The organism is Cutibacterium namnetense (genome assembly GCF_001642025.1).
In the GTDB taxonomy this organism is placed as follows: Bacteria; Actinomycetota; Actinomycetes; order Propionibacteriales; family Propionibacteriaceae; genus Cutibacterium; species Cutibacterium namnetense.
In genome coordinates this window covers 115,343-173,013 of sequence record NZ_LWHO01000002.1, presented here as the reverse complement: position 1 = coordinate 173,013, position 57,671 = coordinate 115,343, and the positions used below count along the sequence as shown (strand labels likewise).

Below are 57,671 nucleotides of genomic sequence, written 5' to 3'. Positions count from 1 at the left end.
GATACCCCGCGCGGGCTGCTAGTTCCGGTCATTAAGAACGCCGGTGATCTCAATATCGCTGGGCTGGCCCACCAGATTGGCGACCTCGCCGCTCGCACCCGCGACAACAAGGTAACCCCCGACGAGCTGTCCGGTGGCACATTCACTATCACCAATTACGGCTCGGCTGGTGCCCTCTTCGACACCCCGATCGTCAACCAGCCCGAAGTTGCCATCCTCGGCACCGGTGCCCTGGTGAAGCGCCCGGTCGTTGTCACCAACGAGTTCGGGGAGGACACCATCGCCATCCGCGACATGATGTACCTCTCGCTGTCCTACGATCACCGTCTCATCGACGGCGCCGTGGCGGCTCGCTTCCTATCGGGCATCAAGGCCCGTCTGGAGGAGGGTGACTTCGCCGGGGAGTTCTGACCCTCAACGGCCACGAAGAACGCGGGCCCGAAAATCTGGGCAAACCCGAGGCGGTGGGACCGATCCCACCGCCTCGCCCTCTACACCCGTCCATTGCGGACATCGCTCAGACACGACGAGTACACCACGCCTATTGCAAGGTCGACACTATGATCGCAAGATGTGATGCAGCAGGATCCTCCCACACCCCAGCCCCACACCCCGCAGATAGTTGACGGGGTGAAACCCCACGGCTGGGTTGATCATCCCGTCGGACTACAGTTCGAATACCTGGGGATCGCAAATACCCCTCCCACCCGCACTGAATACAACGAGTGCTGGGCCCATCAGCGCGAGGTACACGCTGAGGTGTCCACCCACCAGCGCCCTAACACGGTTATCTACGTCGAACATGATCCCGTCTACACGGCCGGACGACGCACCCGTAAAGAGGCTTATCCTTTCGACGGTACCCCGGTCGTTCCGGTGGATCGTGGCGGTGAAATCACCTGGCATGGTCCTGGTCAGCTAGTCGGCTACCCGATTGTCTTCTTGCAGCGCGGTATCGGCGTCGTCGATTATGTGCGCCGAGTGGAAGAAGCCATTATCCAGCTCGTTGCCCAATATGGCTTGCGTGCCGGGCGTGTCCCCGGACGAACCGGAGTCTGGTTCCCCTCCGACGGGGTGGGACCAGAGCGAAAAGTATGCGCCATCGGCATTCGCGTCTCACGCCAGACGGCGATGCACGGTTTCGCCCTCAACATCGACCCCGACACTGCCGGCTTCGACAACATCATTCCGTGTGGCATCTCCGACGCCGACGTCACCAGCATGGCGCGGGAACTGCGGCGTCTGCACGGACCCGACGCCGAGATTCCCTCAATGCTCGAAGTAGCCAACAACCTCGAGCCCATCCTCACTGAGATGATGTCGTTTCAGCCGTATGAGATGAGCCCAGATATTCCACGTCGGGAGCACCCGGCGTTCCTGCACCCCATGTCGTGATCTTGTCCGTCCCCTGAACTACAGTTCCCTTCACCCCGCCCCAAAGGAGATGCCCGTGACGTATCTCAGCCACACCCGCACCACTGGACCGCTGTTAGCGGCCACGGGTGTCATCATGGCCATCGTCGCCGCGATAATTGGACGACTCCGTCCTCTGGAACCTCGCTTACTAGGCAGGGAGAATCCGGATGCTCTCACCAGCGTTCTGCATGCCGTTGTTGGAACCCTGTTCTGGGCAGCTCTGGTGTGGACGTTGGCAGAGCTCATTCGCGCTACTCTGTGTTCGCCGCGCCGCGATGTTGTCGATTCCACACACACTCGCGGACGCCGAGCATGGCTAGCCGCACAGATGTGGGCCGTACTGGCCCTACTCATAGTCCCTCTGGAATCCGCTGATTCCGCTGGCTTGACCTTCGAGCAGGCCGTTGTTGATCTCCCGACCTACATCTCCTCGACCCCCTCTGTCGCGGCTTGGCTCGTCGTCGCAGTGTTGGGGCTACTGGTCGGCCTGCTCGCTCTGCTGAGCACTCATCTTGGCGGCCTCGTCATGGCGAGCTTTGTGACGGTTCTCGCCGCACTCCCCGTTCCCGTTACCGGGGGGATTTCGGTGGGCCTCAACCACGATTTCGCCACCGACTCCGGGGCTATGGCCGCCGTAGGCATGACCATTGCCGCCGCTTGTGTTCTGATCGAGGCCCTCGACGGCGCCCGCCCTGCCTTCACCGCCCGCCTTATCTGGATGCAGCGTACTGGTGCCGTCATAGCCCTCGCAGGAGGCATCGTCGTCACCTGGCAAGGTCAGGCTGGGCATTCCTGGGTCTCTGATCGATGGGGCGTGGCCCGCATTGTCGTGCTCGTCGCCATAGCAATCTGGGTCATCACTGCCTGGCTGCCACGTACCAGGGTACTGAGCTGGCTTGGGGTAACGGTGGTAGCCGTCGTGCTGAGCGTGACGGGCGCAGCAAATCAGCTCGTGCCGCCGCGCTATGTCATTGGTCAAACCCCGGCAGTCAATTACCTCGGCTATGAGCTACCGCCGGCCCTCACTGCCGCCATTCTGCTAGCTCCTGGCCGTCCCAACCTCGGTTTCTGGACCCTCTCGATCCTTGGAATCTTCGGCTATTACGTTGCCGTTAGGGCCCTCAAACGCCGTGGGGAAACCTGGTCTGGAGCACGTAGCGGCTCTTGGATCGGGGCTTGGGTCGTGGTGATATTCCTAGCCAGCACCGGGCTGTGGGAATACTCCTCGATGCAGTTCAGCTGGCACATGCTGGTTCACATGACCTTCAACATGCTGGTTCCGGCCTTACTGGTGCTCGGAGCTCCAGTAACCCTCTTGAGACAGGTATTGCGCACCGCAGACCAGATCAACGATGGATTCAACGGACCCCACGACTGCCTCATGGCGGCGCTGGAATGGCGTCCCACGAAGATCCTATTCGGCCCCTTTGCTGCTTGGATCGTCTTTATTGCCAGCTTCTACGTCGTCTATTTCACCCCAATATTTGACTACCTCATGCGTTACCATTGGGGACACCAGTGGATGCTGCTGCACTTCCTCATGGCTGGCTTCATGCTCTTTGAATATGTCATTGGCTTGGATGATCTGCCAGCATCGCTGCCCCACATTGGCCGACTGGGATTCGTCATTACCGCGATGCCTTTCCATTCATTCTTCGCCGTTATCACGATGAATGCCCATCAGATCATCGGCAAGAATTTTTACGAGGCATTGTCTATTCCGTGGATTGTCAATCTGCATGATGATCAGAATCTCGGTGGCCAGATCACCTGGGCCACCGGCGAGATCCCGATGGCGCTGGTCCTCATCGCGCTGTGCGTGCAGTGGTTCATCTCGGACCGCCGTGACCAACGGCGGGTTGACGCTTCTGAAGATGCCAGCCTTAATGAGTCCCTAACCGCCTATAATGACATGCTCGCCCGAATGGCTGGCCAGGAGATCAAGCCGCACGATCCGGGGAACAAGTTATGAGCACGACCACGGTAGATCCCCCAGATGAGGAGCAACCCGTCCTGCATCCTCCGGTGCAATTGCAGATCGGCGGGATGACCTGCGCAGCATGCGCCACAATGATCGAGAAGACACTGTCCCGTATTGACGGGGTACACGCTAGCGTCAATTTCGCTTCCGAACGGGCAACAGTAACCGGTATGGACGTCGCAGATGCGATCGCCGCCGTCAAGGATGTCGGCTATACCGCAGCCCTGCTCTCCGACATCGATCTAGCAGCTGAGGCGCAGCGCCGCATCACTATGCTGCGACGCCGCCTCATCGTGGCCGTACTCCTGACCTTGCCCCTGATGGACATCGGCCTGGTCTTAGCTCTGGAACCGCAACTACGTTTCCCAGCATGGGACTGGCTACTCGTCGCCCTCTCCCTGCCAGTAGTTTTCTGGTCGGCGTGGCCATTCCACAAAGCGACGTGGACGAATTTGCGCCACGGCATAACGTCCATGGATACCTTGGTTTCACTAGGTGTCTTGTCTTCCTTCGGGTGGTCGTTCATCTCCATCCTCATCGGTGCCCAGGACCGAGAGGGGTATTGGCTGGGCTATGGCATCACCCCGGCCGGGGCTGACACCCTTTACCTTGACGTCGCTGCCGGGGTGACCTGCTTTCTGCTCGCTGGCCGCTATTTTGAAGCCCGCGCCAAGAGGTCGGCGCGGTCTGCGCTGACCGCCTTAGGGCAGCTGGCGGTCAGGAATGCCCGGGTGCTGCGCGATGGAGTCGAGACCGTCGTTCCCGTTGAGCAGCTACACAACGGTGACCTCTTCGTCACCTTGGCCGGGGAGGCTCTGGCAGCCGATGGCGAAGTCGTCGAGGGATCTTCCAGTATCGATGCGTCGATGATGACCGGCGAGCCAATGCCCACCGACGTAACCGTAGGATCGACGGTGCTCGGCGGAACCATGAACTTGACCGGGCGGGTCGTGACCAGAGCTACCGGAGTCGGTGACCATAGCCAGCTCGCCCAGATGGCGGTGCTGGCTGAGGAAGCCCAAGCTCGCAAAGCCAACGTCCAGCGTCTGGTGGACAAGGTCGTCGAGATCTTTGTGCCAGCAGTTCTTGGCATCGTCGTCTTGACCTTCTTCGGCTGGTGGATCGCCGGCGCTGGGACCCGACATGCCCTCTCGGCGTCCCTCTCAGTGCTCGTAATAGCTTGCCCGTGCGCCCTCGGTTTAGCGACACCAACTGCCCTCATGGTTGGAGTCGGACGCGGCGGTCAGCTGGGTATCCTGATTAAAGGACCAGAAGCTCTGGAGGCGTCCGGTCGCATCGACACTGTGATCCTCGATAAAACCGGTACTGTCACCAGTGGGGAAATGACTCTCATCGCGAGGCTTCCTGCCAACAAGCAAGACGTCGATCGCGCCCACCGCTACGCGGCCGCCCTAGACCAACACTCCACTCATCCAGTAGCCAAGGCTGTGGTAGCTGCTGCCACAGGCAGCATCCCAACGTGTCCCAGTCCGCGCACCGTTGCCGGACGAGGCATTAGTGGCGAAGTCGAGGGACACCATGTCATGGTTGGCAACCCCGCTTTCCTCGCGGGGGCAGGTATCGAGATTCCCGCCGAGCTGAGGCACGCCGTTACGCAAGCAGCCCGGACAGGGCGTTCCGCCTTCGGGGTGGCGATCGACGGCCAGGCCGCAGCTGCCTTTGTCGTCGCCGACACCGTCAAACCTGAGGCGTCGGAAGTCATCGCCCAGCTCAAGGATATGGGGCTACGAACTGTCCTACTCACTGGTGATTCACAAGCCGCCGCAGCATCCGTGGGAGCGCAGCTTGGCACCGACGAGGTGCTGGCCGAGGTTCTTCCCACCGACAAGGCCGGGGTCGTCGAGAAACTTCGCTCTGAAGGCCACGTGGTAGCCATGGTAGGCGATGGCATCAACGACGCCGCAGCCCTCGCAAGCTCCGACCTTGGCATGGCGCTGGTCACCGGCACTGATATCGCGATGCGCAGCGCCGACATCATCTGTGTGCGCCACCACCTCGGGGTCGTCCCTGACGCCATTGGGTTGTCGAGACGGACTCTGAGGACCATCCGCGGCAACCTCGCATGGGCTTTCATCTACAACATTGCAGCGATCCCGATCGCGACCGCCGGTCTACTGAACCCGCTGATATCCGGGCTTGCCATGAGCCTTTCGAGCCTCGTCGTCGTCACCCATTCGCTGAGACTTCGCAACTTCGGTACACGCAGTTAAACTGGCCCGCGTGAGTGTCGAAGCAGACGGCAGGAAGCTCCTCCGAGTCGAGGTCAAGAATTCCCAGACGCCCATCGAGGACAAACCCCGCTGGATCAAGACTCGGGCCACGATGGGTCCGGAGTACCGCGACATGCGACGCCGGATGGTCGATGGAGATCTCCACACCGTGTGCCAAGAGGCCGGTTGCCCCAACATCTTCGAGTGCTGGGAGGACCGCGAGGCCACTTTCCTCATCGGCGGCGACCATTGCACCCGCCGTTGTGACTTCTGCCAGATCGAGTCGGCCAAACCGGAGGGTTACGACAAGGACGAGCCGCGTCGTGTCGCAGAGTCCGTCAAGCACATGGGATTGCGTTACGCCACCGTCACTTCGGTGTGCCGAGATGATCTCGAGGACGAGGGCGCCTGGCTGTGTGCCGAGACAATCCGTCAAATCCACCAAGTAAATCCCGGCGTCGGCGTCGAGATGCTAGCCCAAGACTTTTCCGGCAAACAGGACCTGCTTGACGTCGTCTTCGAGGCACGTCCGGAGGTCTTCGGCCACAACCTTGAGACAGTCCCCCGGATTTTCAAGCGTATTCGGCCCGGATTCCGCTACGACCGTTCCCTGGCCGTCCTGAGCTCAGCCCATGATGCCGGTCTGATCACCAAGTCGAATCTCATTCTTGGTATGGGCGAGACCCGTGAAGAAATCTCACAGGCCATGCAGGCGCTCCATGACGCCAACACCGACCTGCTGACGATCACCCAATACTTGCGTCCGAATACCTATCTGCACCCCATCGACCGCTGGGTAACCCCGCAGGAGTTCGAGGAATTGGCCGAGGAGGCCCGTGAGATCGGGTTCGTCGGTGTGATGAGCGGACCTCTGGTGCGATCCTCGTATCGGGCCGGTCGGCTTTATCGGCAGGCCATGGAAGCTCGCGGCGAGCGTCCGGTGACGATCGTGACCGGGTACCACGATGGTGCGAAACCTGCACCGTTCGCAGCCAAAGAGTAACAGGGATACCCCTTGGGCTGGGGGCACGTATCTATCAACCGTGGAGAAGTCCATCTTCTGCTTCGAGTCGAGCCACTGGCCCGCCGGGCACCGATGCATCACTGTCAACAGCCCCGATCGTCCTCTTTTCGACCAGGACCGCCACATCCATGAAAATATCCACGGCACCAACGGAACTGAGACACATTCTCAATTCGTTGATATCGTCGACACACCCGATGCCATCACAGTGAAGATGAACGGTGATGGCAATGAATATGAATTCTCTGGTAATTTTCTCACTGATTCCGCCACAGGCCTTCATCGCCACGGATAACACGACGCCGGCTCATCCGGTGAATTGACCCGATCGAGAGTGTCAATCATCCTTGCAATACCAACACCAACTTAGAGATGAAAATGATTTTCGTGACACTTTACTGACGCGGCTGCCCCTCCGCCACACCCACTTTGGAAGACATGCGCATCCGGGCCTAACCCCGACCTCATCATCCCCTCACCTTGCCCACAACCAGAGAGGAACCCTGGCCCTACAACCCTCGATGGAGTTCAAGTCTCACCATCCGTGGAGATCCACAGCACCAGAGTGACTATGTCAATGATGCGGCTTATCCACCTCCAAAACGAAGACGGCCGCATATCTCGTTGTCTCTCCATGCACCCCGCCATGAGTTGAAGGCACGCCCCCTGACGTGGGGCACCCCCGAGCAGCCCCTTCACAGCGACGCGTGTGCATACCCCTGACACCCGGCATGAACGACCCTTTAAGCATGATTACAACTCCCCCACGCACTCAAAAGTGATGCACGTTCCTCTACCTAGAACGTGCGCATTGTCAGATAACCGATATCTTTCGGTATACTGCAGCCGTCTCGATCGAGGCATAGATAACTAGTAGAACTGAGAACCCCTCATGAAGAAGACCTGTCTTGTGACTCCTCTCCTTGTCGGCGCGCTGCTCACGCCAGCGGCGCTGTCGGCCCCCAGCGCACATGCTGTCGAGCCGACCGCGGCCGTCTCGACGACCCGCGCCCATGCCCTCTCGGCCAGCGAGGCCCGCAGCACACTGAAGACTCTGGATGCGCACATTGCGTCCCTCCAGTCGATGCAGAAGGCCGTCCCTGGCTCCGACTACTCTGACCAGATTCGTGACCTTCTCAAGACCGCTTTCGACCTGCGTGGCCTCATCGACACCATTGCCCATGGCGGGATTCCGCACTATGACCCGGCAACCTTCCAGGCACGGATCAAGCTGGTCAGCACCACGGTTGACACCATCCGTACCGCTGTGACCACCCTCCAGAACAAGGTGCGCCCCGCCCACGTCGAGCTCGGTCTCGAGGTCACCAAGGCCGTCCTGCTCACCATTAACCCTGGGGTCACCGCTAAGGAGCTCGACGCCGAGTGCGACGCCCTCAAGGCTCGTCTGACCAAGGTCTCGCAGTACCCGGATCTCACCGCGAATGACGTTGCCACTGTGTACGTGCGCGCCAACTTCGGTAAGACGATCTGGCAGGTGCGCGTCAACCGCGACCAGCACATCCTTGGCCACAAGAGCGCCGAGGTGTACAAGACCCTCAACCGCGCCATCACCAAGGCCGTCGGTGTCAAGCTGGATCCGAACGCAACCGTCGGGAAGATCCAGGCTGCACGCACCGAACTCCTTGCGGCCTACCAGACGGCACTTCACTCCCCTGATGTCAAGAAGAAGACCGCTTGATCTAGAACGTACTCGTTAGTCGACACTCAGTGCCTTGTCCGCCTATGTACGGGCAAGGCACTGTTTTCTACCCTGCGGAAAGTGATTGTTTTCACGCGGACACGCTGGCAAATTCGCAGCGATGACCACGTCTAATGCCGGCATCGCTTGGACGAAATCGAATTGATCAACGCGAGACATCAACTCGCCAGCAAAGCCGCTGCATCAGCGTACATATGCCACTCATCGGATGGTCGTAAGCCAACTCACCTTGCCCGGAAACTCCATCGAAGCTACCTCGCAACCTCCGGAGCGACGTCGGACCGCTGACCCCCGCGAGCAGTGGGGTACGACCCGCTCACCGTCGACCGACTAACCGACCCTGCATACCGGCAGCCTCGCCCCGAAGCAATATCAACCGCATGCCATGCGCCATGGCGTACTACTCGAGCCTTTACGTGGTCCATCCACACACACCACAGTGCGCGCCACCATGACTATGGCGGCGCGCACTGTTCGTTCAGATCAGAAACGGTCTACCGGAATCAGGCAGCGGGAGCACAGACAGCCGGGGATGCCGGCGCATCAGGCTTGTTAGGAGCCTTAAGTGCCTCCCGGTATGCCGCCTTGACATCCTTGATGGCCTTATCAACGTCGGAAACACGCACGAGCGGGTCGAGCCGAACACCGACAGCCTTGAGGATTGCGCGATTGAGCAACCGGATGGTTTCGCCGTCCTTGTAGCGCACTACGCAGGTACCGCGATCGAAACGAATCTCGTGAAGTACGCGGACAAGCTTGGCCTTGGTGTAGAAGGTAGCCACATCGTTCGGCTTAAGATTTGGCATCCGCTCGGCATCAGCAAGAGCCTTCTTCACAGCCCCCACTTCGTCCTTCAGCTGGTCACTCGTGGCATCAAAAGAGACCAACAGCGCACCAGCGTGGACGAGCTCAAGGAACACCCGAGAGTGCGCCGGCTGAACCTTATCCTGCAACATATGGGCGGCACCGTTAATTGTGTCAACCATAGTCAGCAGCAACTCAACACGAGTCGGGATCGACTTAAGGAAAGCAATCCCACCCTTCACAATTCTCTCAAGCGCTCCCTTGATTTGTTGAGCTGCCTTGATAAGCCGACCAATGGTGCCAATGACATCACTGGGAGCGAAAGACGCCCTAGCTTCTCCTTGAGCAACCTTGAGGGCCGCGATACGCGCATTAACCGCGTTCAGTTCCTTCTGCGCGTCAGCAGCGGAAAGCGCCTTTCCAGGCTGAACAGCGCCCAAGGCAGCAGCAGGGACGACTGGGGTCTCAGCACGGGCCGCGGGAGCTGACAACGCCATCGGAACCATCATGGCACCGACAACCAACGGCGCCGCAATGAACTTGATCTTCATGGGGGCTTCTCCTATTCGGAACTATTGCTCGCGACTGCGAGCAGTCATCAGTATGCCAGGTAGAGGGTCAGCTATTTCAATCCTGAAACAAAAATTTTTTGCCCCCAGGTCATGCCCCTGGAAATTACCATGAGAACGACGGACGACTTCACAAAATAACGAAGATACCCCAACTAAACGCTAACACGATTAGAATTGCGTGAAAATGATACATAATAGATACTTTACCATCATATGGCATACTAATTAACCGGCATTGGTAAAACATATTAATTGAACATCAGGAACAGCCTAGTAGACCTGACTCTTGTACTAGCTCCCGAGGCCGCGCCCGCCTCTTGGCAGCCCGCCATCGTCAGGCATCTGGAATCAGGCTCGACGCAGCCAAGCGCCCGCTTCGACACGACACGAGATGACACCAGCCCCCGCCCAGGCGCGCACATCCCGGGCGATGTACCTCCCGCCACGAGCGGGCGCTACGATATCTTCTGAAACATAGGACGTCTAATGTTTTGCTCGGATCAACGGAGAACGGGGAACTTGTGTCCAATTCCAGCAACGTCGTCACCATCAAGGAGATGGGTGACAAGAGACCATGGTGGCAGTACTTGGACGCCACCAAATGGAAGCTCTTCATTGCAGCCCTTATTGGTGTCACGCTTGACGGCTACGACTTCGTGCTCATCACCTTGGCACTGCCACAGATCAAGGCGGCCTTTGGTCTCACCCTGACGCAAAGCGCGGCCCTGGTGTCAGCAGCCTTCATCACACGGTGGCTGGGCGGACTAATCCTGGGCGGAGTTGGCGACCGGTTCGGACGCAAGCCAGCCATGATTATCGCAACCGTGCTGTTCGCGATCGGCTCGCTCCTCATGGGATTCTCGCCGAACTTCATGTTCCTGTTCGTGATGCGCATGGTCGTCGGCTTCGCGATGGCCGGAGAGTATGGGTCATCAGCAACATACGTCATCGAATCGTGGCATCCGCGAATCCGCGGCAAGGCATCATCGTTCCTGCTGTCAGGCTATGCGATAGGCGCCATCCTGGCCGTTCAGGTCGACAAATACTTGGTTCCATGGGTCGACGGTTGGCATGCCGGATGGGGCTGGCGAGCCCTGTTCATCACCGGGGTCGTGCCCATCGCAGTGGCACTGTACATGCGACGTCGCCTCCCCGAAGCCAGCGACTGGAAGACGGCAAAGTCACGCGAACGCGAAACGTCATCCGAGTCGCGCGATGCGTTCCAAGTGCTGTTCAGCGGAAGACGCATGTCCCTGAACATCCCACTCGTCATCGCGGCAATGGCGGGGCTGCTGGCCATCTTCGCCCTCAACATTCTCACTTTCTGGGGTGTCGTCGTCGTGGCCGCAGCCTGTGGCGCCATCTTTGTGTGTCTCATCGTACAATTCGATCCTCGCCGCTGGGTGATTGGTATCGGAATCATGATCGTCATCCTTTCTGCCTTCATGTACGGATGGCCCATCCTCGGACTCCTACCTACGTATCTCACAGGCGCTGGATATGCGGCATCCACCGTCGCAAATATGCTGACCGTCGCACAATTCGGCAACATGATCGGTTACTTTGTCGCTGGTTTCATGGGAGACTGGATAGGAATGCGAAAGTGGTACTTTACAAGTATTCTCATAGCACAGATCATCGTCTTTCCTTTGTTCTTTGCTGGAATCAAGTCGGCATGGCTCATCGGACTTTTACTGTTCTTCAATCAGCTATTCGGTCAAGGAATTTCAGGGTTAGCTCCTCGGTGGGTATCGAGCTATTTCCCCGTTGAGCAGCGAGCCGCAGGAGTGGGGTTCATCTACAATGTCGGAGCTCTCGGCGGCGCCATCGGACCAGTCGTGGGCGCCTCACTGGCCAAGAGTTTCGGCCTGGGATCAGCGCTGGGGGTGCTATCCGTAGGCTTCGGCCTGATCGTCGTCCTTGGCGTCGGGCTGAACCTTCCACGCAAGCTCCAGGCCCTCGTCAACCCAAAGGTCGTCCGCCTCGAAGACGGAGATGACCGCTACATCAACAGCGGCGACCTTTCACACGAGTTTGTGTCCAGCGAGCGTTGAATTGACAGCCAAAACACATATTCACAATCTCCAGCCAAGATGGGGCATGGAAGCCACGAGGAGACTTCAGCCATGACTGTTACTGATAGTTATACCGAGGAATTAGCGATTGACCTCGCTGGAAGCGCCCTGCTAGCGGCGCGCAACGGCGTGAACGTACATCGAATCGACGGCGAGGACGGCTCACTTCTCATCGAGTTCACGGCGACGTCCTCCGGGTGTCTGTTCGAGCTTGTTGGAAAGAACGGGCGGCTATCGGTCGATGTGAATGCAGACCGTTTGCTCGGCCGCATTGATCTAGACGGAGAATCTCGAAGTCTCGACGCCGAAGATGCACTGGGCATGGCAGATGGCACGATTCACTCCGTCGGACTAACCGCTGATGAAACTGGCACGCACCTGTTTGCAGACGGCTACGAAACATTCTCCGCAACATTGCGGGCATGGTGCCAGAACCTGGGAGCAACCCATATCATCATCAACCCGTCGGGTATTCTCGAGGTACGGCGATTCCGGATGTGGAACTCAGCCTTGTCTTTACCAGCCATGATGGCCAAGGCACCGGCGGCAATGCCGCTCATCGAATTCGCTAGTTCTGAGCTATCGGCCCGCGATGCACGCCGTACTGGAGAACTCGCTCATGGTGCGCTCCGGGCAAGTGGGACGACGGGAACTGGCATGACCTGGTTGCAGTCAGTGGCCGTGGTGCCATTGATCTCTACGTTGACGGTTTCCTCGTGGCCCACGAACCCGGTGAGGCGTTCTTTGCCGATCTTGGCACGGTAGAAAAGGTCACCGTCGGGAAGGATCTCGAAGGAGCCCGGCTGTTTGGGGAAACACAGACGGCATCCATCTTCAGCACTGCGCTGACCGACGCCCAGGTCAAACGCCTCGCCAGTGTGCCTCCGCTACGGACCCAAGCTCTCTTCGACACCGGATATCTAGGCTCGAAGAGTTACCAAATCCCATCACTCATCAGACTTGACTCTGGAACCTTCATCGCAGGGGCAGATCAACGTGTGAGCATTGCCAACGATAGCCCCAACGACATTAACTTCGTCATCCGTCGCAGCCAAGACGGTCGCCTGTGGGACGAGGCCCAGATAGTCCTCGAGTATCCCGGCGAGGGCGCCCTAGGAGCATCGGTCATCGACTCGGCTCTGTTTCAGGATCACAACTCAGGACGCGTGTTCTGCTTGATCGACCAGTTCCCGGGTGGTGTGGGGCAGCCCAACGCCAAACCGGGATCGGGCTTCGATGAGCAAGGTCGGCAACTTCTGTTCGACCGCGACATGGCGGCCTACATCCTCAATGCAGAAGGCATCGTGACAACCGAGTCGGGCGAGCTCACGGACTACACCGTTGACGAAGCCGGAAACGTCTTCGACGCCGGTACCCCCGCCGGCAACATCCACCTGGCCACCGGAGTGGACACTCACGAGTCTCTGCTGGCCCCACGAACCTGCAACCTCATCCTCATCCACAGCGATGACGATGGCCGGACGTGGTCACGGCCCATCAATCTAAACCCGACTCTCAAGCAGCCTTGGATGCGGTTCTTTGGTACTTCACCGGGCAACGGGATCCAGTTGGAACACGGGACACATCGAGGTCGGCTCCTGGCACCGGTCTACTACAACCACGAGAGGGGGAAGACTTTTTCATGTGCCGCGGTATACAGCGATGACGGTGGCAAGACATGGCATCTCGGTAAGTCACCAAACGACGACCGTGAACTGTTCGGAAAGATCGTCAGTTCTCGAAACCTCGAGGACGATCGCGGTTCAACCCATGAGTCGGCGTTAGTGGAGACCCCTGACGGTGTCGTGCACTCCTTCATGCGCAACCAGCATCCCTCCGGACGGGTAGCGCATGCAGCCAGCGTCGATGGCGGCGAGACATGGGGCGACGTGACGTTCGTCGAGCAGCTGACCGAAATCTTCTCTCAACCTAATGCCATCTCCGTCCGGGACGAATTTGGAACCGAATCAGTGGTATTTGCGAATGCGTCAATGATGCTGCCGTTCCGGGGTTGTGGAGTGTTGCGTCAGAGTTTTGACGGAGGTAAAACCTGGCCGCACAACCGCGTGCTCAACTCCCGCCATCATGTGTACCAATGTATGGCCCAGCGAGACGAACGGACTCTGCTCGTCCTGTGGGAACGGGAGTGGCAAGGCCTATTCCTGACAGAGGTGCCGCTGTCATGGCTCACCAATTCCCGCAGCACACTGGAGTAATTCGCACAGCGACGCCAGATATCGCCCATTCAATGTATCCATAAGATGGAAGTCTTGACGTTTAGGGGTTCACCATGCACCAACAGATTTCACGACGATCCGCATTGATCTCTGGCGGGGCAGCCTTGTTCTGGGGTATAGCAGGCCAGATCTCTGAGCGCGCTCCTGCACTCGCGACACCGAAAACCGACGATTTCGAGGTGTTCAACGCAGAGAACTCGCCATCACGTTTCTTCCGCATCCCATTCATGGTGCCCACAGTCAATGACACATTGGTCGCGGGCTGCGATGCAAATCGCGCGACAACCGGCGACTCTGCAGACAACATCGACGCTTTGATTCGCAGAAAACCCAATGCTTCCCGCTACTCGATTACTGACGGATGGAAAACCCCGTCATTGATCAAGCCATTGGAAATGCGAGATTATTCGAAGGCGTATGGGTACGCCCCCGCATCATCTTCGGTCATCGACGGTGCCGTCGTCGAAGACGCCGTTCGAAATCGACTGATGCTCGTCATTGACCTCTGGGCCTGGAACGGCGGCGTATTCGAGCATCTCAATGTCGCGCCGGACGGCTCCGTCAAAGGTGGACGCCCTCGAAAGTTCCCCCTGGGAGATGGCTTCGCCACCGTTTCCGGACGTGACATGCTTCTGCTCTCGACGCACAACGCCACAGGGGACGCCGACGGGCTGAGAGGAAACATCAATCTGAACATCGACCGTTCACAATTTGACCTCGTAGCTGACCTCGACGGTCCCCGCGACGCGTGCGGCCACATTCAGATTTACGAATTGATCGGCACACCTCGTCCATACACCGCCACTGGAGTCGATGACTCAAATCTCATACTCGGACGACGATCAAGATACTCCTTGGACGAAGATTTTAACCTCTTCGAGCTAGGAATTCCGCTGTATGTGTTCCAGCACGGTTCAGCTCGCATCGCTCCAATGCGCGTATTTTACCAAGATTCAATCCTCCAGATCTTCAACACTAATCACATTATAGAGATCTACTCATACGAGTAGATGGCCGGACATGGAGCATGGGAAAATTGGTGACGCGACAGTTCAGGCCTATCGATTCACGATGCACTCTCATTGCACCAGGTCGGGCCATTCAGATCCGCGCCGGAGAACACGCTGGACGCATCGTCATTCCGACCTACATGATGCTTCCGGGAGGAATTTCCTGCACTACTGTGTATACTGACGATGGTGGAGAAACTTGGCAACGAGGAATCCCGATGCCAGCCGCCATCGACCTCCACGAAAGTGCGATCACAGAGGTTTTACCCGGCGTATTGCGCAGCTTCAACCGACACTCTGCCTCTTCGGGCGGGAAGGTGCTGACCGCCGAGAGCCTGGATGGCGGCCATTCCTGGAGCACGCTGGCATCCGCGTTCGGCGACGACGACCAAGGCGTCGCATGTCAGGTCTCCGCGCTCATGCTGCAGCAAACCATCGCATCGCCTGCCACCGGGGAGCAACTCCCTGCTCTCATGGTCGTTTCAGCAGATGACCGCAGGCGTCGACATGGCGTTGCCCATCTGGCGGTTATCCACCGGTCCGCAACAGCATCTGGGCCACGCTCCGAACTTGAATGGGTGAGTCACACCGACATCACAAGTCCACAAACCCTCTTCGGTTATTCCTCGATCGCCCAGTTATCCGACGGACGTGTTTTCCTGCTCTTCGAATCATCACCTACGGATTCATGGGCAGACGGGCTTCAACGTATGTATCTGCGCGAACTGACACCTTGAGCACATAGCGGCGAGCACCACAGTCGTCCTGTCGCAGCACGACGGCCACGCCCCATCTCGAGACTGCAGTTCTTCCTCGCCCTGCCCCTGAGAGGACGACGGAAAAGGCCCGGCAGGGTAGAGTTTACGGGTCACGGGAAGACCTGCGCCTCAGGAGTCTGCCCCGCACCTGTCCATCAACCCCGAGGAGCCGCGCACCATGCCCAAGAGCCAGGCAGCCAAGGAACTCGCCGCGAAGCAGAAAGCCCAGGCCAAGGCCGAGAAGGAGCGTCGCAAGCACTCTGACAACCCCAAGGACTGGGGCACCGGAAGACAGCTCGTCGAAACGTTCAAGCTGACCCGCCAGGTTGACCCTCAGCTCCTCTGGTGGGTCATCGGCTCCTTCGTGGCAGGCGTTGTGGTGTTCACGGTCCTTGGACTGATCCTCACCGACCTATGGTGGGCGTGGCTCATCGTTGGCCTCTTTGCTGGCGCTGCTGCCGCTATGTGGGCTTTCCAGTGGCGCGCTAAGCGTTCCATGTATGCCCGGTTCAAAGGCCAGACAGGGTCAGCCGAAGTTGCCCTGTCCCTGCTCGACAAGAAGAAGTGGACTTCCACCCCCGCGATCGCGTTTACCCGTCAGCAGGATGTCGTTCACCGCGCTGTCGGTCCGGGCGGAATTGTTCTCATCGGCGAGGGGCACGGCGCCGGCCTGCGTAACCTGCTGGCCACCGAGACTAAGCGCCACGAGCAGGTCGCCTACGGCACTCCGGTGACGTCGATCATCATGGGCGACGGCAAGGGACAGGTGCCGCTAGAGAACCTCGACAAACACATCAAGAAACTCCCCAAGGCTCTCAACACCAGCCAGGTGGACGAGGTCGTCAATCGACTCAAAGCCCTTGACGCCATGCGCCCCAAGGTGCCGCTTCCAAAGGGTCCGATGCCAAGTTCAATGAAGGGCGCCCGCGCCGCCATGCGGGGACGCTGAGCCTCCGTTGGCCGGCACAAATATCGTCAACGCTGATCGCATCTCGAAGTCCTGGGGCACCCGGACGATCCTGTCAGAGGTATCCCTGGGGCTATCGACCGGGGATGTCATCGGCGTCGTGGGACGAAACGGAGACGGTAAATCCACCCTCTTAGCCCTTCTTACTGGTTCCCTGGAGCCTGACTCCGGAACTGTGACGCGCACCAACGGCATCTCCATAGGAGTGCTTGCCCAGGCTGAGGCTCCCAAGGATCAGACCGTCCGCGACCTCGTCGTCGGAGGTCAGCCCGACCACGTTTGGGCAGCCGACCGCAAGGCCCGTCCCATCGTCGAAGACATGCTTTCCGACATTGACCTTGACCGCCCTATGACGGATCTTTCCGGTGGGGAACGACGACGGGCCGCACTGGTCTCGATCATGCTTGCAGACCACGACTTGCTCGTCCTTGACGAGCCCACCAACCACCTCGACGTCGAGGCTGTGGCCTGGCTGGCTAGCCATCTGCGCCGCCTGCAGGAACACGGCGTGGCAATGCTCGTCGTCTCACACGACCGTTGGTTCCTCGACGAAATCTGCACTGACATCTGGGAAGTCCACGACGCCACCGTCGAGGCTTACCAAGGTGGATATTCGGCCTACACCCTGGCACGGGTAGAACGAGCGCGCATCGCCGCCAGTAACGAGGCCAAGCGTCAAAATCTGGCGCGTAAAGAATTGGCGTGGTTGCGACGGGGAGCCCCTGCCCGTAGCTCCAAACCGCGTTACCGAGTCGAGGCGGCCAACGCCCTCATCGCCGATGTCCCCGAGCCCCGCGACAAGCTACAGCTAGCACGCTTTTCCGCGACGCGGCTGGGTAAAGATGTGCTGGACCTCAACGATGTCACCGTCACCGTGCCCTCCGACGAGCTTGGCGAGCGCACCCTGCTTGACAAAGTGACCTGGTCGATCGGCCCGGGCGACCGGATCGGCCTGGTCGGCGTCAATGGAGCTGGTAAGACCACCTTGCTTAACCTCTTTGACGGCTCTCGTAAGCCCGACTCAGGCCGGGTCAAACAGGGGAAGACCCTGCGACTGGCCCACCTGCGTCAGGAAGTTGATGACCTCGACTCAACAATGACCGTCCTAAAATCCGTCAACGACGTCAAAGCGAGAACGAAGCTAGCCACCGGCCGTGATGCCTCCGCCACTGATCTCCTCGAAGGATTCGGGTTTACCGGGCAGAAACTCGTTACCCGTATCGGCGATCTTTCAGGTGGCGAACGGCGTCGTCTTCAACTGCTGCGCCTCCTCATGGACGAGCCCAATGTGCTCCTCCTCGACGAGCCGACCAACGACCTCGACATTGACACCCTGCGCCTACTCGAGGACTACCTCGATTCCTGGCCCGGCACACTGATCGTCGTTTCCCATGACAGATGGTTCCTGGAACGGGTCTGCGACGTAGTTTGGGCTCTCATGGGAGATGGCACGGTAGCGCTCCTGCCCGGGGGGATTTCCCAATATCTAGAGCACCGCCGCGACCGTAAAACCGGCCCGTCGAAATCAAGCCGGGTAGGCAGTACGTCCCGGGCCGACGAGCCAAAGATAAGCGCCGCCGAGCTACGCCAGGCCCGCAAGGACATGGACAGGCTCGATCGTCAGATGGGAAAGGTCCGCGATGAGCTGGCTGCCCTGCATGAGGAAATGGCCACCAAAGCCGACGACTACCAAGCCTTGGTACATCTCCAGACGAAGGCCAACGAACTCGACGCGCGGATGACTTCCCTTGAGGAACAGTGGCTCGAGACCGCCGACATTGTGGAGGATCAGTGACCCTTCAAGACGATAGCCCCATCTCCGGGAAGCGACCGGCCTCATCCCTCATCTGGCCAGCAATCGCGGTCATCATGACGACGGTGACGTGGACGTTGGCCATGCCGCGCCCAACCGACCTAAAGATATACCGCGACTGCGTACGCGCTATGTTGAATGATCCGAAAGCGCTATACACTGCGTCATCGGTCAGTGGTCTGGGGTTTACCTACCCACCATTCGCGGCGATCGCCCTCACCCCATTAGCTCTGATTCCGTCTCTGCCGGTAACGATCCTCCACTATGGCGTCAGTGCAATCGCTCTTGCCATCATGATTGATCTCATCTGGCGCCGTTGCGGGCACAAGCCTCAGCCATTGCTGACGGCCATCTTCGTCGCAGTCTTGAACTTTAGCGAACCCATTGGGAAAACTTTTGTTTATGGACAGGTCAACCTGCAATTAGCCGCCCTCGTCGTTATTGACGTATTCCTGCTGCCTCGGAGGTGGCGCGGGGTGGGGGTCGGAGTGGCCACCGGATTCAAGCTCACTCCGGGCATCTTCGCCCTCTGGTATCTCGTCACGGGTCAATTCAAGGCAGCGCTTCGAGCCGCCGCGGCTGGTCTAGTCACGATCGCCATCGGGCTCGCGGTGATGCCCACAGCATCTTGGGAGTACTGGACCCATTACATGCTCACGCCGAACCGTCTGGGTGGGCTCACCTGGGCGGGCAATCAATCACTTTCGGGCATGTTGCTGCGCCTAGGCCATGGCAACCTCACACTCGTGTGGCTAGTTCTAGTCGCGCTGTGCTGCGCACTTGCCGGTGTTGCATCTCGGCGGTTGTGGCAAGAAGGTGGGGCTGACCAGGTGTGGTCCCTGTTATGCGCCGGGCTGTGCGGATGCTTGGTGAGTCCCGTGTCATGGTCGCACCACTGGGTATGGGGGTCCTTAGTCATCGTCGCCGGACTAGCCGACCGTCGTCGTTGCCAGCAGGTTCTAGCCATCATTTGGGCTTTAGCCACACTGACATGGATGGTCTGGTGGTTTCCTGCCGGTCGTAACCGAGAACTCACCGCAGCATGGTGGCAGAAGATCCTGACCGACGCCTACGAATTCGTCGGCGTCGCTACCCTCATCGTCCTGCTGTCATCGATGGCTCAACCCACGGATCGGGCTCGCCAGTGATGCGGCTACGCAGGTCACGGCGCACGACCTCGATGCTCCACATCCAGACGATGTGACCCAACAACTCACTGAGGTGTTCCTGCCACGGCTGGTGCCACGGCGCCGGAACGGTACCCAATCCCGGCATCGCGATGACGTGAAAGACGACGTAGACGACGACACCAAACGCAACGCCCTGCCATAGTGTGATTTTCGGGAACCGTTCAGCGCCAACGCAATACGCGACGCCGAAGAAGATGGCAAATCCGAAGTGAATGATGAAGCTCATAACCGGCAAGCCATTGCCGTTGAAATACACCAGTGTGTGGGCAAAGTGATCGCTGAATCCCAGCTGCTCCAACAATTGCTGGGGCGGATTCGTTGCGTTTCGCTCAGGGGTGCGCGGTGGGAAAGGCACTTCCCACCCAAACTTGACGATCGCCGAGAAAATTCCGGCGACAACCCCTACCAGAGCCGCTGCCTCAGGGCGACGACGGGCCCGATCAGTCGTGCTGGGCACAGACATTGGCATCCTGCTCAGGAACGTCCAACCACTGGAATAACCGATCGCCGCAGGCAATCCGCTCCCCGGTAACAGCGGCGTCACCGATCCTTCCGCTGGAAGCGTCGAGGACGACGATCGGGCAGACCGCACTGCGGCCACCCGCAACGACCCCGGCCGGATTCCAGGTGATGAGTGGGTCTCCCACGACGACCTCGTGACCCTCCTCAGCATGAAGGGTGAACCCCTCCCCATCGAGCTGGACGGTGTCAATGCCAAGGTGTACGAGTACCCCGAATCCCTCTGCCTGGATGACGAAAGCGTGCGGGTGCAGCTTGACAATGCGTCCTGCCACCGGAGCCACTACAGTGACGTCGCCCTCACCCGTGGGTTCGAGGGCAACACCGGGCCCCGCGAGACCCTGCGCAAAGACCGGATCAGGAACCTCGGACAACGGCATCAGGGTGCCGTCGAGAGGAGATGCGATAGCGGTCATCAGCGCAGATCCTCAATGTCCTCGGCCAGAGTGTCGGCCTCGGGGCCAACAACGACCTGAATGGACGTACCCTGCTGGACAACGCCGAAGGCACCAGCAGCCTTGAGCGCAGGCTCATCAACGAGGCTCGGATCGTCGACCTCGACGCGCAGTCGGGTGATGCAAGCCTCGAGGTCGTCGATGTTGTCGTCGCCGCCAAGGGCTGCCAGGATCTGTTCTGCCTTGCTCATGATGTCTCCTTGTTCTGGTTCGAGATGAACTCCGCCATGGAGGATCTTCGAACGAATACTGGCCCATCTCCTAAGTGGTCCAGACAACTAACACTGAACTCCATCAGGCGTCCGAATGTCAAAATTCGGTCAAGACTCGCGCTCTTCTCCCCACAAGTCCTCTAGGTCTGAAGCCAGCAGATCAGCGTCCGGGCCGACGATGACCTGAACGCTATGTCCTTGCATCGTGACTCCATGCGCTCCAGCCCGACGCAGAGCTTGCTCATCAACCTGCTCACCATGACGAACCTGGCACCGTAGCCGGGTTACGCATGGCTCGATCGACACAACATTGTCGACTCCGCCCAAGGCAGCCAAGATGTGCTCGACACGCTTCATCGAGAACCTCCTCGAGGTGGGTACAGGGTTCTGCGTGGACCAGAGATCGGAACCCACAGTTTGTAGCGATCTCCCCGGTACCAGGACCGGGAATAAGAGATCGCAGTGTCGTCGACGTAAGTACGACGGTTGATAGCCAATACAGCCGATCCGACGGGGATCTGCAGTTGCTCGCAAATTAGCGCGTCACCGCTGACAGCCTCGATGGTGTCCTCTCCCCAAGTGGGAGCTAGCCCAGCGACCGTCATCGCCCCATAAAGACTTGCCGGGACGCCATCGGTCAACAGATCTGGCATCACTCGGGCAGCGATCCAGGTCCTTTCAACGGCCATCGGAACACCGTCAGCAAGCCGCACGCGGTAGATGTAATGGACTGGCTCCCCCGGCTCAATCCCTAGCCACACAGCCACATCAGGAGCGGCGGAGATCTCCTCACCGCGCAGCACTCGGGTGTCTGGGATCATGCCGCGCTGGCGCATCTCCTCGCTAAAAGACGAGATGCGCGACTGCACATGCACTTTGGGAGCTCTGACATAGGTACCGCTGCCGCGACGACGCTCCAGCATTCCGCTACTCACCAGCGAATCAACCGCCTGGCGGACCGTCATGCGCGAGATGCCGAACCGCTCAGCAAGCTCCCGCTCGCTAGGCACGACATCCCCGACCGATAAGCGGGTGTCGATGAGCTCGACAAGGTAATCCCGCACGGTCACGTACTTCATGGGTGAATTATGCCTCGGGCACAGTGCCACCAGCACCGATCACCGCGAAAGCCCCACCACGATGACGTTCACAAACTCTGCACACTGCCTTGACACGACCGCCCCCATAGTCTGTACTTCGGAAAGTGGTCCATACCACCCCTTGGACATGAGCACTCACTGTGGAGGAACTCCTATGGCGAAAGACACTGTTGCTACCAGCACCAAGAAGAAACGGCAGATACCCGGGTTCTCCCAGATGCAGCGCATTGGACGCTCTCTCATGCTCCCGATCGCGTCCTTACCGGTCGCCGCCCTGCTCATGCGATTCGGATCTGCTGACGTCCTCGGGGCCGACGGACTCGCCAAGCACGCATCATGGATGCAGCCGGTCGCCGATGTACTAGCCGGTGCAGGTGGCGCAATCTTCGACAACCTACCCCTCATTTTTGCCCTGGGTGTGGCCGTCGGCTACGCGAAGAAGGCTGACGGCTCTACTGCCCTAGCCGCCCTCATCGGCTACCTCACTTTTACTGGTGCAGGTACCTCCGATAAAACTCAGGGAGGCGTCCTCCACGCCCTCGCTCCGTACTTCTCGCAGAAGACCGGAGTCATCAATTACGGTGTCCTCGGCGGTATCGTCATCGGCCTCATCGCGGCCAAGATGTATGAGAAATACCGGCGTACCAAGCTGCCAACCTACCTAGCCTTCTTTGGCGGTCGCCGCTTCGTGCCGATCGTCACTGCCGCCGCCTCCGTCGTCGCAGGCGTCATCATGGCGATGATCTACCCGGCCTTCGACTGGCTGTTCAATAAGCAAGTCGGCGGTTTCATCATGACCCACGGATCCAATCCCGGAACGGGATTCGTATTCGGCACCATCAATCGGCTGCTCATCCCCTTTGGTCTGCATCATCTGTTGAACTCGCTGCCGTGGTTCCAGCTCGGCAACTGCACCAATACTGCTGGTGAGACCCTCCATGGCGACATCACCTGTTTCTTCAGCGGTGCCGCTGGCAGCAACACCTGGACTGGTTCCTTCATGACTGGCTTCTTCCCGATCATGATGTTCGCCCTGCCCGGCGCCGCCCTAGCGATTTACCACACCGCCAAACCGGAGCGTAAGAAGGTCACCGGCGGCGTCATGATGTCAGTAGCCTTGACGGCCTTTCTCACCGGTATCACCGAGCCCCTCGAGTACGCCTTCGCTTACGTCGCCTTCCCGCTGTACCTGGTGCATGCTCTGCTCACCGGCTCCTCCCTGGCCCTGTGCAATGCCCTGGGCATCAAGGACGGATTCGGTTTCTCGGCAGGTCTGACCGACTACATCATCAACTTCGGACGAGCCACGGAGCTTTCCGGCGGGCCCGGAAAAGTACTCCTACTCATCCTCATCGGCGTGGTGTACGCCGTCATCTATTACGTCGTCTTCCGCTTCGCCATCACCAAGTGGAACCTGCGCACCCCTGGCCGTGAAGATGAGGGCGACGACGCCGCCGGCGGTGCCAGCGTCTTCGATGAGGCTCAGCTAGCCGCCAGTCAGTCCACCGGGAAGGCAGACGCCCAAAAGGAGGGACGAGTCTGATCCCGCCGAGTCCTCTACTCTCGTGATGGCGCCCCTGATGAATTGGGGGCGCCATCATGACGCGTCACGAACCGCTCAATCACTCGACGGCGCTGGCATCAATCGCCGCAGTATTTGATCGAGGACGACACCAATGACAATTGCCCCAATAATCCCCACGGCAGCAGCAAGAATGTGATTGTTACCCAAGAAACTAGCTGCCCCAGCACCAATAGCGGTGGCATAACCTGCCCACAACACTCCAGCCAGGGCATCAATAGGCAGAAAAACCCGGTACGAGAATCGAGTTGCCCCAGCCATCGCATTGACGACGACACGGCCCCCAGGGATGTAGCGGGCCACCAAGATGCACAGCGGGCCTCGAACCCTCAGTTGATGGGTCGCCCATGTAACCGTCTTCTGTCGCTTCGGCCCACCGGTAAAGAATTTAGTGTGACCAAGCTGGCGTCCTACCCAATATGCAATATTGTCTCCGCAGATTGCACCCACGGCAGCTACCGGGATAACGAGCCACCACGGCGGATGACCAACTGCTGCTAAGGCAACGACGAGGGACTCGCTTGGAACCGGCGGGAAAAACCCGTCAAGGACGCACAACCCCCACAATGCCCCGATCACCCAGGGATGAGAGGCATTAGCCGCGATGACGCTATTGATACTCGCCATCCATGCGGTCAGATTCATGCCTGTTAGTCTTCCACCTCGGCTCGATCAGCCCCCATCGTGGTTGGCGATCGCCTTTCGGTAAACCGCCTCCAACTGATCAACGACCGGGCCGGCCGCGAACTGGGAGCGGGCGCGCCCAGCGATCTGGTCACGATCCCACGACCTAGCCAGCACCCGGTCCAGCCCTTCGGTCAAGGCGTCAACATCACCGACTGGAACCACCACGCCGTTGGAATCGTCAATGAATTCTTGAGGTCCGCCGCAAGCCGTCGTCAAGACCGGCAAGCCCGATGCGAGGGCCTCGGCACAAGCGACGCCGAAAGTCTCAGCATGGGAAGCCAGAGCAAAGGCGTCAGCCCCGGCGAGCTCCTCAGCGATGCGGTCACGCGGTTGGGAGCCCAGCATGACGATGCGGGGATTATTAGCGGCAATGACCTCCAGCTGGCGCCGCTGAGGTCCATCTCCGATGATTCTCAACTGAACCTCGGGCAGACGCTCGACAGCCTGAACCAACTCGATCATGCCCTTTGCGGGGTTGAGGGTGGCGACGCTGACGACGACCGTCCCCTCATGACATCGATCAGGGCGATCGAATAGCTCGACGTCGACGATGTTGGGGACCACCGTTGAGGTCACCCCATGCCCAGCCAGCCTGTCACAGAGTCCTTGAGACACGCTGATCACCGCGTCTGCCCGGTTGCCTGCAGCGGTGACGTCCTCGTTGAGGCGCCGATCCGGATGAGCTAAGTGAGAATCGTGCTCGGTCCACACCAGTGGTTCGGGAAAGCCGGCCCTGGCGGCAGCAGCAGCGAATCTGGCGAAGTGGGCGTGGCTGACGTCAGGGATGCCCCATTGCGAAGTCACGATGCGATGCAGGTGCCGGGCCGCAACGGCGTGAACTCGGTGATCTATACGCGCACAGGCCGCCCCCAACGGCACGTCCAATCTCACTACCGTAATACCGTCATTGCGATCTACGGCATGCTCTATTCGCGTCCCAAACTTTCGCCAGTGGCGAGCCGAACGGGCATCAAGGACGGCCAGAACGACTTCGTGGCCTTGCTGACGCAGTGCTACAGCCTGGTCGTACTCGAAGATGCCCCGCAGCGGAGCCTCGGGGCTCGGAATACCCCGAGACAAAACCATGACGCGCATATATCTCACTTGCGATTGACGACGACAGTACCGAGCACGAGATCATCCAGTCCGCGACGTTCGGCACCAATAACTAGAGCGGGAATGACAAGGCATTTCATGGCGGTCCGGGCAACTGTGCACCACCACCCCACCGGGCCGAGATCGCCGAGGCGGACGACTGCCACCCGGGCCACGACCTGACCGAAGGAACCACCTGTCATGGCGGTGAACAGAACAGATTCGACGAAGAACACCGCCATCGGCATCCACATCGCCCAGCCACCGCCCCGAATGACTGCTGGGCCAAATATGGCGCGGGCTAGCACCATGCAGGCCCCCCAGTCAATGATGAGAGCACCAATGCGTTTGCCCCAACTGGCTAGCGAACCGCGCCCCTCAGCGGGCAGCCCGATTGAGACTCCTGGGGCTGCCTCGGTTCCACTCACCTGGTGAATCCTACGACACGACCTGTTACACGCTCGAAACATAACGGTGACGGGCGAGCAACCCGCGCGAACTACCGTGAATACATCACCAGCCATGTTGATGGAGGAAAGATGTTCGAAGGTCCCGACGACCTGCTTGCCTATGTCAAGAAGGAGGGTATCGAGATGATCGATGTCCGCTTCTGTGACCTCATCGGTATCATGCAGCACTTCACCGTGCCCGCCCGAGAGTTCGACAAGGACCAGTACGAGAATGGTCTGGCCTTCGATGGATCCTCAATTCGGGGCTTCCAGAAGATTAACGAGTCGGACATGGCCCTACTGCCCGATCCGACGACCGCCTGGGTCGATCCTTTCCGCGAACGCAAGACCCTCATCGTGAACTTCAACGTCCACGACCCCATCACGAAGGAGGCCTACAGCCGCGATCCGCGCAACATCGCACGTAAGGCCGAGGCCTACCTCGCATCTACCGGGATCGGCGATACTGCCTTCTTCGCACCCGAAGCTGAGTTTTACGTTTTCGACGACATTCGCTTCGACACCCGTCAGAACACCTCGTACTACTCCATCGACTCCGAGGCTGGAGCGTGGAACACCGGACGTACCGAGGATGGCGGCAACCGCGGATACAAAGTGAAGTACAAAGGTGGGTATTTCCCAGTCGCCCCGACCGACCACTTTGGTGATCTGCGTGACGAAATCGTCACCATCATGGAGGGCCTTGGCATGAAGGTCGAGCGCGCCCACCATGAGGTCGGTACAGCAGGTCAGGCCGAGATCAACTGGCGTTTTGACACCCTGTCGCGCAGCGCCGATGACGTCATGAAATTTAAGTACATCGTCAAAAACGTCGCCTGGCAACACGGCAAGACGGCCACTTTCATGCCGAAGCCAATCTTCGGAGACAACGGCTCAGGTATGCACGTTCACTCTTCGATCTGGAAGGGCGGCGAGCCGCTGTTCTTCGACGAGTCCGGGTACGCCCAGCTCTCTGACATGGCCCGCTACTACATCGGCGGTATCCTCAAGCACGCACCGTCGCTGCTGGCCTTCACCAACCCTTCCACCAACTCATACCACCGCCTGGTGCCGGGCTTTGAGGCCCCAGTCAATCTGGTGTACTCCCAGCGCAACCGTTCCGCCTGCATGCGTATTCCCATCACTGGCCCGAACCCGAAAGCTAAGCGCGTCGAGTTCCGTTGCCCGGATCCGTCAGCCAACCCCTACATGGCCTTTGCAGCCCTACTGCTGGCCGGTCTGGACGGCATCCAAAACAAGATCGAGCCGCCGGCCCCGGTCGACAAGGACATTTACGAGCTCCCGCCCGAGGAGCATGCCGCTATGGATCATGTGCCAGGCAGCCTCGGCGCCGTTCTCGACAGCCTCGAGGCCGACCACGAGTTCCTCCTCGCCGGTGATGTGTTCACCCCGGACCTCATCGAGACGTGGATTGAGCTCAAGCGTGGCGATCTGGCTGCCCTGCAGCAGCGTCCGCATCCTTACGAGTTCGATCTGTACTACGACATCTGAGTCGATCCACTTACAAGGGGCGCAGCTACGGTTGCGCCCCTTGTGGGCCTACTCTTCATCGAAGCGTCAGCACGCTACCGTGAAGCCATGGCAGACCATTCCTCTCACCTATCTACTCCGCAATCCGGCATGATCACCGTCGGTCAGGTGCGCAGCATTCTGGATCGGTGGTATCCCCCGTCCCTGGCCGAGTCGTGGGACGCGCCCGGTCTGGTGTGCGGGGATCCCGACGAGGCCGTCGGGCGGATCGCTTGCGCTCTGGAGGCCACTGACGCCGTCGTTGATGCTGCCATCGAGGCCCACGCCGATATGCTCGTGGTCCACCATCCTCTTCTGATGCGTGGCACCACGTCGGTAGCGGCGGATACGCCCAAGGGACGCATCGTTCATCGGCTTATTCGTCACCGCATCGCCCTCATGAGCGCCCACACCAACGCCGACGCCGCAGTCGGCGGTGTCAACGATGTACTCGCTCAGGTGCTGGGGGTGGTCGTCGAGTGTCCCCTGGAACCCGTCGCGCAACCGGTCGATCTATGGGGAATTCAAGTACCGGTCGACTCCGTCGAGGCAGTGCGCAATGCTCTGTTCAAGGCGGGGGCAGGCCAGTTCGACGGCTATGACCAGTGCAGTTTCGAAACATTGGGGCGTGGCCAGTTTCGACCCCTTACCGGATCTCATCCCGTTGTCGGTACCACCAACCAGATTGAAACCGTCGAGGAAGTGCGCATTCACGTCGTCGCGCCGACTTTAGCGCGCTCCACGGTACGCAAGGCCCTCGTTGATGCTCACCCCTATGAAGTGCCTGCCTACGACGTGAAGACCATCGACTCTGGTTCCCGGCCTGGTCCCGTCACGCCGGGAATCGGACGCGTAGGCCACCTCGACGAGCCCATGACCCTCCGCAGCTTTACCCAACGCGTGTCCGAGCGGCTCCCCCAGACTGTGTGGGGAGTGCGAGCTGCAGGTAACCCGGACCAGCCCATCACCACAGTCGCTCTCTGCTCTGGTGCCGGAGACTCTCTCCTTGACGCCGCAGCAGCCAGCGGTGCTGACGTCTACCTCACCAGTGACCTGCGACACCACCCTGCTGACGAGCATCTTCGTGCTGGCGGACCTGCCCTCATCGACACCGCCCATTGGGCATCTGAGTCTGTTTGGTGCGCTGACGTTGCGCGTCGCCTCCATGACGAGCTAGGGCTGCCCTGCCAGGATCTAGGTATCCGAACTGATCCATGGACCATTGGAGCGGCAGTGGCACAATAGAGGGACGTGACATGCACTGATCACCAAGATTACCGAGATGACATCCGTCATGACCGCGAATTCGTTAATGACACCGAAGCGGTCATTCGGCTGGGATCAATGCTGCTGTCGTCTGGCACCGGCTCCTATCGAGTGAAAAGGGCCATGTCTGATGCCGGACTTGCCCTGGGCATTGACCGACTCGATGCCACTGTCAGCCTCACCGAGATCACTGCAACTGCCCACCGTGGGGACAACTTCCGCACTGTTGCACGTGAGGTCTACCGGGCCCGCGTCGATTCCTCGCGTATCGCCGCCCTTGAAGACCTTGCCCATAACCTGCCGGCTGGCACGACCGGGCGCGAGCTGGAATCACAATTGGATTACATTTCACGAACAGTGCGCCCCCAGTGGGCGGAATGGCAGACAGTTCTCGCCGGCGGCGTCGCGTGCGCTGGATTCGCCATCCTCAATAAGTTCTCGCTGGCTGACTCCCTCGTAGTACTCACGGCGGCGTCCATCGGCCAGTTTGTACGCGGCCGTCTCAACCGTCGCTGGCTCAATCAATTTGGAGTCGCAGCGCTGGCCTCGGCCGCAGCCTGTTTGGTCTACCTCATGCTGGCAGATTTGCTGACCAACACGGGTCTGCACACCATCCACGGCCCCGGCTACGTCGCCTCTCTGCTGTTCCTTGTACCAGGCTTCCCCATGATCACTTCGATCCTTGACATGGTTCGCATGGACTTCACCGCGGGTTTAAGTCGAGCGACCTATTCCCTCGGTCTCATCCTTGCCGCCACTATGTCTGCCTGGGTGTTTTCAGCAGCTACCGGCCTGCAACCGCTGCCTGCTCAGACGGTCTTCCCGTACCCCTGGGCGTGGTTTGCCTATGCGATAGCAACAGCATGCGGAGTTGCCGGGTTCGCCACCATCTTCAATTCCTCACCGCGCACGGTCGCATGGGCTGCAGCTCTGGGAGCTTGTGGGAATCTGTGCCGCCTTGCCCTGATTAACGTCAACCTTCCGGCCCAGTTGGCAGCTGGGGTCGGTGGCATCGTCATTGGGTTTCTCGCCGGTCCGCTATCTGCCCGAACCAAGTTGCCACGCATCACATTGACAGTTCCGGCCTGCGTCATCATGGTCCCTGGCGCCTCGATGTACCGCACTGTTTACTGGCTCAATGCACAGGACATGACGAAGGCACTGACCTTCGGCGTCGATGCAGTCCTCACCGTCATCCTCATCGCATGCGGATTGGCGATAGCACGAATGTGTACGGATCCGGCATGGGCCCGAAACCTACCAGTCCCCAGCCCCCACGCGTTCAAATTCTCCGAGGAGGATCACTGATTCCAACACACCTCGTCGACAACCCTTGATGTGCGTCGACCATGCCGCAAATGATCCTCGACGAGGCGCTCAGATGCTCCTCGACCCATTCCCAGGGTCCTAGCGATGACGTCGAGATCCGTTGAGTCCGAAGGAATAACGTCGCTCGGACGGCCCCGCACCACCATGATCGCGTTACGCAATCGACTCGCCGCCAACCAGGAATCACACAGTTCGGCATGCTGGCCCTCGTCAATGTGACCAGCCGCCAACGCGGCGTCGAGGGCCTCAACCGTCGAGGTGGTGCGTAGCGCCGGCTCGTGGCCGGCATGCTGCAATTGAATAACTTGGGCTGTCCACTCGATATCGGATAGTCCTCCGGGCCCCAGCTTGAGGTGCCGCTTGGGGTCCACTCCGCGAGGAATCCGCTCCGATTCCATCCGCGCCTTGAGCTTGCGAATTTCAGCCAGCTGGCTTCCCGTCAGACCGTCAGCTGGGTAACGCACGTGATCGACGCATTCCAGCAGTTCGGTCGTCAGCCCCCGGTCCCCGGCACCATGGCTAGCCCGCAGCAAAGCCTGGGATTCCCAGGTACTTGACCACTGTCCGTAGTATTTCCGATAGCTTTCCAGGCTCCGTACCATCGGACCGGACCGTCCTTCCGGGCGCAGATTAGCGTCCAAAACCACAGCGGGATCCGCCCCGTGCTTGGCGAGTAAGTTGCGTAATTTGGTGACGATTTTCAGCGCCTTCTCATTGGCTCCCGGCCCATCCCCGACGACGAACAGACAATCAGCATCGGAACCATAGGACAGTTCTCCACCACCCCAGCGGCCCATCGCGACGATTCCGATCGGTGGGGCGTCCTCGATTCCCCGCGACACTGCGGTCAAGGCCGCATCGATGGTCGCTCCGGTGAGGTCGGTCAAGGCTTGGCCTATACGCAGAATGTCTGTGGCGTCGAGGATATCGGCGACAAGGATCCGGAAAAGCTCACGACGCCGCATTGCCCGGATCGCCCCGACTGCCTCCTCGACGTCATGGTGACGGCGCGCCACAGCATTCATTTGTCGGGTGAGGTCCTCCCGGCTCAGCGGAGTGAGATCCTCATCGACGAGCACCTGGACGGTCTCCGGCGCGCGGGTCAACACATCGACGGCATACCTCGACGTCGACAACACCACCGCTAGCCGCTGAGCCATCGCTCCTTCGTCACGCAGGGCTCTGAGGTACCACGGGGACTCCCCCAGCGCCTCAGATACTTGGCGAAAAGCCAGCAACCCATGGTCTGGGCTGGGGCCGTCAGCCAGCCACGCGAGCATGGCCGGCATGAGCGCGGTCTGAATACGTACCGCCCGGCTGGTGCCAGTGGTGAGCGCCTCGATATGACGCAGGCCAGCGTCCTCGTCGTGGAATCCCAGCGCGTTTAGACGCACCCTCGCAGCCTCCGCGCTCATCCGCAGATCCTGGGTGGGAATGCGCGCTACTGCCTCGACCACCGGCGAGTAGAACACCTGGCCGTGGGCTCGCAGTACTTCCTTCGACGTCGCCGTCCAAACCCCGCAGACCTCGTCTGCGGTGTGCAGACCGACCGCACGTGCTAGACGACGTAAACCGTCCTCGTCGTCTGGGAGCAGATGGGTGCGTCGCAGCCGGAACATCTGCACGCGATGTTCCATGACGCGCTCTAACCGGTATGCCTCCTTAAGACGTTCAGCTGCGCCTCGCGAGATGTACCCGCCCGCAGCAAGAGCTCGCAAGGCCGGCAAGGTAGCACGCACCCTCAGCGACTCGTCTTGGCGCCCGTGCACCAACTGCAATAGTTGCGCGGTGAATTCGACGTCCCTCAATCCCCCGGCACCAAGCTTGATTTCGCGGCCTTTGTCCTTGGCCGCGATCAGACTGACGACTCTGGTGCGCATCGCGCGGGTCTCTGGTACGAATCCCTCGGCCTCTCCCACCTGCCACACCATCGGGGAGACCATCTCAACAAATCGCTGACCCAAGTCGATATCGCCAGCCATCGGACGGGCCTTAAGCAGGGCTTGAAACTCCCAGTTCTTCGCCCATTTCTCGTAGTAGGTACGCATTGAATCCATGGTCCGCACCAACGGCCCGGCATGGCCCTCCGGACGCAGCGCAGCGTCTACCTGCCAGATTGATCCAGCCCCCGAATGGGCCGAGCATATTCTCGCCACCAAGGCAGCCAGCTTCGTCGCAATACTCACCGCGCTGGCGCTTGAGACACCGTCCTTGGCCGGTTCAGCAACATAGATGACGTCGACGTCAGAAATGTAGTTGAGTTCCTGAGCCCCGCACTTTCCCATCGCGATAATGGCCAATCGCGCATCGGCGTGATCCGGGCAGTCGGCCCGGGCCAAAGCCAGGGCCGCAGTGATAATGGCGTCAGCCAAATCGGCTAGTTCAGCAGCAATATCTTCAATGATCTCGGTTGGGTCGTCAGCGCTAACATCTCGCGAGGCAATCCGCACCAAGTGACGCCGATTCGCCAGCCTCAGCCGGTCTGATGCTGGGCCGATCGGCGCTTCGGCGACCATAAACTCACCTTCTCGATGGGCACCTACGACCTCAAGCAGATCGTCACAGATCTCGTCACGGCTGAGGCGGACCGGATCACGGGTGATCTCCTCAAGCACATCGGCGTGGGTAATGAGGTGGCGACCCAGTTCGCTCGATGCGCCTAAGAGTCGAACCAACCGACAGGCGGAAGCGTCATGACTAAGCAATTCACCGACGCGCTGCGCGGCTTCCTGTGCAAGATCGGCAAGGGCGGTGAGGGCTAGGTCAGGATCACAACAAGTCTCGAGGTGATGCTCCCATTCCGCCAGTCGGCTTGGGTCAGCCCCTATAGCCTCCGCGATTCGGTGATGGTCAGCCAAGGCCGCATCAGTATCCATCACTCCCAAACGCAGTAGGTCCATCATGACGCTCGGCTTGCGATTCACCGCGACCACCCCCTCAGGGCACATTAGCTGACGGGGCACTGACGTGTTGCCCAGTCGTCACGTCAGCGTCGAATGGGTGTACCGTCCGTGCAACCCGGTACTCCTAGTCTTGCTGAGGTGACGATCATGACAGCACGCGCGGAACGCGGCGTAAGGCGATTGGCGACCACGTGGGTAGCGACTGCCCGGTGTCTGCTGCCTCAACCTGAGACGGGCGGCCTCGGCGAAACTCAGTTGTGGGGCCGTCACCATATCGCCCACCTCATGGTGATTTTCACCGACACCCTGCAGACGGTGACGACGCCGACGACCATCAGACCGATGACCCTGGCACGGGTGATCGACGAGCGTCGCAAAGCCACCGATACCTTGGCAACCATCGGCGATGAGGTGATTGCCGACGACACGGCTAGCCGACTTGTCGGACAGGCTCGGCGTCTTCTAGACGAAGTGGAGTCGGTGTTGCTCGCCACCCCCGGACCGTCCACAACAGTGGATTCTTTGGTGGGACCAGTGCGCGTGACCGACCATCTGCGGGCCACTCTCCTCGCCATGGCCGCTATGGGCTTGTACGATGGCATCGATATTCCGTCCGTGGCGATTATTGAAAATTGCCGCACCGTGTCGACGGTTCTCGATGAGACCCACGGTGGTCGCACGATTGAGCTTCGGGTACCGCCTGCGTGCGCAGTTCAATTGGCGGCGAGCGAGTCGGGTCCCTGCCACCACCGGGGCACCCCACCCAACGTGGCCGAGACCGACCCTATGACCTTCCTGCGATTGGCCACCGGCTTCTCACACTGGGCAGAAGTGCGCTCAGCAAGACGGGTTCAGGCGTCTGGGTCCCACGTCGACGACGTTGCTAGGGTGTTCCCAGTCGTTGATATGGCCGGGATTTTCCGTGACATTCTTGCTGGCGACTAGACGTCAGCTCCTAGCCGTTCACAGGTGTGGCAGGTAACGATCAAGCTCGAACTGGCTGACTTGTCGGTTGTATTCCTCAAATTCCGCCCTCTTATTGCGTAGGAAGTAGTCGTAGACATGTTCGCCGAGGGTCTCAGCCACGAGTTCGGACTCCTCCATGCAGCGGATCGCAGCACCCAGACTTTGTGGCAGCTGCTTGATACCCAGTGCGTGACGCTCTCGGGCTGACAACTGCCAAACGTCGTCGGATGCCTCCTGTGGAAGTGGCAATTCCTTCTCGATGCCGTCCAAACCGGCAGCAAGTACCAAGGAATAGGCCAGATAGGGGTTGGCAGCAGAATCGATGGAACGCAACTCCACCCGAGCCGAGGAAGCCTTGTCGGGCTTATACATCGGAATACGAACTAAAGCCGACCGGTTATTGCGACCCCAACAAATATAGTTGGGCGCTTCTCCTCCGCCGGAGAGCCGCCGATAGGAATTAACCCACTGATTCGTCACGGCGGTGATCTCCGGGGCATGGTGCAAAAGACCGGCGACGAAATACTTAGCGACTGGCGACATGCGGGCCTCATCAGCTGCGTCATAGAAGGCATTGGTGTCCCCCTCGAAGAGGGAGACGTGGGAGTGCATTCCCGACCCGGCATAATTAGTAAAGGGCTTAGGCATGAAGGTGGCTTTGATCCCTTTGAGGGAGGCGATCTCCCGGATGACCACCCGAAAGGTCATGATGTTGTCTGCCATCGTCAACGCATCAGCGTAGCGAAGGTCAATTTCGTGCTGTCCGGGAGCGGCCTCGTGGTGGCTGAACTCTACCGAGATACCCATCTGCTCCAGGACGTTGATGGCGTCGCGACGGAAATCGGTGCCCGCCCCCAGGGTGGTGTGGTCGAAGTAGCCACCGTTGTCCAGTGCCACCGGGGATTCCCCTGGATGGTGCTCATCATTGAGCAGATAGAACTCGATCTCTGGATGGACATAGAAGGTAAAGCCCATTCCCCCGGCACGACCCATCGTCCGCTTGAGGACGTGCCGGGGGTCGGCCGCTGAGGCAGTTCCGTCAGGATTGGTGATATCGCAGAACATCCTGGCGGTACTGGTGCCCGAACGCCATGGCAGAACTTGGAAGGTGGCCGGATCGGGGTGGGCCACCATGTCCGCCTCGTAGACGCGGGCGTACCCCTCGATAGCTGAGCCATCGAAACCCACACCCTCAACGAAAGCTCCCTCAACTTCAGCCGGGGCGATGGCAACGGATTTCAGGGATCCCAGCACGTCGGTGAACCACAGCCTCACGAAGCGGGTGTTGCGTTCCTCCATGGAACGCAGGACGAATTCAGTCTGCCTGCTCACCGTTCCAGTGTGCCCGTCGCATGTTTCGAGCGGGTAACAAGGTTGGAATGGCTTCGGTAGACTGCGGACATGGCTTCGGGTCCGCAGGCAGGGTGGTATCGAGATCCTGATGGCACCCCGGATCGCTATCGTTGGTTTGATGGTGAGCGGTGGACCGACCGCACTACAACATCCCCCGATCCTGCCCTGCAGCACGGCGGACAGGGACGCCGGGGACATGACAGCGGTCGCAGCTCTGGTTGGCTCTGGGTAATCATCATCGTCATTCTCATCATCGCTGTCGTCGCTGCATTCGCCTTGCATCGCGGCACATCTTCAGATCACACCGCCCAGCCTGATCTCAACTCGTCATCTCCGACGGTCTCAGCCTGGAATGAGAAGTCGACCACCCCGTCTGCCAGTTCCTCTGCCGTCACCTGCCCGCAAGGCCAACATCTGGGAAATCAGGATTCCAATGACGACCGTTTGCATGGCGGTGGCGTATCAGTGGAGTCCATACCGAATTGGCGGCAGGAAAACCTCACCCTGCCATGGGTCATCGGACAGTCAGCACAGATCGACGACGTCTATCCCGGGTGGATGAGTGTGTCAGGGGTCGGTGGCCTGCCGGTTGCCGAAGGATTCTCTGATCCTCAGACGGCTGCATCGATGATGATGGATTGCTTCGCCAGCTCCGACTACTACATGGGGTACACGGGAGAGAAGGAAATTCACTCGGCGGCCCTCACTATCAATGGTCATCCCGCGTGGTGGAAGCGCAGCGAGATCTACGTTTCGCTGCCCAACCTGCCCCAAGTGCGCGGCGATGTCGTTGACGTTGTGGTGGTGAACACAGGCCAAACTGACTTCCTCGGGGTGTACTTCAACTCCGCCACGATCAATGACTCAGCCCGTCAGGCCCTGGTAGATCACGCCCGGGAATCCCTCAAAGTAGATTGACGGTTCAATCCTCGTCGTTGAAGCGTGGATCATGGTGGTGACGTTGGACATTGCCCTCCTGGTCGCCCTGCCTACCTGGGGGAATGACGCCCCGCAAACACTATCGAGCCCGACCCCAGGTGCCGTTCACTGGCGAACCCACCGGGCGCAGCGATAAGGCGCTGGACCACCCGACGTCAGCAGAAATTTTTGATGCCCTGCACCGCCCCTGATATCTACGTGGCATTTGTAGACGAACAAGACAGGCACGGACCGTGGCAGATTCACACGACCTAGACTGGGCCGACGTGAGTGCCATCAAGTCGTATCCCCAGAGTCCTCGTCGTCACGTCCCCGGCAACATTGCCCGTCCCCCCTACGTCGGACTGGGCGACGTCCCGGAAACCTATGACGGCTCCCACGTGCAGTCAGCCGAGACGATCGCAGCCATGGAAGAGGCCGGCCGAATCGCTTGTGGTGCCATGCACGAGGCCGGAAAAGCCGTAGCCCCCGGAGTCACCACCGACGAACTCGACCGCATCGCTCACGAATACATGTGCGACCACGGCGCCTACCCATCGACCCTCGACTACCGCAATTACCCAAAGTCGTGTTGCACCAGTGTCAACGAAGTGATCTGCCACGGCATTCCTGACTCCCGCCCGCTGGAGGACGGCGATATCGTCAAGATCGACGTCACCGCTTACAAGAACGGTGTGCACGGCGACAACTGCTACACCTTCGGCTGCGGCGACGTCGACCAAGCATCCCTGGACCTCATCGAACATACCCAGCAGGCCATGAACCGGGCCATCAAGGCCGTTAAACCCGGCCGCTCGATCTCCATCATCGGACGGATCATCGAGAACTATGCCAAGCGTTTCGGCCACGGCGTCGTACGTGACTACACCGGCCACGGCGTCCACAGCGCCTTCCACTCCGGTCTCATCGTCTTCCACTATGACGAGCCGCGCTATGACGTCACCCTTGAGGAGGGCATGACACTGACCATCGAGCCAATGCTCACCCTGGGAGACCAGTCCAACCATCAATGGGACGACGGCTGGACAGTCCTTACCAATGACGGTTCGCGGTGCGCCCAGTTCGAGCAAACCCTCGTCGTCGAGAAAGATCGAGCGCGGATCCTCACCACCTTGGACTGACAATCCTCAAGGTCTGACAGCTGCCCGGCGTCAACAAACTCGCTGTATCGCCGGGGCAGGGAATGGGGAGCGGCGACACTGATCCTGGCGACCAACAGAAGATGACGACCTAGCGATACCCGAGAGATCTCGATGGCGTAGCCTTTTCATCGGATTTGTCGAACTCAAGGATGGGCGACACCATCCTCATTCCCACCGCACGGTCGCGTCACATGGTCCCGCCACACGATGGGGACTGAATGACAACTGGAGGTCGCCATGGGCACCGTCCCACCTCATAGGTATAAGCACTCAGACATTCCCGAAGGTATGCCCCCTGTCAGCCTGTCGGACGAGGAGCGAGCCCGTCAGCAACGATGGACACCACTGCGCGTGACCATCTGGATCCTCATCTCCGCGGTCGCCGGGCTGGGCTGGTGGATGCTCGCCATACGACGCGGCGAAACGGTTAACGGCATCTGGTTCGTCTTCGCGGCCGTCGGTTCGTACTTCATCGGCTACCGGTTCTACGCCAAGTACATCCAGGACAAGCTCGTCCATCCCGACGATAGCCGAGCCACCCCAGCGGAGTACGACTACAATGGCCGGGATTTCGTCCCCACGGATCGCCGCATCCTCTATGGCCGCCATTTCGCCGCCATCGCTGGCGCCGGTCCCCTCGTCGGCCCGGTGCTCTCAGCCCAGATGGGCTATCTCCCAAGCACGATCTGGATCATCGTCGGCGTCATCCTTGCAGGCGCCGTCCAGGACTACCTCGTTCTCGTCATCTCGATGAGACGCGGCGGACGGTCCCTCGGCCAGCCGGCCAAGGACGAGTTAGGTCGCTTCGGGGGGATCGCAGCACTCATCGCCACCCTGACAATCATGCTCATCATCGTGGCCATCCTGGCCATGGTCGTTGTCAACTCCCTGGCCGCTTCCTCGTGGGGCGTATGGAGCGTCGGCCTGACCATCCCGATCGCCTTACTCATGGGCTTCTACCTGCGTTATCTGCGCCCCGGCAAAGTACTTGAAGTCTCGATCATCGGCATCGTCCTACTAGTGCTAGCCATCGCCTCGGGGGCCTGGATCGAAAACACTGCCGTTGCCAGTGCTCTGCACTTGAGCAAGCCGTTTTTGGCCTGGGCCATCATCATCTACGGGTTCATCGCCGCAGTGCTCCCCGTCTGGATGCTGCTGGCACCTCGCGACTACCTGTCCACCTTCATGAAGGTCGGCGTCATCGCGATGTTGGCGGTCTCGATCGTCATCGTCCGCCCGATCATCCATGTGCCAGCCATGACGGTGTATGCCACCACCGGAGCGGGCCCGGTGTTCTCTGGCAAGCTCTTCCCGTTCCTTTTCGTAACGATCGCGTGTGGAGCGTTATCAGGATTCCACGCCACGATCTCCTCTGGAACCACCCCGAAACTCATCGAGAAAGAGTCCCAGGCGCGTCTCATCGGCTACGGCGGCATGCTCATGGAGTCTTTCGTAGCGATTATGGCTCTAGTGGCTGCCCTGTCGGTGGATCGTGGCATCTATTTCGCCATGAACTCCCCAGCCGGCGCTACCGGGAATACCGTCCAGTCTGCCGTGGCTTACGTCAACTCCCTCGGCCTATCGGGCGTGCACGCTGACGCCAACGCGCTGACGACGACGGCTAAACTCGTCGGCGAAACGTCGATCGTCAGCCGGACTGGCGGGGCCCCCACCCTGGCCGTTGGTCTAGCGACGATCATGCACAAGATCTTTGGTGGCGAAGCCATGATGAGCTTCTGGTACCACTTCGCGATCATGTTCGAAGCCTTGTTCATCCTCACCTCGGTCGACGCAGGTACCCGTGTCGCCAGGTTCATGCTCTCCGATGCGCTGGGAAACTTCTGGCCACGTCTCCAGGATCACTCGTGGAAGATTGGCTCCTGGCTGACCACCGCGATCATGGTTGCTGGCTGGGGCTCGATCCTCCTCATGGGCGTCACTGACCCGCTGGGTGGCATCAACACTCTCTTCCCGCTCTTCGGCATCGCTAACCAGCTGTTGGCAGCTGTCGCCTTGTCGATCTGCTTGGTGGTCTTCGCCCGGGCTGGTCACAAGTGGCGGCTGCTCATCATCTTCGTACCGATGCTCTTCACCGCCATTATTACGGTTTACGGATCCTGGTTGAAGATCTTCTCCCCAGACCCGAAAATCGGTTACTGGGCCAATCACATGACTTACAAGCGAGCCATCGCCGCCGGCCAAGCCTCGCTGGGGCAGGCCAAAAACATTGACCAGATGCACACCGTCGTCGGCAATACCGCCATTCAGGGAACGATGTCGATCATCTTCGTCGTCTGTACCCTCATCGTCATGATCGTGGCTTGTAGTCGAACCGTCCAGGCGCTACGAGGCCGCAACATCATCGACACCGAGGATCCGGCCAAGGCTTCGACGATCTTTGCTCCCAGTGGTCTCATCCACCAAGGCTGAGAGGGATCTTCAGGCTGAGTGGGACGCCTTCTACGAGAAGCACCCTGACCTTGATCTGGAAAGTGTCCACAAGGACAAGGAGCACGCGTGACCGCCGCGCCCCGACATCAACCCGCCGATTCATTGTGGCGACGATGCTGGTTGTCCCTGAGACGGTGGGTGCGCGGCGTCACCGGCGCCGACGCCTACGACAACTACCTGCAGTGGTGCCGACGCACCGGACACACCCCGATGCCAGAGAAGACGTTCTGGCGCGACCAGTGCGATCGCCAGGACCGTAATCCACCGGCGCAGTGTTGCTGACCCGGCGTAGTGACACCTTGCCTATCGGGCACATCCGTCACTGACGGGAGGACCCGATGAGTTCAGCGACGATACGGTCGAGGTTGTCATCGGTCAGCTGGATGCACCTGCCGTCTGGCCACACGACGACCAGCGGGGCATGGTTACAAGGGAACATGCACCCAGTCACCGTAATGAGGACCTCCGTGTCGAGGGCATGAGCACGAGCTAGCTTGTCCTCCAGCCGGGCGTGCAGATCGGCTGCTCCGGCCGCATTGCAGCGGGGCCCACGGCATGCCAGCAGGTGGTGCCGGAAGGGCGGGAACTCCTGCCAGGCCGGATTGCGCAATGGAGCCTCGGAGCCGGTGACGGTTCGCCACTCATCCGATACCGCCTGCCCAGGCCGCACCGTCCCAGCATGGACGACGACGCTCGGCCCGCCCGCATGGTCACGAACCCACTGCCCTGCCACCCGGCGCAACCAGGACAGCGGCACAGGCCCGTCCTCGCTACTCCACCCGACGACCTCGATTCGGGTGTCATCGATCGAGTCGAGGACATCAATGAGCGCCGGACCGGGGCCCTGCAGGTGAGCGGTGTAATCAGCTAGCACCTGCTGGGCCATGACTTCGTCCATGCCGATGGCGTCGTCCCACCGTAGGGATACTGCGATACGTGTTGTCATGAGTGCAGTCCGCTCCAGGTGAAACCGCGTCTCGAGGAGGACCAGACCTCGCCCTCAACACCGAAGTGGTCACGGACGAGGCCAGGGGTCAGCACCTCGCTCGCCGGCCCGTTAGCAACCATGCGACCCGAGTCGAGCACGATGAGATCGTCAGCATACGCGGCAGCCAGGTCGAGGTCGTGGATAACGGTGATCGTCGTCAAGCCGAGCCCTCGGACCCGCTGCAGGAGATCGATTTGGTGGGGTAGATCAAGATGGTTCGTCGGCTCGTCGAGGAACAAGATCTCGGGCTCCTGGGCCAGGGCACGAGCCAGCTGTACCCGTTGTCTCTCCCCTCCCGACAAGGACGACCATGCCCTATCAGTGAGTTCACTAACCCCGGTCGTTACCATCGCTTTGTCGACAACGTCATCGTCATGTCCCTGTCTGCGGGTGAGATTGCCCATCCGCCATCGACCTAGATGCGGGATGCGGCCAAGCTGGACGACGTCGCGCACCGTCAGCTCGACATGGGCCGACGGATTCTGTTCCAACAGCGCCATCATTGCGGAGCGCTCCTTGCCACCGATCCGGGCGAGGTCACGCTCCCCCAACCACACTCGTCCCTTGCCGGGCTTGCGCAGCCCCGCAAGCAGGTGAAGCAGGGTGGTCTTGCCCGATCCGTTGAGGCCGATAATCATCGTCATCATCTGGGGCCGAACTTCCATGCTGACCCCTGACAGGATCGTCTTTCCGTCCACGCCCCAGCCAAGATTATCGGCCCTCAACACCGCTGACGTCGTCACCGCTGTCATGATTTCGAGGCCTGTCGACGCAAAAGCACAACAAGCACCGGCGCCCCGACGATTGCGGTGATGACGCCCACTGGGATCTCGGTGTCAGGACGCAGACACCGTGCGGCGGTGTCTGACCACGCCATAAGCAGCGCTCCGGCCAGGGCAGATGCCGGCAGAAGACGGGCGTGACGCGGCCCGGTCCAGAACCTCACAATATGGGGAACCGTGAGCCCGACGAAGCCGATGGGCCCGGCGAAGGCCACGCTGAGGGCGGTCAACAGGGCGGTGCTGACCATGATTGCCCAGCGGACAGTGTTCACCGGGACCCCCAACGACATCGCACTGACGTCTCCAAATGCGAAAGCGTCAAGGACGTGGCACAAAGCTATCCCGAAGATCAGCGCCGGCACGGTTGCGACAACCAGTGTGATCGTCGATCCCCACCTCAGCCCTGCGAATGATCCGAGGGTCCAGGACAGAGCCGAACGAGCCGCATTCGACTCCCCGAAGACCATGATCATGACCGAGACTGCTGCTCCGCACAACTGGCCGACGGCCACACCGGCCAAGATCGTCCGGCCGGCAGGCAACTCCCCTGATCTGCCCGTGGCCATCGTCAGCACCATGACCAAGGCCCCAACGGCACCGACGAAAGAGGCTAGAGCCATGAGGACCGACTGCCCGAGGGTGCTGGAAATCCCGACAACCAGGACGAATACCGCTCCCACCGACGCACCACTGGAGATACCGAGTAGATACGGATCAGCCAGGTCGTTGCCAGTGAGGGTCTGCAGTACCGCGCCACACATCGCCAACAAGGCACCGACAGCCATCGATCCGATGACGCGCGGGGCCCTCATCTGCCAGACGATCTGGTCGTTGAGGACCGTAACGTCAGCCCCTTCAATAAGCCGGAAGCGTCGCGCCACTACCCGCGCGACGTCGGAGACCGGAACCCGAACCGCCCCGATCCCCAAGACCACCAGGACACTGCCAATCAGGGCAGCAACGACGATGCCGAGCACGAACCAACTGCGCCAGCGGCTCACTTCCCGGTGACCTTGGCCAGTCCCTCGTTGAGGGTTTTCGCTCCATCAATCAGCTCAGCCCCAGGGGTGCTCTGCGAAAACGGCACGGTGACGAACTTGTTTTCCTTGACCGCCTTCATCTGGCTGAGAACGGGATCCTTCTTCAGATAAGCGATCTTGTCCTTGGCCGTCGACCAGTCGGCGTCTGCAACGACGATGACATCGGGGTTAGAACCAACGATCTTCTCCCATGAACCGTCAGCCCAGCCTCCATCGAGGCTGGCAAAAAGATTCCTGGCCCCAACGGCATCCATGAGCAGCTGCGGGCCGCCATGGCCAGCACCGATGAACGGAACCTTGTCACCCGAGTCGAACCACACGATCGAGGTTCCACTGCCATGCTTGTTACTGGTGATCTCCTTGAGGGACTTGCGCTGTTCAGCGATGACCTTATCGGCGGCATCCTTACTCCCGATGAGGGTCCCGACCTCTGCCATTTCTTTCCACACGTTCTCCCAAGTGGCCTCGGCTGAGGGAGTCCCCTTGGGACATCCAAAGGGGCTGATATACGTGGCGATTCCCTGCTTCTTTAACTCTTCGCGTGTTCCCACCGCTTTGTCGGTGAAAGCGCTCGAATACGAGGACACGGCCAGATCGGGCTTAGCAGACAGAAAGATCTCCTTAGGCGGGTACTTTTTGGACAGCACCTTGACCGAGTTGTAAGCCTTCTTCCATTTCTCCGGGATCTCGCTGTCAAGATACGCAGTCCCGGCGAGTTTGGATTCACCACCGATAGCCAGCACATCTTCGGTAGCCCCCTGGTTGAGAGTCACAGCCCGGGTGGCTGGCTTGTTGAGGGCGACCTTCTGGCCACAGTTGGTGATGGTGATGGGTCCAGCGTCGGACTGGGATGTCGACGTCGACGACGACGGAGCCGATGAATCCTTGGGGGCACCGGCACATCCGGCCAGCATGACGGCGGGGAGCATCGATACCACGACGGCTCGACGAAGGGGCATCGGGGTGGCATGCATGGCGAAACCAGCTTTCTGTGATCGGCGTGCGCGGCCGGGCAACAACAGGACGTCGTCAGGTGGTCTTCGGGCTCGACTTCGTCTCCATTCCCGGCACCTTCCCAGTGCGCGTGGCACCAGTGGTTCGAGTCGGGGCGGATCAGTCACACCGCTGCGCGTCAGCTCCGGCCTTTCACCGGATTCCAGCGCTGGTGTGGTCACCAGCAACCTGACGCGAGGATCCTAGCACCACCTTCGTATACCGGCGGTGGAACGCCACCATGAATGTTGTGGGCAGGAACGGACACCGTCAACAGCACAGTTGCGGCGACCTACCCGAACTCGACCTAGAAAACAACACCTACGACGGCGTTGGCACAAACCCACTTAGCCCGGCCAAACTCACTGTTACAGCTAGAAGTATGGGGACGAGCCATCCTATAAGCCGGGTTCTGTAGCCCTGTCGGGCCGGTGACCATCCATCTGTGAACACCATTGCTGGTGTCCTTCAGCCTCTTGGCTGCGCGACCTACCCGAACGCTCGAGCGAGCAGCCCTCAAACACGTCCGCGACCTCACGGTCTTCTTGGCCTTGCTCCAGGTGGGGTTTGCCATGCCGTCACCGTCACCGATGACGCGGTGGGCTCTTACCCCGCCGTTTCACCCTCACCGGCTCGAAACCGGCAGTCTGTTCTCTGTGGCACTTTCCCGCGGGTCACCCCGGGTGGGCGTTACCCACCACCCTGCTCTATGGAGCCCGGACTTTCCTCGACAACTTAGCGCTGCCGCGATCACCCGGATGGCTCGTCCGGGCGCCAATTCTACGGATATCTCGGTACTACCGCCACACGGTGCCACAGAAACCTCAGATGGACTCCCCGGTACGCACTAAGATGCGATCGCATTCCTCGCATCGCACCACTTCATCGTCGCCAGCCGCCGCATAACTGCGCAGGTCAGCGGCAGTGGCGGCGATGCCGCATCCTTCACAAACTCCGTGCACGAGCTTTGCGCATCCCATGCCGGTACGCTCGCGCAGCAGTTCGTACAGCTTCAAGAGGTCAGCCGGAACACCACCAGCCTGAGTCTGACGAACCCGTCGCAGTTCGCTCAATCCCTCGTCAATCTCTTTGAGACCAGCGTCGCGGGAAACCAGCACGGTGCGGATGTGCCCGTCGAGCTCGATGCGGCGTCGATCAGCGTCGGCGTGGGCCCTCTCGGCATCCTCGACGGCCTGCATAGCCTCAAGCTCGGCGTCCTCCAGTCGAGAGATGCGCCGCCCTAGGTGCTCGATTTCCTCGGTCAGGCCGCGCAACGCTTTATGGTCGGTGATGGTGCCCGCATCCACGGTTTTCTGGTTACGCTCCATTCGGGCGCGAGCTGGTTCGAGGTCGCCCTCGATACGTTCCTGCTCCATTTTGGCGTCCGATAGAGCGGTGGACTTAGCGACGACCTCCTCCGCAAGCGTTCGCCGCTGCACTGCAAGGTCCTTGAGTTCGGCCAACTCGGGCAGAGTCCGACGACGATGCTCTGCTTGAGCGATCCGCCGATCAGTCTGAGCAAGGTCCAGAAGCTTCCACTGATCCTGTGCCGCAGCTTTCACGCTTGCCTCCTGCGTTCCGTGGCCCTGTTGACATGTGAGGCTCAGCCTACCTCCAGTCGGTATAGCGCTGAGCATATGTGCGATGACCTGCCCTAGCGCGAGTTCAGGCCCCCTCACACCCAGCGTGAGCTTCTGGCGGTAGCTATCCCCCCCTGATGCCGTCTATACGGCAACTAACTTTCGGACAATCCTGCCGCAACTCCTTATGGACATGGACATCAGCAGGTCTACGCTCTTTTTATTGCATGCCTCCGCACCTCTAAGAAAGGCTGATCAGTAATGGCACCCCTTCGCCCTAGCATTGCCATAGCAGCAGTCGCGCTTTCTTTACTAGCAGTGACGACCCCTGCAGCATCTGCCTAAGAAAACAAGGGATCTGCCGGAATGGATTACGACGGCGGAACTAGCGGCTCCTGAAGGCATTTGATCCTTCGCAGACCACAATCTCTTGCGGACTCAGATGAAAGTCTTGAAACTCGCTGCATTGACGCTGGCTGCCATATTTTCTTCGACCGCTAGCGCCTGTACAAAGACGCCCCATAAGTCATCTCCTGAAAATACTTCCTTAGCGATATCTGATCTTCCCGGGAGGCCGATAAGTGACGTCGGAGCAAGGATCAAGAAGGATACTTCTCTCTACATACAAGACGCTTCTCCGATCGTCGGAATGAAACCTTCATATAACGTATCTCAGCAGCCTTCGGATCAATGGACCATCCTAGCTGCCTGTGCAGATGATACATCCGTTGAAACATCTCACAAAATTCAGGTTTCAGTGATACCAACAACGAAAATATCCCCCTCCATAAGAAAGTCAATTTCTAGTCATAAATTTAACAATACAGTCGATTGCTCTGAGTAGAAAAATTCCTTCTGAATTCTAACCGTCACCCAACGCGACGCCCTCACTGATCGGCCTGTTTGTCCGCAACCACCACGGCGAAGCCGTAATTCGATACCTGCCCTGTGGAGGTCACGTTGGTCCGATGGGCAACGGGTACCTAACTAACCTGGGTGTAGAGGACCGGACTGGCCTGGGCAGAGGACCGGCATTGCGGCTGTGCGGCCCCATAAAAGCCCTCTGGGCCCCAAGACTTCCGTGTCACCGAGACCTACACTAGAGGGGATACTCAACAATCAGCGGAGGTCCGAATATGACCGAGACGAGGTCCACAGAGCTCAACGAACAACTGAGGCAAGCCGAAGAGCAGCAGGTCCCCAAGCGTCAGACCCCGTTCTCAAAAGCCTTCGTCGAGTTCATCCCTACCGACTGGGCCCCTTATCCCGACGAGCTGCCCGAACCGCTCAGCTCGGTACCTTCGGCTACCGCACACCGTGATGCCTTAGCCGCCCGCTTCGATAGCGATCGCCTGGTCATCCCCGCTGGCCATCTCATGCGTCGCAACAACGACTGCGATTACCCTTTTCGCCCCAACACCGCCTTCGCCTACTACTCGGGCTTAGGCACCGACAGGGAGCCCAACGCGGTCCTCGTCGTCGATACCACCGCGGAAACTCGCGACGTGCTGTACTTCAAGCCGCGTGCGCCCCGCACCGACCGCGAGTTCTATGCTGATCCGACCTACGGCGAGATGTGGGTTGGCCAGCGAGAGTCCCTTGAGGAAATGGCGGCCATGACGGGACTTGTCTGCCGGGACATCTCACAACTCGACGACGCTCTGTCTACCGGTGACGCCACAGTGCGCGTTATTCGCGACGCCGACGAGACTGTCACCGCCACCGTCGACTCATTGCGTCCTCGGGGATCTGAGGACGCCGACGACGAGTTCTACGAGTTTTCCTCAGCCGCCCGCTTATGCAAAGACAGCTGGGAGGTCGAGCAGCTGCGAGATGCCTGCCGCAAGTCCAAGGTGGGTTTTGAATCCATGATCGCCGAGATCCCGGAGGCCGTCCGCAAGGGCCGAGGCGAGCGTTGGGTGGAGGGCACTTTCGGACGTGTCGCCCGTCATCTCGGCAATGAGGTGGGCTACGGCTCGATCTGCGCGGCCGGCGACCACGCCAACACGCTGCACTGGGTACGCAACGACGGCGACCTGCGCCCCGGCGAACTCATCCTGATCGACGCTGGGATCGAGGTCGACTCCCTCTACACCGCCGATATCACTCGCACCCTACCAATCTCGGGAACCTTCTCCCCCGCCCAGCGTCGCGTCTACCAGGCCGTCCTTGAGGCCCAGGACGCGGCAGCTGCCGTCGCGAAAGTTGGCCACGACCATGCCGAGATCCATCAGGCCGCCATTCGCGTCATCTGCGAGTACCTGCACGAGTGGGGCATCCTCCCGGTCAGCGTCGAGGAATCGCTGTCCCCCGAGGGCGGCCAGCACCGCCGGTGGATGGTTCACGGCACGTCGCACCACCTCGGCCTGGACGTTCACGACTGCAACCAGGCGCGTCGCCAGGATTACTCCGGACCGCTCAAGAAAGGTATGTGCGTCTCCGACGAGCCAGGTATCTACTTCAAACAGACCGACCTGCTGGTTCCCGAGGAGTTCCGCGGCATCGGTGTACGCATTGAGGACGACCTGTGCATCACTGACGGTGAGCCCGAGTGGTTGTCCAAGGATTGTCCGCGTCAGATCGACGAGGTCGAGGCCTGGATGCAAGAGATCTGGGAACGTTGAGAAACACTTTCAGCTCGACATTAGACAGCCATGAAGTCCACGACCTAGGCCAGGGCTGTCCTCCGCACATTGCACGCTTGGCATCCACCACGTATTGCGTAGAGGAAGGACAGTCAGCAGCCTGCTGTCGGGGTGCCGACACGACGCATCGCCGCGAGTGATCCCAATGCCGGGCCTACTACAGTTTCGGTCATGGATTCATCTCTGCCAGCGACCGTGATCACCTGCTCGGATCGAGCGTTCCGCGATGTGTACGAAGACCGCTCTGGTCCTGTGCTACGCGACGGGTTGGCCGCTGTTGGATTCAAGGTCGATGCGCCGGTCATCGTTCCCGATGACATCGAGGCCATTCGTGCGGCAGTTCTAAAGGCCGTGGCTGCCGGCGCACGGGTAGTTCTGACTACCGGAGGCACGGGTGTCGGCCCACGGGACGTCACCGTCGAGGCCTGCGCTCCACTCCTGCATTTTCAGATTCCCGGAATCACCGAGGCCATTCGTGCGGCAGGCATGGCCAAGACGCCCAAGGCTGTGTTGTCACGTGGGTTGTCCGGAGTTATCGATTATGAGGGGACGCGGGCCGTTCTGGTGAATGTTCCCGGTTCCCGCGGCGGTGCCCGGGACGCCATGGCTGTCCTGAAAGAGCTTTTGCTGCACATCATCGATCAGCTCGATGGCGCCGACCATCCCATGGACTAACCCAACCCACGTTCGGCCGTTGGGCACCAGAAACTCGGCGCATTGGATGCCGTTACTCCGGGCGACGCCACAGTCCTGATCGTCCACCGCTCTTGGTCAGTACCCGCGCCGAGGTGATCTCGACCATCTTGTCGACGCCCTTGACCATGTCGATCAGAGCCAGACCAGCCACGGTTGCAGCCGTCAACGCCTCCATCTCGACACCGGTACGATCAGCCGCTCGAACCGTTGCCGTGATACGTACGCCGTCGTCAGTCACGTCCACATCAACGATCGCTCCATGAATACCGATCACATGTGCCAGGGGCAGCAGCTCAGGCACCTTCTTGGCGGCGTTAATGCCGCTGATACGCGCCACAGCAAACACATCCCCCTTCGGGGTGGTTCCGTCCCGTAACGCTCTCAGCACGGGTGCCGAACAATGCACGACGGTTTCAGCGGTAGCCTCTCGGATCGTGACTTCCTTGCCGGTCACATCGACCATGCGTGCAGCGCCTGTCTGGCTGACGTGGGTGAAGGGAGTGTTGCTCATGTGATCAGTCAATCAGAATGACGTCGAGGCTATCTCCGGCGCGAACATCGTCTTGTCCTGCAGGTACGACGGCCAACGCCGTGGTCGCCGCGAGCGAGGCAACCAGATGCGACCCGCCCGCCTGCACGTGGGTAGGTATCACGGCTCCATCAATGATCATCGCCGGCACGAACTGCGTCCGCCCCAGAGGGCTGCGCCAATTGGAACCCGCTGGTATTTGCACGACGGTGTGATTCGTATCAGCACCGGCCATCCGTCGCAGCAGCGGACGCAGGAACAGCTGGGCGGAAACATAACAGCTCACCGGATTGCCTGGGAAACCGAGGAACACCGTATCCTTGAAACGTCCGAAGCCTTGAGGTTTGCCCGGTTGCATCGCGACCTTCGTGAAAGTCATGTCGTCGAGCGATTCCTTGACCACGTCGAACGCACCCGCTGAGACTCCCCCAGATGTGACCAGAACGTCAGACTGCTGTGCCAAGTCGGTGCATGTCGCGCGAAAAATGTCCGGACTGTCTGGAACATGCATGCACCCGACGACGTCGGCACCCCACGCGGTCGCCAAAGCTGCGGTCATGTGCAAGTTGGAGTCTGGGATCTGACCAACCCCCAGTGACGCACCAACTTCGACGAGCTCGGTGCCGGTCGTCATGATGCCCACGCGCGGACGGATTCGAACCGCCACGTCAGCCACCCCAAGGGACGCCAAGGAGGCGATGACGGCTGGAGTAATGCGCAACCCTGCTCCCAATGCCCTAGCCCCGGCGGAAATGTCCTCCCCCGCGCTACGAATATTTTGGCCCGACGCAACTCGATGAACGATTTTCACCGTGGCGGGCAACGCGCCCGGCCCCGGATCCTGGTCGGTGTCCTCCACCTTCACCACAGCGTCAGCACCAGGGGGCACCGGAGCACCCGTCATGATGCGAACGGCAGTACCGGGCTTCACAGCAGGAACGCAGGTGGCCCCAGCGGGGGCATCACCAATGACCCGAAGTCTGGCCCCCGCTACGGCATCGCCCGCGCGAACGGCGTATCCGTCCATTGCCGAGTTGTCGAAGTTAGGCACCGGCCATGGCGCGATCACGTCCTCGGCTAGAAATCGCCCGAGCGCCCGGCACAACGGTACCGTTTCGGACTCCACCGGCCGTGCCAGCTCAAGTATCCGTGCCAAGTACTGTTCAGGGGTGTCCGTCACGATGCCTTCACCATCCCGTGCCGCGTAACTCGTCCAACCCCTGGGCGCAGGGGCAACTCGAAGCTGCGCGCGCGCATGGCATCCAGGAACCACACGCGCCCGACAAGAAGGTCTCCTAAGCCGGCAAGAAGCTTGATCGTCTCGGTGGCCTGCACAGAAGCCACCTGTGCCACCACAGCGCCAAGAACCCCGACATCCTTGGCTAACGGAAGATCGGAGTCTGGGGGCAGTTCACGGTGCAAGTCGCGTAGCCACAGCAGATTCCCCTCCGCATCCGGTACGCCGAATACTGAGCACTGCCCTTGCATCGACACCACAGTGGCCCATACCAGTGGGCGCCTCCGCTGTCGGCACGCATCTGAAATAGCGAGCTTCATTCCGAAGGTGTCGACGCAATCAACAACCACATCGTGGGTTGCCACTAGCTTGTCGAGATCATCGCGGTCAAGCATGTGGGGAATTGCAGCCACGGTAACATCGCCGTTTAGCCCCTGCACTTGCGCCGCCGCCGATTCGGCCTTGTTGCGTCCCACTGTGCGATGCAGTATTTGCCGTTGAAGGTTTCCCACTTCGACCGTGTCACCGTCGGTGACGGTCACATGACCAACCCCGGCACCGACAAGCAGTGGTATTACCGTCGAACCAAGGCCCCCCGCCCCGACGACCAGCACCTTGCTGTCCAGCAAGGCACGCTGTCCGCGTTCACCGAATCCAGGAATATCGATATTTCGTCGGTAACGCTCAAGTTGTGAGGCGCTCAAGGTCCGTACATTCTGGTTCTGAGTCATGGCAACCCGCCCCACTCATAACCGCCCTCGAGCAGAAACTGCTGCTTCCATATTGGGACCTCCGCCTTCACTGCGTCAATAATCTCCATCGCACACGTGAAGGCCTCCCTTCGATGCTCACCTGCCACCGCCAACGCCAAGGCAACGTCGCCCACTATCAGTTGCCCCACGCGATGCTCAACCGCGATGGCGCGTATACCTTCACACTCGGCGAAGTGAGCCACCACCCGTGCCAACGTGTCGGTCGCCGAGGGGTGGGCACTGTACGTGATGCCGGTGACACCGACTCCGTGGTCATGATCACGCACCACCCCTTCGAACGTCACCACCGCACCCGCAGCCGGATCGCCAACCCACTGTCGAATCGCAGTCAGGTTAAGCGGGCTGGAGGTGATCTCCGTGTGGATCTGCACTGAGCTCATTCAGCTCGGCCTCGGGGCGCCCGGGCGCGCGTAGCGAACCCACGTGATGACCGCACAACCAATGGCCCAGACCACACCGATGATGTAGAAGGTGGTAGGGGCCATCAAGGTCAGAGCAATACCGAACAAGAACGGACCGAAGGCCGCGATGGCCGCAGTCCAGCCAATCACTCCACCGGCCTGACGCTTCTCGAAAATCATCGGCATCTGCTTGAAGGTCGACGCGTTTCCGATGCCAGTCGTGAAGAAGATCACCAGCATTCCCGTGACGAACATCTTGAAATCATGCGATAACGTGGCGGCGCTGGAAACGTCGGGGGTCAGATACGGAATCGTAAACGCCACTGCAATGGCGGTTGTGATAGCGGAGATGAACGTCCAGACCGCACCACCCATTCGATCCGTCAGGGGCGAGAAGATCACACGAGTGGCAGCACCAATGAGCGGTCCCCAGAAAACTATGCTCACCGGGTCCGGTAGCTTATACCGGGAAATCAATACTTTACCTGACGCATTGATAATCGCCGAGTTTCCCGTGCCGTACAAATTAGCCATGAGCAGCCCAAACTGGGCGGATAACCCCGAAAAGGTACCGAAAGTCATGATGTAGAGCACGGTCATCCACCATGTATCTTGGTTGCCAAATATATCGAACTGCTGACGAATATTAGCCTTGATAGGGACGGAGCGCAGCATGAACCATGCCAGGATCAGGCCAATGATGATGACAGGAACATAGATGAATGCAGCGGTCTGGTAGTGCACCAGCCGCGTGTTTCCGGACGGAGTCTTGAAATTTTGGGCCGCACCAAACATTCCAAACATGCCGAAACCGATGAGCCAGGGAGTCAGCAGCTGCACCAGCGAAACTCCGAAGTTTCCGATGCCGGCCTGGATACCCAACGCGGTTCCTTGCAGGCGCTTGGGAAAGAAATACGAGGTCGAAGGCATGAAGCCGGAGAAACATCCGCCGCCGATGCCAGCGAGAAATCCCAGAATCATCAATACCGCGAAGGGCGTGGAGTTGTCTTGAATGGCGATGCCCCAACCAACCATAGGCACAAGAATCAGTGCCATGGTAGAGGTGACCATCTTGCGCGTACCAAGGATGGGGGGGAAGAACCATCCACACTAAGCGCATGATTCCACCAGACAAGCCCGGGATCGATGCCAGCCAGTACAGCTGAGTCTTGCTGAACCCAAAACCGAGCCCGTTGAGCTTGGGGACCATGGCGCTGGGAAGGAACCACGCCACAAAACAGAACGTCATGTTAAACGTAGTGATGACCAGAGTTTTCCAAGCGAGGCTCTTGTCCCAGAGTTTGGGGTCCTCAGCGTCCCAGGCGACCAACCAGTCACCTTCACTGTGCACTGCCATCAAAGTCCTTTCCATATGGCGGTGGTAAGAAAATAGAGTTCACCGACTACGAACGTTGTCCTGGGTTCCGACAGCATCCCAGCCGCGGCCAGCTGCAGTGCGCGTGTGAGCATCGATCATGTCCCGCGAGCGGTAAACGACGTACGGGCGGAACAGATAGTGCAGCGGCGCTGCGAAAGCGTGCACCAGACGTGTGAAGGGGATTGCCGCGATAAGGATCATTGCCATGACCACGTGTACTTGGAACTGCCATGCCGCATCAGCCATGGCGCGAACATTCGGCTGCAAGGTGAACAAGGATCGGAACCAGACCGACACGGTCTCCCGATAGTTGTGCTCACTACCGTTGAGGTAGTGTCCCCCGGTACAGGTCGCAGCTAAGCCCATCAGTACCACTGCACCGAGCACAACGAACATGACCTTGTCATTGGCGGTAGTAGCCCGAAATACCGAACGGTTACGTCGTCTACGGATGATCAAACCCCCGAGGGCGATGATCATAATGCCCCCGATCGGCCCTCCGATGAGGACGGCGAACTCGTGATAGGTATGGTTGCTGATCCCGATTGAATCCGTGAACGATATGGGCACCGCCAGCCCCACCACATGCCCCAGGAGCACAGCAAGCAAGGCGTAGTGAAACACCGGCGAGGCAATCTTGAGAACCTTGGACTCGTACAGCGATGACGACCGAGAAGTCCACCCAAACTGATCGTAACGACGACGCCAGATCAGGCCACCAACGAGCACGACAAAACATACATAAGGCGATGCCGCCCAGAGAACATACTTCATCATCAAACCTCGGTACGGTGCGTGTCCCCAGCCTGGCGACGGAAACTCGGATACGGCAGCATGACCGTTCTCATGCCAACGGTCTCGGAGGGTGGCCCAGCCACCAATGACTTCACCTGCTCGACCGTCTGCGGCGATGGACCGCCAAGCTCGACGCAGACCGCCTCGACCGCGCATTCATGGGGTAGCTGGTCACGTTTCAGCGCTAGCCTCAACAGCTCGAGGGAAGCACGGTGAGCATGAAGCAACTGGCAACCACGCTTCAGGTCAGCGACAGCCGCATACTCCAGCATCAACGGCAGATAGTCAGGAAGCTCTCCGTTCAAGCTCACCTGAAAACCCGATTCCCGGTACACCTGCTTGATGTGCGCGAGTTCCTCTCCTCGCCGGCGCGTGTCACCGGATGTCCAGTACGTCAGGTGCAGTACGTGACGACGCGACAGATCGAATTCTTGAGAATGAAAAGCCTGCAGATCCATCAGGGATTTGCCGCGCAGATGCTGCAACAGAGGGCCGAACCGACTGGTCGCGCCGACCTCGGTAAGGGCAGCCTCGATGAGGTTCAACCGGTCGAGGAGGCGCTCGTCGGGGTATTCCAGCAACAGCGAAGCCGACTGGAGAACAATGTTGATCCGGCTCATGTGGCGTGTTCTCCCCCGTCACGTCTGGCCTGGCTCGCCGCGAAACTCTCTATCGACACCGGCACCGGATATCTGCGGTTCGAGCCGCAGAACCCTGCATTCTGCATCCCCGGACCGCCATCGACGTCCAGGGAACAGCCCATGCCATGAGGCTCGTCGCACCCCTCCCGGTGGGCCTTGGGAATCACGTAACGCTCGTCGTACTTAGCGATAGCGAGCAACCGGTACATCTGCTCAACCGCAGCAGGCTCCATGCCCACTGCACGCGCTATGTCGGGCTGCCGCTCGTTGCCCAACGTGACGTCACGCATGTATGACCGCATCGCAGCCAGACGCTGCAGCGTCGCTGTCACCGCGTCGACATTCCCCGCTGTGAACAGTTCAGCCAAGTAGTCCACCGGGATGCGCAATGCGTCGATGGCGCCAAACAGGTTGCCCGCTGCTTCACCATCGTGACCCTGCTCACTGAGCAGCTCCACAACCGGGGATAGGGGCGGGATATACCAAACCATCGGCATCGTGCGATATTCAGGATGGAGAGGCAGCGCCACCCTGAAATGCTTGATCAGCGCATACACCGGCGATTTCACAGCTGCTTCGAGCCAGTCTTGTGGAATCCCACTGGCGCGCGCATCCTGGATGACGTCAGGGTCCGTGGGATCAAGTAGCAAATCCAGTTGAGCCGGATAGAGATCCTGCTCGCTCTCAACAGCCGCAGCGGCACCGACCTGATCGGGATCATAAAGCACCACACCCAGGTATCGCAGACGCCCGACACAGGTCTCAGCACATACGGTCGGAATTCCTTCTTCCAGGCGCGGATAACAGAGGGTGCATTTCTCCGCTTTACCGGTGCGGTGGTTGAAGTAGATTTTCTTGTATGGGCAGCCCGTGATGCATTGACGCCACCCGCGGCAGCGATCCTGATCGACGAGAACAATTCCGTCCTCTGAACGCTTGTAAATAGCGCCGGACGGGCAGGAAGCCATGCACGACGGGTTGAGGCAATGCTCACATATACGAGGCAGGAAAAACATGAAGTTACGCTCAAAACTCAGTTTGATACGTTTATTTGCCTGCTCGCGCAGCTTCACCAAGATCGGATCATTAGCCTCAGTCGCTGCACTACCTCCCAAGGCATCATCCCAGTTGGACGATGCCTTGATGTCGATGTCCTCGCCCGTAATCAGTGATTTTGGGCGCGCCACAGGAAAATCATCTCCCAATGGCGCACGGGTCAGATTCTCATAGTCGTAGGTCCACGGCTCATAGTAATCGTCAATGCCGGGCTGTCGCGGCGAGGCGAAGATGCCGAGCAGCTTCTGAATTCGGTTCCCCGAACGGAGCTTCAACTTCCCCGATGGCGTACGCACCCATCCTCCACGCCAGCGATCCTGGTCTTCGTACGCACGCGGATACCCCTGCCCCGGTCGGGTCTCGACATTGTTGAACCACACGTATTCAGTGCCCGCCCGGTTGGTCCACGCCTGCTTGCAGGTCACCGAACAGGTGTGGCATCCAATGCACTTGTCAAGGTTCATGACCATGGTCATCTGCGCCATCACTCGGCGCCGTCTCTTATGGGGCGTCACGGTGGCCATCAGTACTGCACCTCCTGTGAACGGCGTCGGACGGTCGAGATGATGTCTCGCTGCACACCGGTCGGACCAAGGTAGTTAAATGCATAGGACAGCTGGGCATAGCCGCCGATCAAGTGTGTCGGTTTCAGCAGTATTCGAGTGACCGAGTTGTGAATCCCACCGCGTTTGCCAGTCGCTTCGGACTTCGGAACGCCGACTGTACGTTCCTGAGCGTGCTGCACGTAAGCCACTCCGTCCGGTAACTTCGAGGTGACCACCGCACGGGCAACAAACACACCGTTGGCATTGGTGAACTCGACCCAATCGTTGTCGGCAACCCCAATACTGCGAGCGTCATTCTCGCTGAGCCACGCTTGCGGACCACCTCGTCCAAGACTGAGCATGAACAGATTATCCTGGTACTCGGAATGGATTGACCATTTATTGTGCACCGTCAAATACCTTAGCGCGATGGCCTTCTCGCCATCCGGGCCTAGCGCCGGCTCACCATATGCGGCCCGCATATCAAGGGGTGGACGATATATAGGTAATTGCTCGCCCGCATCAATCATCCAGTCATGGTCAAGGAAAAAATGCATTCGCCCGCTGAGCGTGTGCCATGGTTTTCCACGCTCAGTATTAATAGTAAAAGCAGAGTATCTCCGCCCGCCCGTCTCTGAGCCGGACCACTCCGGTGACGTGATCACTGGCACTGGAGATTGCTGGGTCATTCGGAAACTAACACGCTTTTCCTCCGACCCCTCAGCCAGATCTGCCAGATGACATCCCGTCTTAGATTCAAGATCCCGGAATCCCGACACCGCAAGCTTGCCGTTCGTGGTACCCGAGAACGACAAGATCGCCTCGGCCATACGTTGGTCGGTGTCCACCGCTGGCCGTCCGGCAGCTGGACCAGAGGGGAAGACGCCGTGCGAAGCAGCCAGCTGCTGCACCTGTTCCCTGACGTCGTAATGCACGTTCTTAACCGTGAAGCCCAGTTCGTCGGCAAGCGGTCCGACAGTCGCCAGCTTGTCGGCGATGGCACCATAATCCCGCTCAACCACAGCCAGCGCCGGCATGTTGACCCCCGGGCTCGCTGGCACCCCTTCACGTTTCCAGTCAACAGCATGTCCCCCGGGCTGCTTGACCTCGCCGAGTGTGTCGTGCTGGAGCGGCACCGCGACCACATCGCGACGCTTTCCTAGGTGCGTGGCACCCAACTGTGAAATCGCGCGAGCCAGGTCGTTGAACAGCTGGAAGTCAGTACGCGCCTCCCACGGTGGGTCGATCGCTGCGCTGAAAGCATGCACATAGGGATGCATGTCGGTGGTGTTGATATCGTGTTTCTCGTACCACGTGGCCGCCGGGAATACCACATCACTGAGCAACGTGGAGGACGTCATGCGGAAATCAGCTGTGATCAGCAGGTCGAGTTTGCCCTCCGGCGCCCGGTCATGCCATGCAATCTCATCGGGGCGTCGTTCGCCGGGCTGCTCCATACCCAAGACATTGTTATGGGTACCAAGAAGGTATTTCTGGAAGTACTCACCGCCCTTAGCTGAAGAGCCGAAGAAATTCGACCGCCATAAGATCATTGTCCGCGGCCAGTTTTGGGAAGCATCCACGTCTTCAATCGCTGAATGCAATTCCCCTGACTCAAGCTTGGCTGTGACGTAACTGGTCACATCCGGGAACTCGCCACGATCAACCGCCGCCTGAGCCTCATCGGCTACGTCGAGAGGGTTGCGGTCGAACTGCGGGTAGAACGGCATCCACCCCATCCGCGCCGACTGGGCGAGGGCGTCAGCGGTGTGCTGCGGACGCATGCCACCGACGGCCAGAGGCGACTTCACTAGCT

The 57,671-nt window shown here is 59.8% G+C and carries 46 protein-coding genes, 1 other RNA gene, 4 pseudogenes and 1 riboswitch (2 of these 52 running past the window's edge); of the genes and pseudogenes, 24 read left to right on the top strand and 27 right to left on the bottom strand.

Translation table 11 applies throughout. From position 1 onward, the window contains the following. The 5 genes from sucB to A5483_RS03550 form a co-directional block, all read left to right on the top strand. Positions 1 to 411 carry part of the coding region annotated (gene sucB, locus A5483_RS03570) for a 2-oxoglutarate dehydrogenase, E2 component, dihydrolipoamide succinyltransferase (RefSeq protein WP_063811039.1) on the top strand (this coding region is incomplete at its 5' end). Its footprint begins 796 nt before the window's first position, so 411 of the 1,207 annotated nt are shown. A gap of 165 nt (positions 412 to 576) precedes the next feature. Next, positions 577 to 1,395, top strand: a complete 819-nt coding sequence (gene lipB / locus A5483_RS03565) for a lipoyl(octanoyl) transferase LipB (RefSeq protein WP_063811038.1) — start codon at positions 577 to 579, stop codon at positions 1,393 to 1,395. A gap of 49 nt (positions 1,396 to 1,444) precedes the next feature. After that, on the top strand, positions 1,445 to 3,388 hold the full coding sequence (locus A5483_RS03560; protein WP_082863985.1) for a cytochrome c oxidase assembly protein: 1,944 nt from the start codon (positions 1,445 to 1,447) through the stop codon (positions 3,386 to 3,388). Beyond that, on the top strand, positions 3,385 to 5,628 hold the full coding sequence (locus tag A5483_RS03555; RefSeq protein ID WP_063811037.1) for a heavy metal translocating P-type ATPase: 2,244 nt from the start codon (positions 3,385 to 3,387) through the stop codon (positions 5,626 to 5,628). Before A5483_RS03560 ends, A5483_RS03555 begins: the two co-directional genes overlap by 4 nt. A gap of 10 nt (positions 5,629 to 5,638) precedes the next feature. After that, entirely contained in the window at positions 5,639 to 6,631 is a 993-nt protein-coding gene (locus A5483_RS03550) for a lipoyl synthase (protein WP_063811036.1), read from the top strand. Positions 6,632 to 6,665: 34 nt separating this feature from the next. Here A5483_RS03550 and A5483_RS11815 read toward each other — a convergent pair whose 3' ends face one another. After that, entirely contained in the window at positions 6,666 to 6,941 is a 276-nt protein-coding gene (locus A5483_RS11815) for a hypothetical protein (protein ID WP_153023072.1), read from the bottom strand. A gap of 603 nt (positions 6,942 to 7,544) precedes the next feature. Between A5483_RS11815 and A5483_RS03540 the strand changes: the two genes are divergently transcribed. Continuing rightward, the gene (locus A5483_RS03540; protein ID WP_063811035.1) at positions 7,545 to 8,351 is read left to right on the top strand and encodes a CAMP factor family pore-forming toxin; all 807 of its coding nucleotides are present in this window, start codon (positions 7,545 to 7,547) and stop codon (positions 8,349 to 8,351) included. A 524-nt stretch (positions 8,352 to 8,875) separates the two neighbouring features. On the opposite strand, the gene A5483_RS03535 is transcribed toward A5483_RS03540, so the two are convergent. Next, positions 8,876 to 9,727, bottom strand: a complete 852-nt coding sequence (locus A5483_RS03535) for a CAMP factor family pore-forming toxin (RefSeq protein WP_063811034.1) — start codon at positions 9,725 to 9,727, stop codon at positions 8,876 to 8,878. 578 nt (positions 9,728 to 10,305) lie between these two features. Here A5483_RS03535 and A5483_RS03530 point away from each other — a divergent pair. From A5483_RS03530 to A5483_RS03505, 6 genes and pseudogenes are all read left to right on the top strand, one after another. Further along, entirely contained in the window at positions 10,306 to 11,802 is a 1,497-nt protein-coding gene (locus tag A5483_RS03530) for an MFS transporter (protein ID WP_370804106.1), read from the top strand. A gap of 72 nt (positions 11,803 to 11,874) precedes the next feature. Continuing rightward, positions 11,875 to 14,039 (top strand): annotated as a pseudogene (locus A5483_RS03525) (exo-alpha-sialidase). Between the two features lie 248 nt (positions 14,040 to 14,287). Further along, a pseudogene (locus A5483_RS03520) lies at positions 14,288 to 15,807 on the top strand (exo-alpha-sialidase). A gap of 199 nt (positions 15,808 to 16,006) precedes the next feature. Then, complete coding sequence (locus A5483_RS03515; RefSeq protein ID WP_002548773.1) at positions 16,007 to 16,777, top strand: DUF4191 domain-containing protein; 771 nt, start codon at positions 16,007 to 16,009, stop codon at positions 16,775 to 16,777. A gap of 7 nt (positions 16,778 to 16,784) precedes the next feature. After that, positions 16,785 to 18,590 (top strand): ABC-F family ATP-binding cassette domain-containing protein, encoded by a 1,806-nt coding sequence (locus A5483_RS03510; RefSeq protein WP_002549006.1) that lies wholly within the window; start codon positions 16,785 to 16,787, stop codon positions 18,588 to 18,590. Positions 18,591 to 18,691: 101 nt separating this feature from the next. Next, a complete protein-coding gene (locus A5483_RS03505) occupies positions 18,692 to 19,756 on the top strand; it encodes a glycosyltransferase 87 family protein (protein ID WP_193790433.1) in 1,065 nt (354 codons plus the stop codon). On the opposite strand, the gene A5483_RS03500 is transcribed toward A5483_RS03505, so the two are convergent. From A5483_RS03500 to A5483_RS03480, 5 genes are all read right to left on the bottom strand, one after another. After that, the gene (locus tag A5483_RS03500) at positions 19,704 to 20,261 is read right to left on the bottom strand and encodes a YagU family protein (RefSeq protein WP_063811032.1); all 558 of its coding nucleotides are present in this window, start codon (positions 20,259 to 20,261) and stop codon (positions 19,704 to 19,706) included. The two genes, A5483_RS03505 and A5483_RS03500, sit on opposite strands and share 53 nt — an antisense overlap. Beyond that, positions 20,239 to 20,733 carry a PTS sugar transporter subunit IIA gene (locus tag A5483_RS03495; protein ID WP_063811031.1) on the bottom strand — a complete coding sequence of 165 codons (495 nt, stop codon included), beginning with the start codon at positions 20,731 to 20,733 and terminating at the stop codon, positions 20,239 to 20,241. Before A5483_RS03495 ends, A5483_RS03500 begins: the two co-directional genes overlap by 23 nt. After that, complete coding sequence (locus A5483_RS03490; RefSeq protein ID WP_002549405.1) at positions 20,733 to 20,963, bottom strand: PTS sugar transporter subunit IIB; 231 nt, start codon at positions 20,961 to 20,963, stop codon at positions 20,733 to 20,735. The genes A5483_RS03495 and A5483_RS03490 overlap by 1 nt, the downstream gene beginning before the upstream one ends. Positions 20,964 to 21,092: 129 nt before the next feature. Beyond that, on the bottom strand, positions 21,093 to 21,341 hold the full coding sequence (locus tag A5483_RS03485; RefSeq protein ID WP_002549367.1) for a PTS sugar transporter subunit IIB: 249 nt from the start codon (positions 21,339 to 21,341) through the stop codon (positions 21,093 to 21,095). After that, positions 21,338 to 22,063 (bottom strand): GntR family transcriptional regulator, encoded by a 726-nt coding sequence (locus A5483_RS03480; protein ID WP_002549406.1) that lies wholly within the window; start codon positions 22,061 to 22,063, stop codon positions 21,338 to 21,340. The genes A5483_RS03485 and A5483_RS03480 overlap by 4 nt, the downstream gene beginning before the upstream one ends. Before the next feature lie 175 nt (positions 22,064 to 22,238). Here A5483_RS03480 and A5483_RS03475 point away from each other — a divergent pair, with 175 nt between their 5' ends. After that, positions 22,239 to 23,627, top strand: a complete 1,389-nt coding sequence (locus A5483_RS03475) for a PTS transporter subunit EIIC (protein WP_063811030.1) — start codon at positions 22,239 to 22,241, stop codon at positions 23,625 to 23,627. A 75-nt stretch (positions 23,628 to 23,702) separates the two neighbouring features. Here A5483_RS03475 and A5483_RS03470 read toward each other — a convergent pair whose 3' ends face one another. The 3 genes from A5483_RS03470 to A5483_RS03460 are packed head-to-tail and all read right to left on the bottom strand — an operon-like array spanning position 23,703 to position 25,876. Next, the gene (locus A5483_RS03470) at positions 23,703 to 24,311 is read right to left on the bottom strand and encodes a DedA family protein (RefSeq protein WP_002549357.1); all 609 of its coding nucleotides are present in this window, start codon (positions 24,309 to 24,311) and stop codon (positions 23,703 to 23,705) included. A gap of 27 nt (positions 24,312 to 24,338) precedes the next feature. Then, complete coding sequence (locus A5483_RS03465) at positions 24,339 to 25,448, bottom strand: glycosyltransferase (protein ID WP_002549407.1); 1,110 nt, start codon at positions 25,446 to 25,448, stop codon at positions 24,339 to 24,341. Between the two features lie 5 nt (positions 25,449 to 25,453). Continuing rightward, entirely contained in the window at positions 25,454 to 25,876 is a 423-nt protein-coding gene (locus A5483_RS03460) for an RDD family protein (RefSeq protein ID WP_002549442.1), read from the bottom strand. Positions 25,877 to 25,987: 111 nt separating this feature from the next. Here A5483_RS03460 and glnA point away from each other — a divergent pair, with 111 nt between their 5' ends. The 3 genes from glnA (at position 25,988) to A5483_RS03445 (ending at position 30,001) form a co-directional block, all read left to right on the top strand. Then, entirely contained in the window at positions 25,988 to 27,409 is a 1,422-nt protein-coding gene (glnA, locus tag A5483_RS03455) for a type I glutamate--ammonia ligase (RefSeq protein WP_002549381.1), read from the top strand. Positions 27,410 to 27,496: 87 nt separating this feature from the next. After that, positions 27,497 to 28,672 (top strand): Nif3-like dinuclear metal center hexameric protein, encoded by a 1,176-nt coding sequence (locus A5483_RS03450; RefSeq protein WP_063811054.1) that lies wholly within the window; start codon positions 27,497 to 27,499, stop codon positions 28,670 to 28,672. Positions 28,673 to 28,678: 6 nt separating this feature from the next. Then, positions 28,679 to 30,001, top strand: a complete 1,323-nt coding sequence (locus tag A5483_RS03445; RefSeq protein WP_082863984.1) for a threonine/serine exporter family protein — start codon at positions 28,679 to 28,681, stop codon at positions 29,999 to 30,001. On the opposite strand, the gene A5483_RS03440 is transcribed toward A5483_RS03445, so the two are convergent. Further along, positions 29,995 to 32,946 (bottom strand): bifunctional [glutamine synthetase] adenylyltransferase/[glutamine synthetase]-adenylyl-L-tyrosine phosphorylase, encoded by a 2,952-nt coding sequence (locus tag A5483_RS03440; protein ID WP_193790431.1) that lies wholly within the window; start codon positions 32,944 to 32,946, stop codon positions 29,995 to 29,997. The two genes, A5483_RS03445 and A5483_RS03440, sit on opposite strands and share 7 nt — an antisense overlap. 126 nt (positions 32,947 to 33,072) lie before the next feature. On the opposite strand from A5483_RS03440, the gene A5483_RS03435 reads away from it, so the two are divergent. Next, complete coding sequence (locus A5483_RS03435) at positions 33,073 to 33,870, top strand: sterol carrier family protein (RefSeq protein WP_063811029.1); 798 nt, start codon at positions 33,073 to 33,075, stop codon at positions 33,868 to 33,870. An 18-nt stretch (positions 33,871 to 33,888) separates the two neighbouring features. On the opposite strand, the gene A5483_RS03430 is transcribed toward A5483_RS03435, so the two are convergent. Beyond that, positions 33,889 to 35,190, bottom strand: coding sequence for a glutamine synthetase family protein (locus A5483_RS03430; protein WP_042842870.1), 1,302 nt, complete (start codon positions 35,188 to 35,190; stop codon positions 33,889 to 33,891). 102 nt (positions 35,191 to 35,292) lie between these two features. On the opposite strand from A5483_RS03430, the pseudogene A5483_RS12685 reads away from it, so the two are divergent. The 5 genes and pseudogenes from A5483_RS12685 to A5483_RS03410 all read left to right on the top strand — a co-directional run. Further along, positions 35,293 to 35,361, top strand: a pseudogene (locus A5483_RS12685) (hypothetical protein); the annotation flags it as partial. Between the two features lie 399 nt (positions 35,362 to 35,760). Beyond that, positions 35,761 to 36,162, top strand: a complete 402-nt coding sequence (locus tag A5483_RS12335; RefSeq protein WP_042842871.1) for a hypothetical protein — start codon at positions 35,761 to 35,763, stop codon at positions 36,160 to 36,162. Between the two features lie 401 nt (positions 36,163 to 36,563). Next, positions 36,564 to 37,304, top strand: a complete 741-nt coding sequence (gene map / locus A5483_RS03420) for a type I methionyl aminopeptidase (protein WP_255262758.1) — start codon at positions 36,564 to 36,566, stop codon at positions 37,302 to 37,304. Positions 37,305 to 37,562: 258 nt separating this feature from the next. After that, positions 37,563 to 39,755: a carbon starvation CstA family protein gene (locus A5483_RS03415; protein ID WP_420911586.1), complete on the top strand. Its 2,193-nt coding sequence runs from the start codon at positions 37,563 to 37,565 to the stop codon at positions 39,753 to 39,755. Positions 39,756 to 39,842: 87 nt separating this feature from the next. Further along, on the top strand, positions 39,843 to 40,058 hold the full coding sequence (locus A5483_RS03410) for a CstA-like transporter-associated (seleno)protein (RefSeq protein WP_063811028.1): 216 nt from the start codon (positions 39,843 to 39,845) through the stop codon (positions 40,056 to 40,058). A gap of 37 nt (positions 40,059 to 40,095) precedes the next feature. On the opposite strand, the gene A5483_RS03405 is transcribed toward A5483_RS03410, so the two are convergent. From A5483_RS03405 to A5483_RS03380, 6 genes are all read right to left on the bottom strand, one after another. Continuing rightward, a complete protein-coding gene (locus A5483_RS03405; RefSeq protein ID WP_042842849.1) occupies positions 40,096 to 40,722 on the bottom strand; it encodes a (2Fe-2S) ferredoxin domain-containing protein in 627 nt (208 codons plus the stop codon). After that, the gene (locus tag A5483_RS03400; protein ID WP_002549301.1) at positions 40,719 to 41,516 is read right to left on the bottom strand and encodes an ABC transporter ATP-binding protein; all 798 of its coding nucleotides are present in this window, start codon (positions 41,514 to 41,516) and stop codon (positions 40,719 to 40,721) included. Before A5483_RS03400 ends, A5483_RS03405 begins: the two co-directional genes overlap by 4 nt. After that, the gene (locus A5483_RS03395; RefSeq protein ID WP_063811027.1) at positions 41,513 to 42,547 is read right to left on the bottom strand and encodes a FecCD family ABC transporter permease; all 1,035 of its coding nucleotides are present in this window, start codon (positions 42,545 to 42,547) and stop codon (positions 41,513 to 41,515) included. The genes A5483_RS03400 and A5483_RS03395 overlap by 4 nt, the downstream gene beginning before the upstream one ends. Continuing rightward, a complete protein-coding gene (locus A5483_RS03390; protein ID WP_063811026.1) occupies positions 42,544 to 43,560 on the bottom strand; it encodes an ABC transporter substrate-binding protein in 1,017 nt (338 codons plus the stop codon). Before A5483_RS03390 ends, A5483_RS03395 begins: the two co-directional genes overlap by 4 nt. 41 nt (positions 43,561 to 43,601) lie before the next feature. Then, positions 43,602 to 43,787, bottom strand: a riboswitch (cobalamin riboswitch). A gap of 177 nt (positions 43,788 to 43,964) precedes the next feature. Next, positions 43,965 to 44,345: RNase P RNA component class A (rnpB, locus tag A5483_RS03385), an RNA gene on the bottom strand. A 58-nt stretch (positions 44,346 to 44,403) separates the two neighbouring features. After that, positions 44,404 to 45,141 (bottom strand): zinc ribbon domain-containing protein, encoded by a 738-nt coding sequence (locus A5483_RS03380; RefSeq protein ID WP_002515174.1) that lies wholly within the window; start codon positions 45,139 to 45,141, stop codon positions 44,404 to 44,406. Positions 45,142 to 46,295: 1,154 nt separating this feature from the next. Between A5483_RS03380 and A5483_RS03375 the strand changes: the two genes are divergently transcribed. Together A5483_RS03375 and A5483_RS03370 are read left to right on the top strand one after the other, a co-directional pair. Beyond that, the gene (locus tag A5483_RS03375; protein ID WP_063811025.1) at positions 46,296 to 47,783 is read left to right on the top strand and encodes an aminopeptidase P family protein; all 1,488 of its coding nucleotides are present in this window, start codon (positions 46,296 to 46,298) and stop codon (positions 47,781 to 47,783) included. Positions 47,784 to 47,975: 192 nt separating this feature from the next. Beyond that, positions 47,976 to 48,479, top strand: coding sequence for a MogA/MoaB family molybdenum cofactor biosynthesis protein (locus A5483_RS03370; RefSeq protein WP_063811050.1), 504 nt, complete (start codon positions 47,976 to 47,978; stop codon positions 48,477 to 48,479). A 52-nt stretch (positions 48,480 to 48,531) separates the two neighbouring features. On the opposite strand, the gene moaC is transcribed toward A5483_RS03370, so the two are convergent. From moaC to A5483_RS03325, 9 genes and pseudogenes are all read right to left on the bottom strand, one after another. Then, positions 48,532 to 49,011 (bottom strand): cyclic pyranopterin monophosphate synthase MoaC, encoded by a 480-nt coding sequence (moaC, locus tag A5483_RS03365; protein ID WP_082863982.1) that lies wholly within the window; start codon positions 49,009 to 49,011, stop codon positions 48,532 to 48,534. A 4-nt stretch (positions 49,012 to 49,015) separates the two neighbouring features. After that, positions 49,016 to 50,209, bottom strand: coding sequence for a molybdopterin molybdotransferase MoeA (locus tag A5483_RS03360; protein ID WP_161485336.1), 1,194 nt, complete (start codon positions 50,207 to 50,209; stop codon positions 49,016 to 49,018). Next, on the bottom strand, positions 50,206 to 50,997 hold the full coding sequence (locus A5483_RS03355) for a HesA/MoeB/ThiF family protein (RefSeq protein WP_063811047.1): 792 nt from the start codon (positions 50,995 to 50,997) through the stop codon (positions 50,206 to 50,208). Before A5483_RS03355 ends, A5483_RS03360 begins: the two co-directional genes overlap by 4 nt. Then, on the bottom strand, positions 50,994 to 51,419 hold the full coding sequence (locus A5483_RS03350; protein WP_042842850.1) for a molybdenum cofactor biosynthesis protein MoaE: 426 nt from the start codon (positions 51,417 to 51,419) through the stop codon (positions 50,994 to 50,996). Before A5483_RS03350 ends, A5483_RS03355 begins: the two co-directional genes overlap by 4 nt. Next, a pseudogene (locus tag A5483_RS03345) lies at positions 51,420 to 52,797 on the bottom strand (MFS transporter). 39 nt (positions 52,798 to 52,836) lie between these two features. Next, complete coding sequence (gene narI, locus A5483_RS03340; protein WP_233500902.1) at positions 52,837 to 53,592, bottom strand: respiratory nitrate reductase subunit gamma; 756 nt, start codon at positions 53,590 to 53,592, stop codon at positions 52,837 to 52,839. Between the two features lie 2 nt (positions 53,593 to 53,594). Beyond that, positions 53,595 to 54,233 carry a nitrate reductase molybdenum cofactor assembly chaperone gene (gene narJ, locus A5483_RS03335; protein WP_063811023.1) on the bottom strand — a complete coding sequence of 213 codons (639 nt, stop codon included), beginning with the start codon at positions 54,231 to 54,233 and terminating at the stop codon, positions 53,595 to 53,597. Then, positions 54,230 to 55,834 (bottom strand): nitrate reductase subunit beta, encoded by a 1,605-nt coding sequence (gene narH, locus A5483_RS03330; RefSeq protein ID WP_063811022.1) that lies wholly within the window; start codon positions 55,832 to 55,834, stop codon positions 54,230 to 54,232. Before narH ends, narJ begins: the two co-directional genes overlap by 4 nt. Then, positions 55,834 to 57,671, bottom strand: the 3' end of a protein-coding gene (locus tag A5483_RS03325) for a nitrate reductase subunit alpha (RefSeq protein WP_063811021.1). Its footprint extends 1,882 nt past the window's final position; the window shows 1,838 of its 3,720 coding nt (coding positions 1,883–3,720); its start codon lies beyond the right edge, outside the window; it ends in the stop codon at positions 55,834 to 55,836. The genes narH and A5483_RS03325 overlap by 1 nt, the downstream gene beginning before the upstream one ends.

Excerpts from the sequence above, each read along its gene's own strand:
- A5483_RS03480 (WP_002549406.1), bottom strand. The coding sequence starts at position 22,063 with ATGAAGTACGTGACCGTGCGGGATTACCTTGTCGAGCTCATCGACACC.
- A5483_RS03415 (WP_420911586.1), top strand. The coding sequence starts at position 37,563 with ATGGGCACCGTCCCACCTCATAGGTATAAGCACTCAGACATTCCCGAA.
- A5483_RS03475 (WP_063811030.1), top strand. The coding sequence starts at position 22,239 with ATGGCGAAAGACACTGTTGCTACCAGCACCAAGAAGAAACGGCAGATA.
- A5483_RS03515 (WP_002548773.1), top strand. The coding sequence starts at position 16,007 with ATGCCCAAGAGCCAGGCAGCCAAGGAACTCGCCGCGAAGCAGAAAGCC.
- A5483_RS03495 (WP_063811031.1), bottom strand. The coding sequence starts at position 20,733 with ATGACCGCTATCGCATCTCCTCTCGACGGCACCCTGATGCCGTTGTCC.
- A5483_RS03490 (WP_002549405.1), bottom strand. The coding sequence starts at position 20,963 with ATGAGCAAGGCAGAACAGATCCTGGCAGCCCTTGGCGGCGACGACAAC.
- moaC (WP_082863982.1), bottom strand. The coding sequence starts at position 49,011 with ATGAGCAACACTCCCTTCACCCACGTCAGCCAGACAGGCGCTGCACGC.
- glnA (WP_002549381.1), top strand. The coding sequence starts at position 25,988 with ATGTTCGAAGGTCCCGACGACCTGCTTGCCTATGTCAAGAAGGAGGGT.
- A5483_RS03350 (WP_042842850.1), bottom strand. The coding sequence starts at position 51,419 with ATGAGCTCAGTGCAGATCCACACGGAGATCACCTCCAGCCCGCTTAAC.
- A5483_RS03400 (WP_002549301.1), bottom strand. The coding sequence starts at position 41,516 with ATGACAGCGGTGACGACGTCAGCGGTGTTGAGGGCCGATAATCTTGGC.
- A5483_RS03405 (WP_042842849.1), bottom strand. The coding sequence starts at position 40,722 with ATGACAACACGTATCGCAGTATCCCTACGGTGGGACGACGCCATCGGC.
- A5483_RS03430 (WP_042842870.1), bottom strand. The coding sequence starts at position 35,190 with ATGGAGGAACGCAACACCCGCTTCGTGAGGCTGTGGTTCACCGACGTG.
- A5483_RS03450 (WP_063811054.1), top strand. The coding sequence starts at position 27,497 with ATGGCAGACCATTCCTCTCACCTATCTACTCCGCAATCCGGCATGATC.
- A5483_RS03500 (WP_063811032.1), bottom strand. The coding sequence starts at position 20,261 with ATGTCTGTGCCCAGCACGACTGATCGGGCCCGTCGTCGCCCTGAGGCA.
- A5483_RS03540 (WP_063811035.1), top strand. The coding sequence starts at position 7,545 with ATGAAGAAGACCTGTCTTGTGACTCCTCTCCTTGTCGGCGCGCTGCTC.
- A5483_RS03485 (WP_002549367.1), bottom strand. The coding sequence starts at position 21,341 with ATGAAGCGTGTCGAGCACATCTTGGCTGCCTTGGGCGGAGTCGACAAT.
- A5483_RS03355 (WP_063811047.1), bottom strand. The coding sequence starts at position 50,997 with ATGACTCAGAACCAGAATGTACGGACCTTGAGCGCCTCACAACTTGAG.
- lipB (WP_063811038.1), top strand. The coding sequence starts at position 577 with ATGCAGCAGGATCCTCCCACACCCCAGCCCCACACCCCGCAGATAGTT.
- A5483_RS03535 (WP_063811034.1), bottom strand. The coding sequence starts at position 9,727 with ATGAAGATCAAGTTCATTGCGGCGCCGTTGGTTGTCGGTGCCATGATG.
- A5483_RS03375 (WP_063811025.1), top strand. The coding sequence starts at position 46,296 with ATGACCGAGACGAGGTCCACAGAGCTCAACGAACAACTGAGGCAAGCC.
- A5483_RS03390 (WP_063811026.1), bottom strand. The coding sequence starts at position 43,560 with ATGCATGCCACCCCGATGCCCCTTCGTCGAGCCGTCGTGGTATCGATG.
- A5483_RS03435 (WP_063811029.1), top strand. The coding sequence starts at position 33,073 with ATGACAGCACGCGCGGAACGCGGCGTAAGGCGATTGGCGACCACGTGG.
- narI (WP_233500902.1), bottom strand. The coding sequence starts at position 53,592 with ATGAAGTATGTTCTCTGGGCGGCATCGCCTTATGTATGTTTTGTCGTG.
- A5483_RS03560 (WP_082863985.1), top strand. The coding sequence starts at position 1,445 with ATGCCCGTGACGTATCTCAGCCACACCCGCACCACTGGACCGCTGTTA.
- A5483_RS03530 (WP_370804106.1), top strand. The coding sequence starts at position 10,306 with ATGGGTGACAAGAGACCATGGTGGCAGTACTTGGACGCCACCAAATGG.
- narJ (WP_063811023.1), bottom strand. The coding sequence starts at position 54,233 with ATGAGCCGGATCAACATTGTTCTCCAGTCGGCTTCGCTGTTGCTGGAA.
- A5483_RS03555 (WP_063811037.1), top strand. The coding sequence starts at position 3,385 with ATGAGCACGACCACGGTAGATCCCCCAGATGAGGAGCAACCCGTCCTG.
- A5483_RS03470 (WP_002549357.1), bottom strand. The coding sequence starts at position 24,311 with ATGAATCTGACCGCATGGATGGCGAGTATCAATAGCGTCATCGCGGCT.
- A5483_RS03370 (WP_063811050.1), top strand. The coding sequence starts at position 47,976 with ATGGATTCATCTCTGCCAGCGACCGTGATCACCTGCTCGGATCGAGCG.
- A5483_RS03465 (WP_002549407.1), bottom strand. The coding sequence starts at position 25,448 with ATGCGCGTCATGGTTTTGTCTCGGGGTATTCCGAGCCCCGAGGCTCCG.
- narH (WP_063811022.1), bottom strand. The coding sequence starts at position 55,834 with ATGGCCACCGTGACGCCCCATAAGAGACGGCGCCGAGTGATGGCGCAG.
- A5483_RS03505 (WP_193790433.1), top strand. The coding sequence starts at position 18,692 with ATGCCGCGCCCAACCGACCTAAAGATATACCGCGACTGCGTACGCGCT.